At 71.4% G+C, this 57,671-nt stretch carries 47 protein-coding genes, 1 tRNA gene and 1 pseudogene (2 of these 49 running past the window's edge); 23 read left to right on the top strand and 26 right to left on the bottom strand.

The window, feature by feature from the left end:
* Positions 1-1,616 carry the 5' portion of a hypothetical protein gene (locus ACR3ZA_RS11395; protein WP_473662067.1) on the bottom strand. It extends 7 nt beyond the left edge of the window, so the window shows 1,616 of its 1,623 coding nt (coding positions 1-1,616); the start codon lies at positions 1,614-1,616; the stop codon falls past the left edge of the window.
* A complete protein-coding gene (locus tag ACR3ZA_RS11390) occupies positions 1,592-2,755 on the bottom strand; it encodes an ATP-binding cassette domain-containing protein (protein ID WP_473662066.1) in 1,164 nt (387 codons plus the stop codon). The genes ACR3ZA_RS11395 and ACR3ZA_RS11390 overlap by 25 nt, the downstream gene beginning before the upstream one ends.
* Positions 2,756-3,025: 270 nt before the next feature.
* Between ACR3ZA_RS11390 and ACR3ZA_RS11385 the strand changes: the two genes are divergently transcribed.
* The 4 genes from ACR3ZA_RS11385 to ACR3ZA_RS11370 are packed head-to-tail and all read left to right on the top strand — an operon-like array spanning position 3,026 to position 6,148.
* Positions 3,026-3,685, top strand: coding sequence for an NTP transferase domain-containing protein (locus tag ACR3ZA_RS11385; RefSeq protein WP_473662242.1), 660 nt, complete (start codon positions 3,026-3,028; stop codon positions 3,683-3,685).
* Between the two features lie 37 nt (positions 3,686-3,722).
* On the top strand, positions 3,723-4,541 hold the full coding sequence (locus ACR3ZA_RS11380) for an ABC transporter permease (protein WP_473662065.1): 819 nt from the start codon (positions 3,723-3,725) through the stop codon (positions 4,539-4,541).
* Positions 4,541-5,302, top strand: coding sequence for an ATP-binding cassette domain-containing protein (locus ACR3ZA_RS11375; protein ID WP_473662064.1), 762 nt, complete (start codon positions 4,541-4,543; stop codon positions 5,300-5,302). Before ACR3ZA_RS11380 ends, ACR3ZA_RS11375 begins: the two co-directional genes overlap by 1 nt.
* Complete coding sequence (locus ACR3ZA_RS11370; RefSeq protein WP_473662063.1) at positions 5,303-6,148, top strand: hypothetical protein; 846 nt, start codon at positions 5,303-5,305, stop codon at positions 6,146-6,148.
* Here ACR3ZA_RS11370 and ACR3ZA_RS11365 read toward each other — a convergent pair.
* Positions 6,145-7,458: a CDP-glycerol glycerophosphotransferase family protein gene (locus ACR3ZA_RS11365; RefSeq protein WP_473662062.1), complete on the bottom strand. Its 1,314-nt coding sequence runs from the start codon at positions 7,456-7,458 to the stop codon at positions 6,145-6,147. The two genes, ACR3ZA_RS11370 and ACR3ZA_RS11365, sit on opposite strands and share 4 nt — an antisense overlap.
* A gap of 92 nt (positions 7,459-7,550) precedes the next feature.
* On the opposite strand from ACR3ZA_RS11365, the gene ACR3ZA_RS11360 reads away from it, so the two are divergent.
* Positions 7,551-10,409 carry a CDP-glycerol glycerophosphotransferase family protein gene (locus tag ACR3ZA_RS11360; protein WP_473662241.1) on the top strand — a complete coding sequence of 953 codons (2,859 nt, stop codon included), beginning with the start codon at positions 7,551-7,553 and terminating at the stop codon, positions 10,407-10,409.
* Positions 10,410-10,426: 17 nt separating this feature from the next.
* Here the strand turns inward: ACR3ZA_RS11360 and ACR3ZA_RS11355 are convergent, their stop codons facing one another.
* The 4 genes from ACR3ZA_RS11355 to ACR3ZA_RS11340 all read right to left on the bottom strand — a co-directional run bounded on the left by ACR3ZA_RS11355 (position 10,427) and on the right by ACR3ZA_RS11340 (position 14,560).
* A complete protein-coding gene (locus ACR3ZA_RS11355; protein WP_486179534.1) occupies positions 10,427-11,467 on the bottom strand; it encodes a glycosyltransferase family 2 protein in 1,041 nt (346 codons plus the stop codon).
* A 124-nt stretch (positions 11,468-11,591) separates the two neighbouring features.
* Entirely contained in the window at positions 11,592-13,073 is a 1,482-nt protein-coding gene (locus ACR3ZA_RS11350) for a trypsin-like peptidase domain-containing protein (RefSeq protein ID WP_473662060.1), read from the bottom strand.
* A 147-nt stretch (positions 13,074-13,220) separates the two neighbouring features.
* Positions 13,221-13,931, bottom strand: a complete 711-nt coding sequence (locus ACR3ZA_RS11345; RefSeq protein WP_473662059.1) for a PKD domain-containing protein — start codon at positions 13,929-13,931, stop codon at positions 13,221-13,223.
* A 62-nt stretch (positions 13,932-13,993) separates the two neighbouring features.
* Positions 13,994-14,560 (bottom strand): hypothetical protein, encoded by a 567-nt coding sequence (locus tag ACR3ZA_RS11340; RefSeq protein ID WP_473662058.1) that lies wholly within the window; start codon positions 14,558-14,560, stop codon positions 13,994-13,996.
* A gap of 69 nt (positions 14,561-14,629) precedes the next feature.
* Between ACR3ZA_RS11340 and ACR3ZA_RS11335 the strand changes: the two genes are divergently transcribed.
* Entirely contained in the window at positions 14,630-15,841 is a 1,212-nt protein-coding gene (locus ACR3ZA_RS11335; protein ID WP_473662057.1) for an aminotransferase class I/II-fold pyridoxal phosphate-dependent enzyme, read from the top strand.
* A 47-nt stretch (positions 15,842-15,888) separates the two neighbouring features.
* On the opposite strand, the gene ACR3ZA_RS11330 is transcribed toward ACR3ZA_RS11335, so the two are convergent.
* The 3 genes from ACR3ZA_RS11330 to ACR3ZA_RS11320 all read right to left on the bottom strand — a co-directional run bounded on the left by ACR3ZA_RS11330 (position 15,889) and on the right by ACR3ZA_RS11320 (position 20,033).
* Positions 15,889-17,310 (bottom strand): DUF222 domain-containing protein, encoded by a 1,422-nt coding sequence (locus tag ACR3ZA_RS11330; protein WP_473662056.1) that lies wholly within the window; start codon positions 17,308-17,310, stop codon positions 15,889-15,891.
* A gap of 134 nt (positions 17,311-17,444) precedes the next feature.
* Entirely contained in the window at positions 17,445-18,266 is an 822-nt protein-coding gene (locus ACR3ZA_RS11325; protein WP_473662055.1) for a nitrilase-related carbon-nitrogen hydrolase, read from the bottom strand.
* Between the two features lie 9 nt (positions 18,267-18,275).
* The gene (locus ACR3ZA_RS11320) at positions 18,276-20,033 is read right to left on the bottom strand and encodes a hypothetical protein (protein WP_473662054.1); all 1,758 of its coding nucleotides are present in this window, start codon (positions 20,031-20,033) and stop codon (positions 18,276-18,278) included.
* Positions 20,034-20,167: 134 nt separating this feature from the next.
* Between ACR3ZA_RS11320 and ACR3ZA_RS11315 the strand changes: the two genes are divergently transcribed.
* Positions 20,168-20,818: an NERD domain-containing protein gene (locus tag ACR3ZA_RS11315; protein WP_473662053.1), complete on the top strand. Its 651-nt coding sequence runs from the start codon at positions 20,168-20,170 to the stop codon at positions 20,816-20,818.
* 35 nt (positions 20,819-20,853) lie between these two features.
* Here the strand turns inward: ACR3ZA_RS11315 and ACR3ZA_RS11310 are convergent.
* From ACR3ZA_RS11310 to ACR3ZA_RS11300, 3 genes are all read right to left on the bottom strand, one after another.
* Positions 20,854-20,930: transfer RNA gene (locus ACR3ZA_RS11310), tRNA-Met, on the bottom strand.
* A gap of 50 nt (positions 20,931-20,980) precedes the next feature.
* Positions 20,981-23,863: a UPF0182 family protein gene (locus ACR3ZA_RS11305; protein ID WP_473662052.1), complete on the bottom strand. Its 2,883-nt coding sequence runs from the start codon at positions 23,861-23,863 to the stop codon at positions 20,981-20,983.
* 85 nt (positions 23,864-23,948) lie between these two features.
* Positions 23,949-25,094 carry a S16 family serine protease gene (locus ACR3ZA_RS11300; protein ID WP_473662051.1) on the bottom strand — a complete coding sequence of 382 codons (1,146 nt, stop codon included), beginning with the start codon at positions 25,092-25,094 and terminating at the stop codon, positions 23,949-23,951.
* A gap of 120 nt (positions 25,095-25,214) precedes the next feature.
* Between ACR3ZA_RS11300 and ACR3ZA_RS11295 the strand changes: the two genes are divergently transcribed.
* Both ACR3ZA_RS11295 and ACR3ZA_RS11290 read left to right on the top strand, forming a co-directional pair.
* Positions 25,215-26,570 (top strand): zinc-dependent metalloprotease, encoded by a 1,356-nt coding sequence (locus tag ACR3ZA_RS11295; protein WP_473662050.1) that lies wholly within the window; start codon positions 25,215-25,217, stop codon positions 26,568-26,570.
* Positions 26,571-26,633: 63 nt separating this feature from the next.
* A pseudogene (locus tag ACR3ZA_RS11290) lies at positions 26,634-27,350 on the top strand (hypothetical protein); the annotation flags it as partial.
* Here the strand turns inward: ACR3ZA_RS11290 and ACR3ZA_RS11285 are convergent.
* Together ACR3ZA_RS11285 and nudC are read right to left on the bottom strand one after the other, a co-directional pair.
* Positions 27,310-29,031 carry a UvrD-helicase domain-containing protein gene (locus ACR3ZA_RS11285; protein ID WP_473662049.1) on the bottom strand — a complete coding sequence of 574 codons (1,722 nt, stop codon included), beginning with the start codon at positions 29,029-29,031 and terminating at the stop codon, positions 27,310-27,312. The pseudogene ACR3ZA_RS11290 and the gene ACR3ZA_RS11285 sit on opposite strands and share 41 nt — an antisense overlap.
* Entirely contained in the window at positions 29,028-29,999 is a 972-nt protein-coding gene (nudC, locus tag ACR3ZA_RS11280) for an NAD(+) diphosphatase (RefSeq protein ID WP_473662048.1), read from the bottom strand. The genes ACR3ZA_RS11285 and nudC overlap by 4 nt, the downstream gene beginning before the upstream one ends.
* Before the next feature lie 73 nt (positions 30,000-30,072).
* Here nudC and ACR3ZA_RS11275 point away from each other — a divergent pair, with 73 nt between their 5' ends.
* Positions 30,073-31,059, top strand: coding sequence for a phosphotransferase (locus tag ACR3ZA_RS11275; RefSeq protein WP_473662047.1), 987 nt, complete (start codon positions 30,073-30,075; stop codon positions 31,057-31,059).
* 5 nt (positions 31,060-31,064) lie between these two features.
* On the opposite strand, the gene ACR3ZA_RS11270 is transcribed toward ACR3ZA_RS11275, so the two are convergent.
* Positions 31,065-32,408, bottom strand: coding sequence for an MFS transporter (locus ACR3ZA_RS11270; protein WP_473662046.1), 1,344 nt, complete (start codon positions 32,406-32,408; stop codon positions 31,065-31,067).
* 83 nt (positions 32,409-32,491) lie between these two features.
* Between ACR3ZA_RS11270 and ACR3ZA_RS11265 the strand changes: the two genes are divergently transcribed.
* On the top strand, positions 32,492-33,343 hold the full coding sequence (locus tag ACR3ZA_RS11265; RefSeq protein WP_473662045.1) for a LysR substrate-binding domain-containing protein: 852 nt from the start codon (positions 32,492-32,494) through the stop codon (positions 33,341-33,343).
* A 21-nt stretch (positions 33,344-33,364) separates the two neighbouring features.
* On the opposite strand, the gene ACR3ZA_RS11260 is transcribed toward ACR3ZA_RS11265, so the two are convergent.
* Both ACR3ZA_RS11260 and ACR3ZA_RS11255 read right to left on the bottom strand, forming a co-directional pair.
* Entirely contained in the window at positions 33,365-36,646 is a 3,282-nt protein-coding gene (locus ACR3ZA_RS11260) for a UvrD-helicase domain-containing protein (protein WP_473662044.1), read from the bottom strand.
* Entirely contained in the window at positions 36,639-39,740 is a 3,102-nt protein-coding gene (locus ACR3ZA_RS11255; protein WP_473662043.1) for a PD-(D/E)XK nuclease family protein, read from the bottom strand. Before ACR3ZA_RS11255 ends, ACR3ZA_RS11260 begins: the two co-directional genes overlap by 8 nt.
* A gap of 89 nt (positions 39,741-39,829) precedes the next feature.
* Between ACR3ZA_RS11255 and ACR3ZA_RS11250 the strand changes: the two genes are divergently transcribed.
* Positions 39,830-40,054 (top strand): DUF3107 family protein, encoded by a 225-nt coding sequence (locus ACR3ZA_RS11250; protein WP_473662042.1) that lies wholly within the window; start codon positions 39,830-39,832, stop codon positions 40,052-40,054.
* An 8-nt stretch (positions 40,055-40,062) separates the two neighbouring features.
* Complete coding sequence (locus ACR3ZA_RS11245; RefSeq protein ID WP_473662041.1) at positions 40,063-40,359, top strand: hypothetical protein; 297 nt, start codon at positions 40,063-40,065, stop codon at positions 40,357-40,359.
* Between the two features lie 113 nt (positions 40,360-40,472).
* Here ACR3ZA_RS11245 and ACR3ZA_RS11240 read toward each other — a convergent pair whose 3' ends face one another.
* Positions 40,473-41,150: a ferritin-like fold-containing protein gene (locus tag ACR3ZA_RS11240; RefSeq protein WP_473662040.1), complete on the bottom strand. Its 678-nt coding sequence runs from the start codon at positions 41,148-41,150 to the stop codon at positions 40,473-40,475.
* A gap of 109 nt (positions 41,151-41,259) precedes the next feature.
* On the opposite strand from ACR3ZA_RS11240, the gene ACR3ZA_RS11235 reads away from it, so the two are divergent.
* On the top strand, positions 41,260-42,681 hold the full coding sequence (locus ACR3ZA_RS11235; RefSeq protein ID WP_473662039.1) for a DEAD/DEAH box helicase: 1,422 nt from the start codon (positions 41,260-41,262) through the stop codon (positions 42,679-42,681).
* Between the two features lie 41 nt (positions 42,682-42,722).
* On the opposite strand, the gene ACR3ZA_RS11230 is transcribed toward ACR3ZA_RS11235, so the two are convergent.
* A complete protein-coding gene (locus ACR3ZA_RS11230) occupies positions 42,723-43,574 on the bottom strand; it encodes a PHP domain-containing protein (RefSeq protein WP_473662038.1) in 852 nt (283 codons plus the stop codon).
* Between the two features lie 25 nt (positions 43,575-43,599).
* On the opposite strand from ACR3ZA_RS11230, the gene ACR3ZA_RS11225 reads away from it, so the two are divergent.
* From ACR3ZA_RS11225 to ACR3ZA_RS11215, 3 genes are read left to right on the top strand one after another with little or no spacing between them, the layout of a single operon-like run.
* Positions 43,600-44,607: an endonuclease/exonuclease/phosphatase family protein gene (locus tag ACR3ZA_RS11225; protein ID WP_473662037.1), complete on the top strand. Its 1,008-nt coding sequence runs from the start codon at positions 43,600-43,602 to the stop codon at positions 44,605-44,607.
* Positions 44,608-44,640: 33 nt separating this feature from the next.
* Positions 44,641-46,125, top strand: a complete 1,485-nt coding sequence (locus ACR3ZA_RS11220) for an aminopeptidase P N-terminal domain-containing protein (RefSeq protein WP_473662036.1) — start codon at positions 44,641-44,643, stop codon at positions 46,123-46,125.
* Entirely contained in the window at positions 46,107-46,592 is a 486-nt protein-coding gene (locus ACR3ZA_RS11215; protein WP_473662035.1) for a hypothetical protein, read from the top strand. The genes ACR3ZA_RS11220 and ACR3ZA_RS11215 overlap by 19 nt, the downstream gene beginning before the upstream one ends.
* Here ACR3ZA_RS11215 and ACR3ZA_RS11210 read toward each other — a convergent pair.
* Positions 46,589-47,077 (bottom strand): general stress protein, encoded by a 489-nt coding sequence (locus tag ACR3ZA_RS11210; protein ID WP_473662034.1) that lies wholly within the window; start codon positions 47,075-47,077, stop codon positions 46,589-46,591. The genes ACR3ZA_RS11215 and ACR3ZA_RS11210 overlap by 4 nt on opposite strands.
* A gap of 36 nt (positions 47,078-47,113) precedes the next feature.
* Between ACR3ZA_RS11210 and ACR3ZA_RS11205 the strand changes: the two genes are divergently transcribed.
* The 4 genes from ACR3ZA_RS11205 (at position 47,114) to ACR3ZA_RS11190 (ending at position 51,146) form a co-directional block, all read left to right on the top strand.
* Entirely contained in the window at positions 47,114-48,424 is a 1,311-nt protein-coding gene (locus tag ACR3ZA_RS11205; protein ID WP_473662033.1) for a magnesium transporter MgtE N-terminal domain-containing protein, read from the top strand.
* The gene (locus tag ACR3ZA_RS11200) at positions 48,411-48,929 is read left to right on the top strand and encodes a DUF1003 domain-containing protein (RefSeq protein WP_473662032.1); all 519 of its coding nucleotides are present in this window, start codon (positions 48,411-48,413) and stop codon (positions 48,927-48,929) included. Before ACR3ZA_RS11205 ends, ACR3ZA_RS11200 begins: the two co-directional genes overlap by 14 nt.
* Positions 48,919-50,016 carry a P-loop NTPase gene (locus tag ACR3ZA_RS11195; RefSeq protein ID WP_473662031.1) on the top strand — a complete coding sequence of 366 codons (1,098 nt, stop codon included), beginning with the start codon at positions 48,919-48,921 and terminating at the stop codon, positions 50,014-50,016. Before ACR3ZA_RS11200 ends, ACR3ZA_RS11195 begins: the two co-directional genes overlap by 11 nt.
* A gap of 218 nt (positions 50,017-50,234) precedes the next feature.
* Positions 50,235-51,146 carry a LysR substrate-binding domain-containing protein gene (locus ACR3ZA_RS11190; RefSeq protein ID WP_473662030.1) on the top strand — a complete coding sequence of 304 codons (912 nt, stop codon included), beginning with the start codon at positions 50,235-50,237 and terminating at the stop codon, positions 51,144-51,146.
* A gap of 154 nt (positions 51,147-51,300) precedes the next feature.
* Here ACR3ZA_RS11190 and ACR3ZA_RS11185 read toward each other — a convergent pair whose 3' ends face one another.
* Both ACR3ZA_RS11185 and ACR3ZA_RS11180 read right to left on the bottom strand, forming a co-directional pair.
* On the bottom strand, positions 51,301-52,761 hold the full coding sequence (locus ACR3ZA_RS11185) for an aminotransferase class V-fold PLP-dependent enzyme (RefSeq protein ID WP_473662029.1): 1,461 nt from the start codon (positions 52,759-52,761) through the stop codon (positions 51,301-51,303).
* Positions 52,761-54,218 (bottom strand): MFS transporter, encoded by a 1,458-nt coding sequence (locus tag ACR3ZA_RS11180; RefSeq protein WP_473662028.1) that lies wholly within the window; start codon positions 54,216-54,218, stop codon positions 52,761-52,763. The genes ACR3ZA_RS11185 and ACR3ZA_RS11180 overlap by 1 nt, the downstream gene beginning before the upstream one ends.
* 66 nt (positions 54,219-54,284) lie before the next feature.
* Between ACR3ZA_RS11180 and ACR3ZA_RS11175 the strand changes: the two genes are divergently transcribed.
* Entirely contained in the window at positions 54,285-55,877 is a 1,593-nt protein-coding gene (locus tag ACR3ZA_RS11175; RefSeq protein WP_473662027.1) for a succinic semialdehyde dehydrogenase, read from the top strand.
* A gap of 18 nt (positions 55,878-55,895) precedes the next feature.
* Here the strand turns inward: ACR3ZA_RS11175 and ACR3ZA_RS11170 are convergent, their stop codons facing one another.
* Complete coding sequence (locus ACR3ZA_RS11170) at positions 55,896-56,288, bottom strand: sec-independent translocase (protein WP_473662026.1); 393 nt, start codon at positions 56,286-56,288, stop codon at positions 55,896-55,898.
* Positions 56,289-56,396: 108 nt separating this feature from the next.
* On the opposite strand from ACR3ZA_RS11170, the gene ACR3ZA_RS11165 reads away from it, so the two are divergent.
* Positions 56,397-56,969 (top strand): class I SAM-dependent methyltransferase, encoded by a 573-nt coding sequence (locus ACR3ZA_RS11165; protein ID WP_473662240.1) that lies wholly within the window; start codon positions 56,397-56,399, stop codon positions 56,967-56,969.
* Positions 56,970-56,992: 23 nt separating this feature from the next.
* On the opposite strand, the gene ACR3ZA_RS11160 is transcribed toward ACR3ZA_RS11165, so the two are convergent.
* Entirely contained in the window at positions 56,993-57,166 is a 174-nt protein-coding gene (locus ACR3ZA_RS11160) for a DUF3117 domain-containing protein (protein ID WP_294179352.1), read from the bottom strand.
* A 68-nt stretch (positions 57,167-57,234) separates the two neighbouring features.
* Positions 57,235-57,671: the end of a hypothetical protein gene (locus tag ACR3ZA_RS11155; RefSeq protein WP_473662025.1), read on the bottom strand. The gene runs 787 nt beyond the window's last position; only the last 437 of its 1,224 coding nucleotides appear in the window; the start codon falls outside the window, past its right edge; it ends in the stop codon at positions 57,235-57,237.

The raw sequence follows: 57,671 nt of genomic DNA, 5'->3' as shown, positions 1-57,671 counted from the left end.
CTCATGGTGAAGGCCAGGAGTTCCGGCCCGGCCTCATCGAAGGCACGTCCGCCCACGCGGATCCCCAGCGCGAGCACCGCAACCCCGACGACCGCGCCGACCGCGAGTGACGCCCAGTTCCAGAGTCCGGGCGCCTCGAGCATCCACATCACCGCGCACGCCACCGCGGGCGAGGCGACCAGCACCGACAGCAGGAGCGAGCCGACCTGGGCCGAGGCCCCCGTGCGCCCGACGAGCTCGGGCTGCTGGAAGGCGGCATCGCCCGGGCGGGGTGCCGGGTACGGAGATCGCGCCGACTCGGCGCTCGAGACGCCGACGGCGCCGAACAGGGTCGCCACGCCGACGCCGAGAACGATCGGGATGACATCCGCGTCGCCGTAGGCCCAGGCGGTCAGGGGCGTGCCGATCGCCAGCAGCGCCGCGCCGATCACCAGCACCGGCACGGCACGGCCGATCCGGTCGGCGCGGCCGCGCAGCTGGGCGGCCAGGAGCGTCCAGACGGCCGTCGAGTCATAGGCGACATCGTTGTGGAGGGTCGACCAGCCGACGAGCAGCAGCATGAGGGGCAGCGGGATGAGCACCCCCCACTGCAGCGGCATGCCGCTGACCCAGAATGCGAGCAGCGTGACGATCGGGATCAGCGGGAGGAAGACGATGACGGTGCGGTAGCGCGGATCGCGCACCCAGTAGGTGAGGCTGCGCGCGGTGGCCGCGCCGATCGGGGTCGCCGGGAAGCCGCGGAACCAGCCGGGCACACCACGACGCCGCACCGCCTGGGTGCGCCAGGTCGCGCGGAACGCCGACCGGACGACGATGTGCCAGATCAGCGCGAGGACGACGAGCGTCACGACGCCGATCGGCAGGGCTCGGCCCCACACCGACGGGATCCCCAGCTGAGCCGGGATCGTGGCGGCCCACAGCGCGCCGAGCGGCGTGACCGCGAGGGTGTCGATGATCGATCCGTATCCCTGCTCGCCGGTCTGGCTCAACAGCCGCAGGGCCGCGTCGAACTGCGCGGCGGGTACGCGGGTGATGGCGCGCGGCAGAAGGGTGAGCGCGAGCAGCGCGGCCGCGGCGGCGGCAGCGACGACCAGCACGAGTCGAACGACCAGCCGCGCCCGCGGTCGCGGGTTCAGCATCGAGCCGATGGCGCGGCCCAGCCGCCACGAGATGACGAGTTGGAGCGCCAGCAGCGCCCCGACGCCGAGGAGTCGCGCGACGGAATCCGGGTCGTGCCAGACGAGCAGCGGCAGGAAGCCGAGCGGTACGACGAACAGCGCCGCGGGACCCATGAACGAGATCAGCACCAGCGTGAGCGACACGCGCCAGGGTCGCAGGCCGTAGCCGCGCAGCGCTCGGCGGTCGAGAGGCTCGATCCGCGCCGCGAAGGCGGGAACGGCGATCGCGGCCACGCTCACGATCGACCCGGCGACGATCACGACGCGACGCGCGAACGCCTGATCCATGCCGCCGAGGAGCACGGCGCCGACGAAGAGCGCCACCACCGCCGCGAGAATCGCCAGCGCCTCGAGCGCCGCGCGCGCGATCCGCCGCGGTGACCGGCTCAGGCTGTTGGCCGTGAGCCGCAGGTTCAGTCGGAGAAGCTCTGCAACCACTCCATGCCCTCCACCGCGTTGGCGCCGCCCGCGAGTTCGACGAACCGCGCCTCGAGGGTCTCCTCGCCGATCACGTCGGCCATCGAGCCGCTCGCGAGGATCTTGCCCTCGACGATGATGGTGACCGAGTCGCAGACGCGTTCGATCAGATCCATGCTGTGGCTCGACAGCACCACCGTTCCGCCCGCTGCGACATAGCGCTGGAGAATCTCGATGATGACCGCGGCCGAGACCGGGTCGACCGACTCGAACGGCTCGTCGAGCACGAGCACGCGCGGCGAGTGGATCATGGCGGCCGCGATCGCGACCTTCTTGACCATGCCCGCGGAGTAGTCCGAGACGAATCGGTCGAGCGAGTGCTCGATTCCGAACGCGATCGCGAGATCGGCGGTCCGGTTGACGATCGTCTCGCGGTCGAGTCCGCGCAGCGCGCCCGCATGGTGCAGGAACTCGACGCCGGTGAGCCGATCGAAGAGGCGCAGCCGGTCGGGGAGCACCCCGAGGTTCTTCTTGGCGACCGTGGGGTTGTGCCACACGTCGACGCCGTAGAGCGAGACCTTGCCGAGGTCGGGCCGGAGCATGCCGGTGATCATGGCAAGAGTGGTGGTCTTGCCCGCCCCGTTGGGACCGACGAACCCGGCGAAGGATCCGCTCGGGATCGCGAGATGCACGTCATCGACCGCGGCGATGCCGCCGAAGCGCTTGGTGAGCGACTCGACCTCGATCGCCGACTCCACGCGATGGCTCACCCCGTCGAAGAGGGGCGCTCCCGACTTCGTAACGCGGGTGCCGCGGCGGGGACCACCGCTTCCGGCCGGACGGCTCTTGCCGGGGCGCTTCGCCGTCGAGGCGGGAGCGGGCTCGGCGGCGGGCTCCGGCGTCGGCTCGGCTGCCGGCTCGGTGGCCGGCTCGGTTGCCGATTCGGTGGCCGGCTCGGTTGCCGATTCGGTGGCCGGCTCGGCGACCGGCACCGGCGCCGTCTCAACGGTCGATTCCTCGACCGGAATCGCCGGAAGGTCGGCCACGGCACGCCCCGCCGGCGAGGTGCCGGGGCGGCGCGCGGCACCGGCGCGCGGCGTCGACGGACGGCGCGCGGGCGCCTTCGGCTGGGCGCGCGGCTTCTTGCGAGATGCGGGCACGACGCAACGGTATCAAGACCCCACAGTCGAGTGACTCTCAGCACTCTCACAAAATCACGATCCGAGAACGAAGCCCGAATTCGCTCCGTGCGCACACACAGCGGCCCTTACCATAACTTTCAGCACAACGAGGTGTCCTGAATCAGCTTCAGTCGGTGAACAGCGCGTGAACTTCCGCGTTCGCCGACCTGCAACCACTACGAAGGGACCACCGTGCCGAAGACCTCTGCGCACACGACCGCGCCGCACATCGTCATCCTGGCCGCTGGCATGGGAAGCCGACTCGGACGCTCCCTCCCGAAGCCGCTCACCGAGCTGAGCGACGGCCGCACGATCATGCAGCAGCAGTTCGACAACATCCACGCCGCCTACGGCCCCTCGGCCCGCGTCACGATCGTCGTCGGCTACAAGCTCGAGCACATCGTCGAGGCCTTCCCGCAGGCCGACTTCGTCTACAACGAGCAGTACGACCAGACCAACACCTCGAAGAGCCTGCTGCGCGCCCTCAAGTCCACGAAGGACGGCGGCGTGCTCTGGATGAACGGTGACGTCGTGTTCGACCCCGAGGCGCTGAAGCGCTCGCGGTCGCTCGTCGCGGCCGACCGCAGCTTCGTCAGCGTCAACACGGCCAAGGTGTCGGACGAAGAGGTCAAGTACACGACCGACGCCGAGGGATTCATCCAGAAGCTCTCGAAGCAGGTCCGCGGCGGCCTCGGCGAGGCGGTCGGCATCAACTACATCTCGAGCAGCGACAAGGCGGCGCTCATGCACCACCTGCGCCGCGTCGACGACCAGGACTACTTCGAGCGCGGCATCGAGCTCGCGATCGAGCACGACGGCGTCCTCATCGAGCCGGTCGACATCAGCGACCTCTACGCGGTCGAGATCGACTTCGCCGAAGACCTCGAGCGCGCCAACCTGTTCGTCTGATCAGGCTCTCGCGACATCGCGCCACTAGATTGTTGGCGTGAGCTCCGACACTGACGCGTTCGCGCGCCCGCGCACCGGCGTGCGCCGCTACGCCCGGTCGCTGTGGCTCCTGACGACGCGTGACCTGAAGGTCCGCTACTCGACGTCGTTCCTCGGCTACGTGTGGTCGGTGCTCGATCCGCTCGTCATGGCGGGCATCTACTTCTTCGTCTTCACGCTGGTCTTCCAGCGCAGCGTCGGCGATGACCCCTACATCGTCTTCCTGCTGTCCGGGCTGCTTCCGTGGATGTGGTTCACCGGCGCGATCTCCGACAGCACGGTGGCCTTCGCGCGCGAGGCGAAGCTGATCCGGTCGACGACGATTCCGCGCACCATCTGGGTGGCGCGTCTCGTGCTCTCCAAGGGCATCGAGTTCGCCTTCAGCCTGCCCGTGCTCGCCGGCTTCGCGATCGGCGCGGCGCTGCTCGGCCTGCCGATCAGCCTGCAGCCCGAGGCCGCGCTGTTCCCGCTGGCCATCGTCATGCAGGCCACGCTGATCTTCGGAATCGGCCTCACCGTCGCGCCGCTCGTCGTGTTCTTCCGCGACCTGGAGCGGGCAACGAAGCTCGTGCTGCGCTTCATGTTCTACGCCTCCCCGATCATCTACGGACTCCCCGATCTCGCCCCGCTCGGGCTCCAGGGCTGGGCCGCACTCAACCCGCTGAGCGGGATCTTCGGCATCTACCGCGCGGCGTTCTTCCCCGAGCAGCTCGACTGGTTCGCGGTCGGCGTCAGCGGTGCCATCACGCTCGTGGTTCTCGCGGTCGGCATCCTCGTCTTCCGCCGCACGATCCGACCCGTGCTGAAGGAGATCTGATGGCGGCCACGCAGACGACCACCGCGGTCGAGGGAACGATCGTCGTCGAGGGTCTCGGCGTGCGCTTCAAGCGCAGCCGCAGCTCGCGCCGCAACTTCAAGGACCTGTTCGCCGGACGCACCCGTCGCACCCGGCCGGGCGAGTTCTGGGCGCTTCGCAACGTCTCGTTCACCGTGACGCCCGGCGAGGCGATCGGGGTCGTCGGCCGCAACGGCCAGGGCAAGTCGACGCTGCTGAAGCTCGTCGCGGGCGTCATGCTGCCCGACGAGGGCGGCGTCACCGTCGCCGGCGGCGTGGCCCCCCTCATCGAGATCACCGGCGGATTCGTCAACGACCTGACGGTGCGCGACAACGTCTACCTGACCGCGGGGCTGCACGGCATGCCGCGCCGCGAGATCGACGCCCGCTACGACGAGATCATCGACTTCGCCGAGCTGCACGAATCGGTGGACACCCCCTACAAGCACCTCTCCAGCGGAATGAAGGTGCGCCTCGCGTTCGCCGTCATCTCACGGCTGGAGGAGCCGATCATCCTCGTCGACGAGGTGCTGGCCGTCGGCGACAAGGCCTTCCGCGAGAAGTGCTACGCGCGCATCGAGGAACTGCTCGCCGGCGGGCGCACCCTGTTCTTCGTCTCGCACAGCGAGCGAGACCTGCTGCGCTTCTGCACGCGGGGTCTGTACCTCGACAAGGGCGCGCTCGTCATGGACGGCTCGATCAAAGACGTGGTGGCGCGCTACAACGCCGAGTACGGCGTCTAGATGAGCAGCCGACTGCCCGCCGTCGCGACGGCCGACGGACTGCACCCGCGGGTCGCTCACGGCATCGACAAGCTGCTGTCGATCCAGCGGCCGGTCGTGCTCGCGCACATCCGCTCGATCCGGCGTTCGCGCCCGGGAGCCACGCCGGAGGAGCTCTGCCGCATTCTCGAGCGCCGCTACCTCACCGCGGTCACCAGCGGCGGCGCACTCGTCGGCGCGAGCGCGGCGATCCCTGCGGTCGGAGTCGGGACCTCGCTCATGCTCTCCGGGGCCGAGACCGCCGGATTCCTGGAGGCGAGCGCGCTGTTCGCCCAGTCGATCACCGAGATCCACGGGATCCCCGTCGTCGACCCGGACCGCGCGCGCACCCTCGTCATGACGATGATCCTCGGCAACGGCGGCCAGGAGCTGCTGACCCAGTTCGCGGTGCAGGCGTCCGGGCGCGGCACGTCACGCAACGTCTACTGGGGCGAGCTGATCATGCAGAACCTTCCGGGCCCGGCGGTCGGGCTCGTCGCCGACAAGGTCAAGCACGCGTTCGTCCGCCGGTTCGCGGTCACCCAGGGAGGGTCGGTCATCGGCCGGGCCGTCCCGTTCGGCATCGGCGCTGTCATCGGCGGCACCGGCAACCATCTGCTGGGCCGCGCCGTCGTCCGCTCGTCGCGGAGCGCGTTCGGCCCCGCCCCCGCCGAGTTCCCGGAGAGCCTCGAGACCGTGGATGCCGCCCCGCGCGCACGCTGGAGCGCCGTCGAGATCGCCCAGCGGCTGCCGATCACGCCCGACGTGGGCGGTCTGCGTCGCGCGCTCACCCGCCGGAAGGCCGCGCGCGACGCCGTCGAGGACTAGTCGTCCTGGACTTCGGAGGGCATGCCCTCGTCGTCCACCTCGTCGTCGAGAGGATCATGCTCGTGGGTGCGCGGATCACTCGCATGCCGTGCCGCGTGCTGCTCCCACTCCGCGATCATCGTCTCGATCGCCGCGTGGAAGCGCGCCGTCGCGGCGCCCGGCGTCGTGTCGCCGAAGTGATGGGTCGACCAGTGGTCGGCCCGCGCGATCGCCGTCGCGTCGGTGAGCACGCGATCCACCGCCGCCAGCACCGACGGCGCTCCCGCGGCCGTCAGCCACTCGCAGTCGCCGAGGAAGCCGGACTCGTCCACGTCGGCCTCCGGCGCGAGCGGACGCGTCACGATCACCGGCTTGCCGGTCGCGAGACGGTCGTAGACCATGGCCGAGATGTCGGTGATCGCCACGTCGGCGGCGGCCAGCTGCCAGCCGAGGCTGGGCCCGTCGTCGAACACATGGTGCACCGTGGGATCGGCCTCGTTCGCCACCCGGATCGCCTCGATGATCGCCCGGTTCGCCGCACGGTACTCCCGGTCGGCAACCCCGCTGCGCGGGTGCGGGCGATAGATCAGCCGATGCCGCGGTGAGGCGAGCACCGCCTGGGTCAGCGCGACACCGTGGCTGGCGATCGAGCCGTAGCTCGCCGCGGGACGGTCGCCCTCCCAGGTGGGGGCGTAGAGCACGGTGACGCGATCGTCCTGCGGGTAGGGCACCTCGCCGGCGAAGTGATCCGCCTGCGGCCGGCCGATCTCGATGGTCTTGCGATCCAGATCGAAATTCCAGAGCTTCCGCGACAGCCGGTCCCGCGCCGCCTGACCGGCGATCAGCGAGAAGTCGTAGGCCTTGAACTGATTCGTCGTCATGTACATCTTGTCCGACTCGCCGTGGTTGATGAACACGTGCCACATGCGGCCGTACCGGAACATCTGGAAGTTCTTCATGTTCTGGTTGACGTACAGGACGATCTTGATGTCGTGACTCTCGACGAAAGCCTCGAGGTCGGTCACCGCACGGCAGTACGCGACCGGAACCGGGGCCTCGTCGAGCAGGGTGAGCGAGGTTCCGGGGCTTCGGGTGATGACCGCCACCGGATGGGTGCGCGCCAGCTCCGCCAAGGGCGCGTACCACTGACGGATCTGGTACAGATTCACGCGGGTGTCGGCGAAGTAGACTGCGATCTCGATGCCGCTCTCGGAGAGGTCCGGGAATCCGCCGCTCTCCAGCCGCTCGGCGATCTCGCGGCGATTCCGGCGGGAGCGCAGCGCGTTGCGGAACATCCGCCGGACGGCCCGGAAATCACGCAGCAGCGGCACGACGGAACTCCGGATTCACCATACGTTCATCGTGCCAGACCGCTCGGGCCTCTCCCGCCGGGAGGGCTGACCGTGCCAGAATCGTGACGATTATGGCCCGCTTCACCTTCGCGGCCGGGAACGCCGGCAAACTGCTCCGGCTCCCGCTCTACGGGCTCGGAGCCGTTGCCGCGTGGCTCGTGCCACGCAGCGACCGCATCTGGGTCGTCGGCTCGGGCATCGGCTTCGGCGAAGGCGCCGTTCCCCTGGCCCGACTGGCGCGCCAGCGACTCGGCGCCACGCACCGGGTCATCTGGCTCGCGGGATCGGATGCCGAACTCGACCGCGCGCGCAACGACGGCTTCGAGGCGGTGGCACGCGACAGCGCCCGCGGGCTCTGGGCGACGCTGCGTGCTCGCGTCGTCATCGTCACGCACGGCTTCGGCGACGCGAACCGCTACGGCTCGCGCGGTGCCTTCGTCGTTCAGCTCTGGCACGGCATTCCCCTGAAGCGCCTGCACCTGGACTCCCCCACCGCGCTGCGCATCCGCGGGCTTCCCGACCACCCGCGCGTTCGCGCGCTGATCGCGAGCGCCTACCGACGGGCGGGGCGCTCGATCGGGCTCTTCCCGGTCGCCTCCGAGTTGGTGGCGGCGCGCATCGTGAGCGCCTTCGGGATCGCGCCGCAGCGCGTCGTCGCCACCGGCGATCCGCGCGACGATGTTCTGCACGGCGACCCCGCCGCCGCGCGTGCCGAGGCGCGCGAGCGCATCGAGGCGGCGATCGGGCCGCTGCCCGCCACCGGGTCGCTCGTGCTCTATGCACCGACCTGGCGCGACGGCCGACCCGACCCGTCCGCTCCGAGCCCGGCCGAGTGGGACCAGCTGGTGGCCTGGGCCGAGCGCACCGACAGCACGCTGCTGGTGCGCACGCATCCGCTCGGGCTCGGCGACTATGCGGACGGGCCCGCCCGGAGCGCACGGATCCGGATGCTGCCCCCGCGCGACCTGAACGAGCTCACCCCGGCGCTTCCGGCGATCGACGTGCTGATCACCGACTACTCCTCGGCGGCCTTCGATTTCGCACTGCTGGACCGCCCGATCGTCTTCCTCGCCCCCGACGTCGAGGAGTACGCGAAGCGGCGCGGCCTCTACAGCGACTACCGCGACGTGACCCACGGCCGACAGCACCGCTCGTGGGGCGGGGTGCTCACCGAGCTGGAGGCGCTGCGGCGCCCCGACTCGCCCGAGACCGCGCGCGCCCGGCTCCACACCCGATGGCTGCGCGAGGAGCACTTCGACCTGCCCGACGCGGGTGCCACCGAGCGCGTGTTCACCGAGATCGTGCGTCGGCTCGCGCCGACGCCCTCCGTCTCGCCGGCCGAGCCCGCACCGCGCTTCGACTCGCCGGCACGCCTCGCGCGCCCGCGGATTCTCGAAGCCGAGCTGATCGATGCCGAGGCCAGCGCGACCGGGCTTCCGCACCTCGAGGTCGAACTGGCCGGCCTCGACGACGACGTCACCGCCATCGAGCTCGCGGGTGGGCGGGCCCGCGTCGCGGCGACCCTTGAGCGCACGCCCGACCGAGTCATCGTGCGGATTCCGCTGCTCGTCGCACGGTGGGGCAGCGACCCGCTCGCGCTGCCCAGCGGCGACTACGAGCTCATCCTGCGCGGCGAGGTCGACTCGACGCGCCTCGACATCCGGCGCCCGCGCGCGCTGGTGCTCGCCCACGAGCTGTTCCACGCGACCGCGCGCGCCGATGCGGGCGGCTTCCGGGTCACGGTGGCGGCACCGCTCGCGCCCGATGAGCGCGGACCCCGCGCCCAGGTCGAGCTGGAGGCGCTGTACCGGGCGTCCCGCGGCATCCGCGAGGATGCCGTGTACTTCGAGAGCTTCTACAGCCGCACCGTCGCCGACAACCCGCTCGGCATCGATCGGGCACTCGCCCGGGCGCGCCCGCAGACGCGGCGCTACTGGAGCGTCGTCGACCGCTCCATCGACGTGCCCGCGGGGGCGATCCCGATCATCGAGGGAAGCCGCGAATGGTGGCGCGTGCGCGCGGCGGCGCGGGTGCTCGTCGTCAACGACTGGCTGCGCAAGCGCTATCGGCGCCGCCGCTACCAGCACGTGCTGCAGACCTGGCACGGCACGATGGTGAAGCGCCTCGCTCTCGACCGGATCGGCCACCCCGGCCTCCTCGGCCGGATCTCCTCGTCGCGCACCGCGATCGCGACGAAGCGCGAGCAGGCGCGGTGGGACGTGCTGCTGGCGCAGAACCCGTACAGCGCCGAGATCTTCCGTTCGGCGTACGCCATGGAAGGCCCGATCTGGGTCGAGGGCTACCCGCGCGACGACGTGCTCCACGATCCCGACCCGGAGGCGCGGGCGACGCGCATCCGCGAGCGTCTCGGCATCGCCGAATCACCCGGCGACGGCCCGCGCATCGCGCTGTACGCCCCCACCTGGCGCGACGACCGCACCGAGGTGATCGACTTCCTCGATGTCGAGAACTTCGCCGCCGAGCTCGGCGAGGAATGGATCGTGCTGGTGCGCGGGCACTCCCGCACGCTGGGCTTCGGACGCGACTTCCGCGGTCCGAACCTCGTCGATGTGACGAGCTATCCGGATGTCGGCGAGCTGCTGCTCGTGGCCGACGTGCTCGTCACCGACTACTCGTCGACCATGTTCGACTGGATGACCACCGATAAGCCGATCGTGTTCTTCACCCCCGACCTGGCCCACTATTCGACCGAGCTGCGCGGGTTCTACTTCGACTTCGTCGCCGAGGCTCCCGGACCGGTGGTCGAGACCGCGGATGCGGTGCGCGCGGCCGTGCTGAGCGCCGACGACAGCCTTCCCGAGTTCGCCGAGCGCCGCGCGGCGTGGCGGGAGAAGTTCACCCCGTTCGAGGACGGCCGGGCCGGCGAGCGCGTCGTGCAGCGAATGATCGACGCCGGCTGGTTCGACTGACCGCGATCCGCGCCCGGCTAGGACTCGGTGCGTGAGGTGTCCACCGCGTCCCGCGCCCCGCGCACGACGCCGACCAGGAATCCCGCGCCCCAGCTGAGGTGCATCGTCGCGACGACGGCGACGAAGCGCAGGCGGTCGGCGAGCGAGCCGGTGTCGGTGACCCCCGCGGCGACCAGCAGCGCGAGGTAGGCGAGCGGCCCGAGAGCCGCCAGTCCGGTGATCACGAGCAGCCACGCCGGCAGCAGCCCGAACGCCGCGAACGGCGCGAGCACCACGGTGACGACGAGCGCGATCAGCAGCACCGGCGGCGCGAAGAAGCGCAGCGGGTTGCGGCCGCCGAGGCGGCGCACCAGCTCACCGCGCCACACCCCCGTCGCGTAGAACTGCCGCACCAGGCGAGCCCAGGTGCTGCGCGGCCAGTAGCTGACGCGCAGCTTCGGGTCGAGCCAGACGAGCAGCCCCGCCTGGCGAAGCCGGAAGTTCAGCTCCCAGTCCTCGCCGCGCCGCAACGACTCGTCGAAACCGCCCACCTGGTCGAACAGCTCGCGGCGGAAGATGCCCATGTAGGCCGACTCGGCCGGACCCTCCACCGCGCGATCGCCGTGATAGGCGCCACCGCCCAGCCCGAAGGGGCTGTTGTAGGCGCGCGCGACGGCCGCCTGGAATCCGGGGCGCCCGGTCGCGATCATCACACCGCCGAGGCTGGCGGCCCCCGTGCGTTCGAGGGTCTCGACGCCGCGCTGCGTGTAGCCGGGTGCCAGCTCGGTGTGGGCATCGACGCGGATCACGATCGGGAACCGGCTCGCGGCGATCGCACGGTTCAGACCGATCGGGATGTCCATACCCGGATTCGGCACCGAGCGGATGCGCGCGTCGGCGGCGATCAGTCGTTCCACGATCGCGTCGGTGCCGTCGGTCGACGGGCCGAGCGCGAGGACGACCTCGACCTCGCCGGGGTAGTCCTGCGCGAGGATGCTGGCCACCGCGGCCTCGAGATAGCCGGCCTCATTGAGGACAGGCATGACGTACGAGACGCCCGACGCGCTGGTCTGCTCCACTGCCACGCTCCCGAACTGCGGTACCCACGACGCCCGGCGGGCCCGACCGATGCTATCAGTCGGGCCCGCCGGTGCCGGGGGCGCGCACGCCCGCGGGAGGAACGCGGTCGGTGCGAGCCGGGTGCTACTCGAGCGACCCGAGGGTCACGTCGAAGGTGAGCACCTGCTCGTCGCGCACCACCGTGATCGTCGTCGAGGTGCCGGCCGCGAGGGCGCGCACCTGGGCGGTGATGTCGGTGGCGCTGGTGATCGGCAGCTCGTTGAAGTAGGTGATCACGTCGCCGGACTGGAGGCCCGCGGCATCCGCTCCGGATCCGGGCGTCACCTCGCCGACCACAGCGCCGAGCGTCGAGCCGGTGTCGCTGCTGGCGTCGCCGACGGTGACACCCAGCAGGCCGTGCGAGGCGGTGCCGTCGGTCATCAGGTCCTCCGCGACGCGCAGCGCGAGGTCGGACGGGATGGCGAAGCCGACGCCGATCGAGCCGGAGGTCGAGCTCGAGTCGCTGCCGGTGCTGGCGATCGCGACGATGATGCCGATCAGCTCGCCCTCGTCGTTCAGCAGCGCGCCACCCGAGTTGCCCGGGTTGACGGCGGCATCGGTCTGGATGACCGGGATCGAGATCGACGACGACGTGGTGCCGGTGCTTCCCGGGAAGTCGAAGTTGAACTGCGGCCCCTCGGATCCCTCGGTGTCCCCGGTGCTGTCATCCGGCACCGCCGAGGAGGCGACGCTGATGCTGCGGTTGAGGGCGCTCACGATGCCGTCGCTGACCGAGTTCGAGAGGCCCAGCGGGGCGCCGATCACGACGGTGCGGTCGCCGACGTTCAGCTCGGAGGAGCTGGCGGTGTCGATCGGCGTGAGGCCGCTGGCGTCATCGAGCTTGATGACAGCGAGGTCGGTGATCGCATCGGTGCCGACGATCGTGGCGCTGTAGATGTGGCCGTCCGAGGTGGTCACCTCGAGTTCGGCGGTCGCGGTCGCGCCGTCGAGCGTCACCACGTGGTTGTTGGTGAGGATGTAGCCGTCCTCGGTGAGGATGACGCCCGAGCCGGAGCCGGCGACTGAGCCGCCCGAGGCACTGATCGTGACGACCGACGCGGCTGCCTTCGCGGCGATCGCGGTCACCTCGGTGACCTCGTCCGGGTTGTTGACGGTGATCGTGCTCGGCGCTGACTGCGTGGTCTGCGAGGTCGAGGTCGAGGAGCCGACCGCCCAGGCGGCGACTCCCGCCCCGGCGGCACCGCCGATGAGGGCACCGACGGCGAGCGCGGCGACCACGGGAAGCCCCGCGGTGCGGCGCGAGGTGGAAGCGGGTGCGTCGGCCTCGACGGATGCGGCGTCGACGGATGCGGCGGCAACCGATGCGGCTGCGGAGTCGTCCAGCGGCTGCGGGGCCGGCGGGGCCTCCGGAGCCGACGGCGGTCCGGCAGGAGTCTCGGGAACACCGAGCGGCGGCGCGTCGTCGCCGCCCGCAGCGGGCGCCGCGGGGGTGGAGGCCTGGTCCGTGGCGGGCGTCTCGGGGACGCTCTCGTCGGCGGGCGTCGGAACAGCGGCGGAGTCGTCGGCGGGCTGCGGTTCGCCCGGCGTCGCGGTGGGGTCTGTCATGAGTGCTCCTTCCAGCGTGGCCAGCATCACGCCAGAACCTGTGTGTCAGTTATGTCGGCGATGGGAGCCTACTGGAGCATTCGGCGCCGGGCTGGGTCGCGACAGGTGGCTGCCCGCGCACGGCGCCGGAGCACGGGACGCGCGCGGTCAGCAGCCCGGGCCGGCCGGATTCACACGGCAGTCGTCGGCGACGAGAACCGTCGTGGCGCCGCCGACGGTGATCGCGAGATCGTTCGCGGGAAGAACGAGCTGCCCGGCGATCGGAACCCAGGTCGAGCCCGCGTAGCGGTACTCGGCGGCGTAGCCGACCGAGAGACGGATGACGTAGGGCCCCGCCGTCGCGTAGACGTGGCTGGTCGGCGTGACGTCGAATTCTGAGACGCCGAGCGCGGCCCAAGTGTCACCGCGCACCGAGCGGGTGGCGCTGCTGCCGTCGCCGTAGTTCCAGAAGTACTGCACCGGGGTGAACCGCACCTCGGCGGTGCGCCCGAGGAGCGTGCCGGGAACGATCTGGGTGCCCGTTCGCGCGTAGAAGTTTGTCGGAAGGCCGGCGATCGTCCAGCCGTTCGGCTGCATGTGGTGAGTCGCGGACGCCGGCCGGAAGCTGGCGATGTCGACCAGCGTCACCGGCGCGACGACATCCCAGCCGTCGCGCTCGATCTCGGCCGTGCAGGTGGGCACGCCGTTGGCGTAGGTGACCAGCGCCGTCTCGCACGGCGGCAGGGGCGCCGCCGCACGCCCGTCGCCGGACCCCGCGCCCCCAGATCCCCCGCCCGAACCCGGTGAGCCGTCGTTGCCGGTCAGCTCGACATCGTCGTCGGTGATCTCGCCGGTGACCCCGCAGCCGCCCGCGAACACCGACCCTGAACTGCATTCGCTACTTGCGGGCGCAAGAACTGGGGCCGCGGCGAGTAAAGCAGCTAACAGAAGCTCGAGTCCGGCCATCTCTCACTCCCGTCAACCTTGAGAGCACCATCAGCATCGGACACAAACGTCACTTCGAGTGCGAGCACCTCATCACGGTCGGAAGGCGTTGCATCGGCACCCGACTCGTCGACGAGTTTCGTAGCCGAGATGTCGATGCACCCATAGGCCACCACGGTCACGTGATCACTGTCTGTCTTCAAAGACTGGAGTTGTGCGAGGCGAGCAACCGTGTTGCCGACCAGCCGGTAACTGGCGTCGCTCAGTTCCTGTGCCGATTCGGACTCGGCTGCCAACTTGCTCGGCGTGACGACTGCCTGAAGCGGCTCGAGTGACTGCCAGCCGTCGTGCCCGACTGAATCGGCGGCCAGCCAGTAGGCAACGTAGACCTCCTCCGCGGCGGCGAGCGCCTCCTCTTCGGAGGCGAAGAGGGGCGTGGTGCTCGGCTGCGGGGGCGGGGTGATCGGCGCGGCCTCCGGCAGGCAGGCGGTGAGGCCGAAGCTGAGACTGAGCGCGACGGCGGCGGCGAGCGCGACGGCCGGGCCCGGTGAGGCGATCCGCATGCGACGACGGTAGGTGATCCGCTCGGCGCGTGGACGAGTCATCCACAGAGCGGCAGTAGGTTGGAGTCCATGAGTGTTCCGGGCGCGTGGGAGCGAGCCGCGCGCGGAGCGATGCTCCTCGGCGAGGACGGCGCCCTGCGGCCCACCATCTTCGGCGAGATGTCGGCGCTCGCGGCGAGCACCGGCGCGATCAACCTCGGCCAGGGCTTCCCCGACGAGGACGGTCCGCGCGAGGTGCTCGACGCCGCCAAGCGCGCGATCGACGAGGGGCTCAACCAGTACCCGCCGGCGCTCGGCATGCCGGTGCTGCGCGACGCGATCGCGCGCCACCACGAGCGCTTCTACGACCTGCGCATCGACCCCGACCGGGAGGTGCTCGTCACCGCTGGCGCGACGGAGGCGATCGCCGCGTCCCTGCTCGCCCTGCTCGACACGGGCGACGAGGTCGTCACCTTCGAGCCGTTCTACGACTCCTACGCGGCCATGATCGGCCTCGCTGGCGCGCGCCATGTGACGGTGCCGCTGCGCGCCCCCGATTTCCGCCCCGACCTGGATGCCCTGCGCGCCGCGGTCACCGACCGCACCCGCGTCATCCTGATCAACTCCCCGCACAACCCGACCGGCATGGTGCTGGATCGCGAGGCCCTGGAGCTGATCGTGGAGCTCGCGCACCGCCACGACGCCTGGATCGTCAGCGACGAGGTCTACGAGCACCTGGTCTTCGATGACCCGGTGGACGGCACCCGGCACACCCCGATCGCGACCCTGCCGGGGGCACGCGAGCGCACCGTCAGCATCGGCAGCGGCGGCAAGACGTTCAACACGACCGGCTGGAAGATCGGCTGGATCACCGCCCCGCCCGCGCTGATCGCCCCGATCCAGGCGGTGAAGCAGTTCCTCACCTACGTGAACGGCGCCCCGTTCCAGCCGGCGATCGCGGCCGGTCTCGACCTGCCGGACGACTACTTCACCGGAGCCGCCGCTGCTCTCGCCGCCAAGCGCGACCTGCTCTCGGCGGGCCTTGTCGCCGCGGGTTTCACCGTCTCGCGCCCGGCGGGCGGCTACTTCGTGATCGCGGGTGCCGCCCCGCTCGGCGCGACCGATGCCGACGAGTTCTGCCGGGCGCTGCCCGCCCGCGCGGGCGTCGTCGCCATCCCGTTGACCGCGTTCATCCGCCCGGAGAACCGCGCCGACTACCGCACGCTGGTGCGCTTCGCGTTCTGCAAGCGGCACGACGTGCTCGAGCGCGCGGCCGTGCAGCTCGCCTCCCTGCGGTCCTAGAGCTCGGCAACAGGCACGCGCACAGGCACCAGCACCAGCACACACTTCTACCCCGCGCGCTGGGCGAGCAGCCGCTCCAGCACCGCGCTCTTGCTCGGGGCCGGGATGGGCCGTTGCTCCGGGTCGAGCGAGCGCGGTGGCACCACAAAGTAGTCGCCCCCGGTGCGCGCGACCCGCCACCCGTTGTCGTGCACGAGTAGGTGATGGTGACGGCAGAGCAAGACTCCGTCGACCGCGTCCGTTTTTCCGCCCTCCTGCCAGGGCACGATGTGATGCGCCTCGGTCCAAGAGGGTGGTCGGTCGCAGCCGGGAAAGCGGCAGCCTCCGTCGCGGGCGGCGATCGCGATGCGCTGGTGGCGGCTGAACAGCCGGCGTTCGCGGCCGAGGTTGAGTGGATGACCGGTGTCGTCGAACATCACCGCCACCGACCCCGACGCGCAACGGTGGCGTTCGGCGGTGGCGATGCTGATCGGCTCCGACTGCCCCTCGATTCGAGCGATGCCGCGACCCGACTCCAGGTCGCGCGCGGTCACCAGCACCCGCACGGCGGCGCCACGGCCCGCGTGCACGGCATCGGGGGCGACGGTCGACCCGACGCGGATGAAGTCGACGAGGGCGTCCAACGCGATCTGCTCGGTGGTGCGCGGGTCGCGCACCAGTTCGGCGGCGGCATCCGCTCGGGCAGCGTCGGCGAAGCGGGGACCCCCACGACGCGGTGAAGTCACCCCATCGACCGCCGACACGACCAGCGCGGCCGACTCGGGGTCGAGCAGGCCCGAGATGCGGGTCATGCCGTCCTCCTGGCGAAAGAGGTGCAGGTAGCGGCGCTCGCGCAGTGCTCGCTCGCGATCCGCGACCAGCTCCGCGTCGGCCGCCGCATCGAGTTCGGCGCGGGCGTTGCGCGCCGCAACCGCGAGCCGTTCGGGGGTGAGGCCGGGCGCCCGCGCGACGAGACTGTCGGCGGCCGCCGCAAGCGAGGCTTCGCTGACGGCCGCGTTGGGCACACCGAGCCCGGCGCGAATCACGTCGGCCGCAGCCACCGACAATCGCCCCTCGGCGCAGGCGGCGCCGACGCCGCGGAGCCAAGGCTCCGCGATCGCGGGGCGACCCGGCTCAGAGTCAGCGTCGCCGCCCGACGAGCCCGGGCCCTCGGCGACGGGGATCAGCGACCCGATCCGCACGAGCGCGGCGGCGTCGCGCGAGGTGCCGCCCGTGAGCCTCTGGACGAGGTGCTGCGGGGTTCGGGTGCCCAAGCGCTGAGCGAGGCCCTCATAGCCGAGGTCCGGACGCGAACGGTGCGCGATCTCGGCCGCGACCACCGCCGACGCGGATGCCACCCGACGCGCGATCTCGCCCAATTCTCGCTGCAGACCGAGCAGCTCGGAGTCGGCCGCCCCGAGCACGGCGGGCGGCGCGAACGGCACCGACACATCGGCGAGCGATATGAGAGATGCGTTCGATTCTGACATGAGTCAATTGTCCCAAGACTCGAACGTATTTTCTAGCGTTCCTCACATACTGGTGGAGAAGTCACACACCTGCGGGCAGTGGAGGAGACGAGCCAGCCCAGCCCATCCCGGCCCGGCCCAGCCCGGCAACCCCGCTACCGCGGGCCGACCCCGAACCGCCGCAGAGCCAGCGCCGGATTCACCCGCCGCACCTCCGCGACGCGCGCCGGCGAGATCCAGGCAACTCCGACCTCGACCGACTCCCCCACGGTGACGAGCTCGACCCCCATCGGGTCGACCACCATGCTGTTGCCCGCACCGACCGGCGGGGCGTGGTCGGCGGCCGCCACGAAGATCGTGTTCTCGAGGGCGCGCGCGGTCACCAGCGTGCGCCAGTGGTGCTCCTTCAGCGGACCGCGCACCCACTCCGCGGGAAGCAGCACCAGGTCGGCGCCCGCATCCACAAGCCGCCTCGTCACCTCGGGGAAGCGCACGTCGTAGCAGGTCTGCAGCCCGACCGTGAAGCCCTCCCACGGGAACAGCGGCGTCTGGTCGAGGGCGCCTGCCACCACCCAGTCGCTCTCCTTCTGGCCGAAGGCGTCGTAGAGGTGCATCTTGCGGTAGCTGGCCACCACCGCACCGGACGCGTCGACGGCGATGAGGGTGTTGTGCACCCGCTGCGCGTCGCCGGGCGCCGCCTCGATCATCCCCGCGACGATATGGATGCCCAACCGGCTGGCGAGCGCGCCGAGCGCCCCCGCGAACTCGCCGTCGAGCTCCTGCGCGAAGGGCACCACGTCGGCGCCCATCGCGGCCGTGAAGTACGACGAGTACTCGGGGAAGACGACGAGCCGCGCGCCGCGCGCGACGGCGGTTTCCGCCAGTCGTGTGATCTCGGCGAGGTTCGCGGCCGGGTCGTCACCGGGCGCGAACTGTGCCACCGCCACCGCTGCGGTGGAGTTCTCAGATGTGGCCATGCTCTCAGCCTAGGTCTGCGGGTCCCCGCAATCGGTGAACCAGCGCACGGCGCCCGCGTACTCGGCGACGTGCAGCTCGACGCGTTCGACCTGTCCGCCGAGATTCGCATCGGCGGCGACGGTCTGCGAGTTGAGGATCTGGGTCGTGCGGTCGTCGGTCGGGTAGTTCCACGGCTCGGAGCGCTGGTCGACGATCTCGATCTCCGAGATCGAGCCGACGACGGTGTCGAGGTAGGCCTCGCACTGCTCCGCTCCGTAGCGGTGCAGCACGGCCGGATGCTGGCTCGCCGCCAGCGCATCCACGTCGCCAGTGGCGTGCCAGCCTTCGAACGCGGAGACGAACTCGCTCGCCTCCTGCTCGCCGGTGCTGCTGGCGGCCATGGCATCCCGCATCGCCGCCACCGCACCGGGTTCGCCCTCGCAGTCGAGGGAGCGCTCCTCGGCGGTGACCGCGACCACGGTGGCGTCGGCGGGCACCGTCGTCGTCGTGCCGTCAGCACCGCGCAGGGTCACCTCTCCGACCGCGTAGTCGGCGTAGCTAGAGACCGGAACGACCGCGGCGATCACACCATCCGGCGCGACGATGCCCGAGACGGAGTCGACGTCGGCGCCGGGGGTGTCCACCTCGAAAGCGGTCCCGTCGGCGGACCCCGCCGCGACGATCACCAGGAGCACAAGCAGATACCACGACGGGCTGCCGGTGAAGTACGGATACGGCGAGTGCCCGACCGCGGAGCAGGACGCCGGAGCGAAGGAGGCGTTCTCGGCCGACGAGGTCGAGGTCGGCTCATCGGTCGGGTCGACCACCGCACCCGGAGTCACGGCGGACCGCGGCAGCAGGAACAGCACAAGCGCGATGATCAGCAGCACGACGAACAGGGCCAGCAGCAGCAGGAACCACCAGCGCTTCCAGATCGGCCGCTCCGGTGCGGGTGCGGTCTCGCGCACCTCGCCGGCACCGACCTTGGTCGCGGCGCCGGCGGCTCCCCCGGTCTCGGGGCGCGGCGGGCACGGGAACGGGGCGCCGATCTTCTTCCAGGTGGTGCGCGTGTTTCCGGTCGGCGTCTCGTCGTACTTCCATTTGCCGATCACGGCCCAGCCGCTCGAGCGCACATCGGTGTCTTTGAGGATCTGGCTCATCGCGGCGGTGGTGCCGAGAAAGGCCCCCACGAACGCGGCGCCGACGGCGGCAAGGCCGCCCGCGCTCGCGACCGCGCCGGTGGCCCCGGCCCCGCCGAGGGTGCCGGTGGTGGTCGCGATGGTGCCCTCGGCGATCCCCGCAGTGACGGTGCCGTAGGCGAGGTCGCCGAACAGTCCGGCGACGCCGAGCCCCCCGCCGGTGGCGCCCGCGGTCGGGCTCAGGAAGGTGTCGTAGTAGTCCTTCAGCAGCGTGTCGGTGACCCACTGCTCGTAGTACTGCTTGAGCAGCGCGAACTTGTAGCTGTACTCCTCCTCGACCACCGCCTGCTCCTGCTGGCACATGCCGCCCCCGACCGGAACCACCCGGAACTCGGACTTGGCCGTCGCGGTCACCCGCCACTCCGTGTGGCTGACCTCGAGCGGCTCAACCTCGAAGCGATTGAAATACGCCCAGCGGAATACTTCGTTGCCGGCTTCGTCGGCCTGCATCGAATCCGAGAGCCAGATCTTCTCGTTCGGATGCTTCGGGCTGTGCGTGAACCCGTCTGCGGTGGAGACCCGCAAATCGGGAGGTGACGCGTAGATCGGCGCATCGGTGGGCACGGGGGCGTTCGGGTCGGCAGGCATCGGCTGCTCCGTCCGGTCAGGCGAGCGCCAGCTGCAGTCACCGGCGCGCGCATTCGGGTGTCCGGTGCCCGACACCGTACGCCCCTGACCACGGCAGGTCAATGGCGTCGGCGGGCCGGAGTAGCGTGTGCGGCATGACCTGGGACCGCGATTTCGCGGGCGCCTCCGCCCACCGCGAGCACGCCCGACTGCGACGCGAGCGAGAGGCGTCGGCGGATGCGGCGCCCGAGAGCATCCAGGAGCTGCTGCGGGATGCGGGCCGCCGCTCGCGCGAGATCCGGGCCTGGGAGAAGGGCGCGGCCGGCGAGTCGGTCGTGGGCCGCACGCTCACCGAGCTCGCCGACCACGGGGTGCGCGTGCTGCACGATCGCCGCGTGCCGGGCGGCACCAGCAACCTCGATCACCTTGCGATCGCGCCGACCGGCGTCTACGTGATCGACGCCAAGAACTACGCGGGGCGCCCGCGCGTCGAGACCTCCGGCGCGGGCGAGGCGACCGCGAAGCGCCTCTTCATCGGCCGCGACGACCGCCACCACCTGGTGCAGAGCGTGCAGTGGCAGACCCGCGTGGTGGACGCAGTGCTGGCCGACGCCACGGTGCCGGTGCGCGGCATCCTGTGCTTCATCGGAGCCGAGTGGGAGGTGCTGAACGGCTACCTCGTCGAGGGCGTCGGGGTCACCCCACCGGAGCGACTCGCCGACCTGCTGCGCCTGCCCGGGCCGCTCGACGCGGCGCGGGCGGAGACGCTGCACCGCCATCTGCTCGCCTCGTTCGAGGCGGCTTAAAGCAGAAGGCCCGGTCACAAGACCGGGCCTTCATCTGGTTGCGGGGGCAGGATTTGAACCTACGACCTCTGGGTTATGAGCCCAGCGAGCTACCGAACTGCTCCACCCCGCGGCACAAGGATTGACTTTACCACGGCCGCGGGGTGGACACGAATCGGGGCGCTACTCCAGCGCGGCGATCGCCCGTTCGACGGCCGCCTGCATCCGCTCGTCGGCCTCCGCGGCAGCGACCAGGTCGCCGTCCGCGTAGGCCTGGTTGCGGTCGGTGAGGGCCGCCTGGTAGTCGCGCAGCGCCGCCTCGAGCGCGGCATTGTCGGTCGTGTCCGGCGTCTCCGTGCCAGGGTCGGTCGGGTCGGTCGGGTCCGTCGGCTCGGTCGGAACCTCGACGTCACCGTCGCCCGCGCTTGCTCCCGCGTCGCCGCCGAAGAGCACATCGAGAGCCTCGGTGAGCGTGTCCTCGAACGCGACCTTGTCACCGAAGGCGACCAGGATCTTCCGGAGCAGCGGGTAGCTGGTCTCACCCGTCGACTGCACGTAGACCGGCTGCACGTAGAGCAGTCCGCCGCCGACCGGCACGGTCAGCAGGTTTCCGCGGCTCACGCTGGTGCCCTGCTGCTCGAGCAGGTTCAGCTCGGTCGCCACCTCGGTGTCCGAGTTGAAGGAGTTCTGCACCTGACCGGGGCCGGGCGTGGTGTCCTGCTTCGGAAGCTCGAGGAGCGTCAGCTTGCCGTAGTCCTCGCCCGCATCCGCGTTGACAGCGAGGTAGCCGGTGAGCACCGAGCGACTCGCGTCGCCGGCACCCTGCTGCGGGATGTAGGTCGAGTACAGCGTGAACGCGGGCGCCTCCGTGCCGGGCACCTGCATCGTCAGGTAGTACGGCGGCTGCGCGACCCCGGAGGTCTGCGTCGGGTCGGCCGGGGTCGACCAGGCGTCGTCACCGGAGTACCACGAGCCGGCCTGCGTCACGTGGTAGGTCTCGAGGATCGAGCGCTGCACCTTGAACAGGTCCGCCGGGTAGCGCACGTGCGCCTGGAGGTCCTCGCTCATCTCGTCGGCCGGCACGAGCGTCGCGGGGAAGACCTTCTGCCAGGTCTGCAGAATCGGGTCATCCTCGTCCCACACGTACAGCACGACCTCACCCGTGTAGGCGTCGACCGTGGCCTTCACCGAGTTGCGGATGTAGTTGATGTCGTCGAGCGCATACGCGGGCGCCGGCGTGTAGGTGTCGGCGATCGCGCTCGAGAGCTGCTCGATCTTCGAGTACGGGTAGCTCGCCGTCGTCGTGTACGCATCCACGATCCAGACGATGCCGCCGTCGACCACGGCCGGGTACGGGTCGGAGTCGAGCGTCAGGTAGGGGGCCACCTTCTGCACGCGCTCCATCGGGGTGCGGTCGTAGAGGATCTGCGAGTTCTCGTCGATGCCGTCCGAGAGGATGATCTGCTCGCTCTGGAACTTGACCGCGTACACCAGCTGCTTGAACAGGTTGTCCAGCGCCGGGCCGCCCTCGGCCTCATAGGTGGTGAAGGCGTTGCCGGTGCTGTCCTCGCCGCCGGCCGGGAAGTCGAGCTCGATCGGCGAGCCGTTGTCGGTGCCGCCCACGATGGAGTACTCGGGGCTCTCCTCACCGAAGTAGACGCGCGGCTCGAACTCGCCGAGCGCACCCGAGTTCGGGATGCCCGACTCGAGGAAGCGCGGCTGGCCGTCGACCTCGCGCTGGTTTCCGTACGCCGCCACGACACCGAAGCCGTGCGTGTAGACGAGGGTGTTCGAGTACCAGGTGGTGCTGGTCTGGCCGCCCTGGTTCAGCTCACGCAGCGCGATCACCGTGTCGGTGGACTTGCCATCGATCACGTAGCGATCCACGTCGAGATTCGGGAACTGGTAGTACTGGCGCACCTGCTCCAGCTGGGCGAACGTGTCGCCGACGAGCGCCGGGTCGAGGATGCGGATGTTCGCGGTGGTCTCGGCGTCGGCGCGCAGAGCGCCGGGCTCGGCATCCGTGACCGCGTTGTACGGCACGACGCTGACGTCGTCCAGGCCGTAGGCGGTCCGCGTCGCGTCGATGTTGCGCTGAATGTACGGCGCCTCGAGGGTCTGCTCGCTCGGCTCCACCTGGAAGCGCTGCACGAGCGCCGGGTAGATCGAGCCGATCACGAGCGAGGCGACCAGCAGCGCGGCCGTGCCGAGCAGCGGCAGCCGCCAGCGGCCGATGATCGCGGTCAGCAGCGCCAGCAGCGCGACCAGTCCCGCGGCGAGCGCGAGGATCGCGCGGCCGGGGATCACCGCATTCACGTCGGTATAGGAGGCACCGGTGATGAGCGAGCCCTCACCGAGCACGGTCGCGTACTGGTCGAACCAGATGCTGACCGCCTGCAGCGCCAGGTAGACCGTCGCCATGATCGCCAGGTGGATGCGCGCGGGGCGCGTGACGCGCACCTCGCGACCCGAGACGCGGATGCCGCCGTAGAGGTAGTTGGTGGCGAGCGCCGCGAGGCCGGCCACGAGGATGACGGCCGAGGCGTAGGCGAGGAGCCCGCGGTAGAACGGCAGCTCGTAGACGAAGAACGACACGTCGAGACCGAACTGCGGGTCAAGGCTGCCGAACTCCGTGCGGTTCAGGAACTGCAGCACGGTGGGCCAGCGCGTCGCGGTCGAGACCCCCATGAAGAGCCCGAGCACGAGCGGGATTCCGTAGATCGCCAGGCGACGCAGCGGCTCGATCACCTGCTGGTAGCGGTCCAGCTGCGCGCTGAGCTTGGCGTAGACCGGCCGCGTGCGGAACGCGATCGTGATGCTCACCCAGACGACGAGCGCCATCGCGATGAAGCCGATCGCGAACAGGGCGCCGAAGGCGAACCACTGGGTGGTCAGCACCTCCAGGTAGCCCAGCTGGTCGAACCAGAGGATGTCGGCGTAGAAGCCGGAGAAGGTGATGAAGCCGATCACGATCACACCGATGATCGCGGCGGTCACGGCAAGGGCAACTCGGGTCGAGCTGCGCGCGGGGCGCTGCTGTTCGGTCCGGTTGGTGGGCGAAGTCACGGGTGGCTCCTGTCAGGTCTTCCGTCGGCACAGACGGATCCCTCATATCCTACGTGGCACCCGCCCACGGGCCGCTGGGTGTTGGCTACGGTTCGCAGCGCGCGAGGTCGCTCGTGTCGCTCCCGGTTCCGACGGCCTCGACCACCGCGAGGGCGTCGTCGAGCGTGACCACCTTGAACACCTCGAGCCCGTCGGGGATGTTCCCGACCACCGCGTCGCAGTTGTCGGCGGGTGCCAGGAACCATTCCGCGCCGGCCTCGAGCGCGCCGTACATCTTCTGCTGGATGCCGCCGATCGCGCCGACCGTGCCGTCCGCGGCGATCGTCCCGGTGCCGGCGATGTGCTCGCCGCCGGTCAGCTCGCCCGGGGTGAGCTTGTCGAAGATGCCGAGCGCGAACATCATGCCGGCGCTCGGACCGCCGACGCTGGAGAGCTGAATCGAGACATCGATCGGGAAGTCGTAGGTGCCGCTCACCAGCACGCCGATGACCGGCGTCGCTCCGTCATCGGCGAGCATCGGGGTGACGCTGACCTCTTGCTCGACCCCGTCGCGCCGGATGAGGAACGACATCGGCGACTCGACGCCGTTATCGCTGATGACGGCTCGCAGGGCCGACACATCCGGGGTCAGCGCTCCCCCGGCGGCCAGAATCTGGTCGCCCGCCTCGAGGACTCCCTCCGCGGGCGAGCCCTCCTGCACGGAGGCGACGTCGACGACGCCGGTGTACTCGATGTCGAGTTCGTTGAGCGCGGCGGCGATGGCCTCCTGCTGCGAGTTCTGCATCTCGATCGCCGACTGCTCCTGCGCATCCTCGGTGCTCTGCCCCTCGGGGTAGATCGCCTCGATCGGCACGACCGCGCTGCTCGGCTCGAACCACGCGGTGGCGATGTCGATCCAGCTGGGCTGGCTCGTGCGGTTGCCCTGGATGCGCACCGTGAGCAGGTCGAGCTCACCGCTCGTCGGGTACGTCTCCGCCCCGTCGATGTCGATGAGCGGCACCGCCTCACCGTCGATCAGCACCTCGCCGAGCGTGTCGTATACCGGGCCCGGCTTCTCGATCACGTAGGGCGCGGGTGCGCTGCCGAGCAGCAGGGCCCCCACGACGGCCGCCGAGAGGAGCACCCAGCCGAGGCCGCGTGCGATCGTCGTCCGGCGCTGCTCGCGGTGCAGAGCCTCTCGTTCCTCGAGGCTCGGACGGTTCGAGGGCGTGGGAGGGAAGATGTCGCTCACGGGATCCTTCAGAGTGCGGGCTCGGCACCGCGGCACTGTTCGCTCCCGGCGCAAGGCCAGTCGCCCCCGTCACGGCGAAAACCCGGGCGGTGCCACGGGCCACCGGTTAGCGTAGTTGGCATGCCTGATGATCCGCGGGATGAGCCGGAAGCGGCCGACAACGACGACTTCCGCGACATGCTGCGCGAGTTCCTCTCCGGCGAGGGAGACATGGACCCCGCGAAGCTCGCGAGCGCCGCAGGACTGCCCTCCGATCCGGCGCTCATCGCCCGGCTGATCGGGCAGCTCCAGGATGCCCTCAGCAACACCACCGACGGCGTCAACTGGGATCTCGCGCTCGAGCAGGCGACGACTCTCGCCGCGCGCGGCGCCGTTCCCTCGACCTCCGAGGAGCGCGCATCCTTCGAGTCGGCGCTCCACGTCGCCGCCCTGTGGCTCGACGAGGCCACCGACATCGCCGGGCTCACCCAGGAGCCCGTGCTGCTGAATCGCTCCGGCTGGGCCGAGTCCACGATGCCGGTCTGGACGCAGCTCGCCGAGCCGGTGGCGACGTCGATCGCCGATGCGCTCACCGAGGTGCTCGACGAGAGCCTCCCCGACGATGCGACCAACATGCTCGGCGCCGACCCCGCCAAGCTGCTGCGCAACGTCGGCGGCACGCTCTTCGCGATGCAGCTCGGCCAGGTGGTCGGGCAGCTCGCCGCCGAGGTGGTCTCCGGTGGCGACATCGGCATTCCGCTCAGCGACGGAGACCAGCGCCAGGCGGTCATCGTCCCGCAGAACGTGGACGCGTTCGGAGCCGGCCTCGACATCCCTCTCGACGAGGTGCGGATCTACCTGTCGGTGCGCGAGCTGGCGCATGCCCGACTGTTCCGCCACGCCAAATGGCTGCGCCTGCAGCTGATCTCGCAGATCACCGACTTCGCGCACGGCATCCACGTCGACACCGAGCAGATCGAGAACCTGGCGGCCCAGTTCGACCCGAGCAATCCGGACGAGCTGCGCGATGCCGTGACCAGCGGCGCGCTGATTCCGCCGAAGAGCGAAGAGCAGCTGGCCGCACTCGCCCGGCTCGAGACGCAGCTCGCCCTCATCGAAGGCTGGGTCGATGTGGTCACGGCGAGCGCGACGACGCGACTGCCCAAGAGCGGCGCGATCGCCGAGACGGTGCGCCGTCGCCGCGCCTCCGGGGGCCCCGCCGAGTCGGCCTTCGCCACCCTGGTCGGCCTCGAGCTTCGGCCGCGGCGACTGCGGGAGGCCGCCGCCATGTGGCAGCAGGTCAGCGACGCGGTCGGGGCAGATGCACGGGATGCGCTCTGGGCGCACCCCGACGTGCTGCCGACGGCGGAGGACATCGACGACCCCACGGCGCTCATCGCACGACTGACGGCGACCGAGCCGACGGAAGACGACGTCGACCGCGCGATCGCCGACCTGCTCGGCGACGAGACCGGCGACCGCCCGCGCGAGGAGTAGTCCCGGCCCGCGCAGGTGTGGAGAGCTCCGGCGGCGCGCGCCGCAGGCGCGGACCATGGAGTGATGGTCCTCCGACTTGATCCCCGGTTCCCGGTCGTGTGGCGCTCCCCCTCTGCCCTGCAGATCGGCGTCCATCCCGGCGTGGTGCTCGACCCGGTCGACCCGCCGACCGAACGCGCCATCACCGCCCTGGTCGCGGGCATCTCGGAGTCGGGTCTGCGCATGATCGCGCACGGAATCGACGCGGAGGCGCTGCTCGAGCGTCTTGCTCCCGTGCTGCTGCGCGCTGAACCGCGCCGCGCCCGCATCGCCGTGACCGGCGACAGCGACCTCGCGAAAGAGATCGCTCGACAGCTCGATGAGGAGCACTCGCGCGTCTCCACCGAGGCCCGTCCCGACCTCGTCATCGTCGTGGCCGACCACGTCCTCCAGCCCGACGACCACGGCCGATGGCTGCGCCGAGACGTGCCGCACCTGCCGATCATCGTGAGCGAGGAGTGCGTCGAGGTCGGCCCGTTCGTCGTGCCCGGCACCGGCGCGTGCCTCTACTGCGTGCACCTGACACGCTACGAGGCCGACCCGGCCTGGCCCGCCCTCGCCACCCAGTTGGCACGGCGCGCGCCCGCCGCGCTCTCGCGCACGGCGATCGCCGAGGCGAGCGCGTTCGCGGTGCGCCGCAGTCGCGACAAACCCGACCGGTTCGGGCGGGTGTGGAGCATCGACCCGCGCGGCGGGCGACTCACCGAGGGGCGCGTTGCCCCGCATCCCGAGTGCTCGTGCCGAGCTCTGCCAGAAAACGGCTCGGCTCTCGACGCTGCCCCCGAAGCCCCGCCCGCGACCACGACAGAGACAGCCGTCGCCGTGCCCGCGTGATGCCGACGTAGAGCAGCCGGCGCTCCTCGTCGATGCCCGCGAGGCCACGCGCGTGGCTCACCGGCACCAGACCCTCGCTGAGCCCCACGAGATAGACCGAATCCCACTCGAGGCCCTTGGCGCTGTGCAGGGTCGACAACACGACGGACGACAGCGTCGGCTCGTGCTGCGCCGACTGCCGGTCGCGCAGCTCCGCCACGAAGGCCGCCAGGCTCGTCCCCTCGGGCGCCTGGTCGGCGAGCTCGATGATCGCGTTGAGCGCCTCCCAGCGCTCGCGCACCGCCCCGGCCCCCTCCGGCGCCTCCGTCGACCAGCCGTTCGCGCGCAGCACGTCGCTGACCGACTGGAACAGCGGAGGCTCCGGCGTCGCCCGCTGCTCGCGCGCCACGCTGCCGAGCTCGAGGATCGCCCGCTTCACGACATCGAGGTCGAAGAACTTGGTGCCGCCGAGCTCACGCACGCTCACCCCGGCCTCGGCGATCGCCGTCTGCAGGTGCGGGCCTTGCGCGTTGACGCGGTACAGCACCGCGATCTGCTCGGGACGCGTGCCCGCCGCGATCTCCTCCGCGATGGAGGCGGCGACGGCGCGCGCCTCGTCGGCGTCGGTGTCGTAGGCGACCGGCGCGGGCACCTCGGCTCGCGGCGTCGAGGCCACCGCCGGTGTCAGCTCCAGCGCACCGGCGCGACCGCGCATCAGCCGGTTCGCCAGGTCGAGCACGGGCCGGACGGAGCGATAGTTGCTCTCGAGCCGGACGACGCGCGCGCCCGGGTAGCGCGAGGCGAACCCCAGGAGATAGTCGCTCGTGGCCCCCGTGAACGAGTAGATCGTCTGGCTCGCGTCGCCGACGACGCACAGCTCGCGGCGCGGGCCCAGCCACAGATCGAGCAGCGACTGCTGCAGCGGCGAGACGTCCTGGTACTCATCGACCACGAAGAAGCGGTACTGCGCGCGCACCTGCTCGGCCACCCACGGCTCATCCTCGAGCATGCCCGCCGTCGCCAGCAGCACATCCTCGAAATCGATCTGGCGGCGCTCGTCCTTGATCCGCTCGTAGCCCTCCTGCAGTGCCACCATCGTGTCGATCGAGATGTCGTTCGGCATCGGGCGCGAGGCCGCCGCCCGGGCGTACTGCTCGAGGGTCAGCTGCGAGACCTTGCGCCACTCGATCTCGGCCGCGACGTCACGCAGCACCGCGGTGTCGAGCTTCATCCGCACCGACTCGGCCGCATGCGCGATCGCCGGGCCTTTCGCGGCGAGGATGCGCGGGGTGGAGCCGCCGATGACGCGCGGCCAGAAGAAGTTCAGCTGGGCGAGCGCCGCCGCGTGGAAGGTGCGCGCGCTCACGCCGCCGGCGCCGAGAGCTCGCAGCCGGGTGCGCAGCTCCCCCGCCGCGCGGGTGGTGAAGGTGAGCGCCATCATGCGCTCGGGGTCGAAGGCTCCGGTCGCGACCCCGTAGGCGATGCGGTGCGTCAGGGCCCGGGTCTTGCCCGTGCCCGCACCCGCGAGAATGCACACCGGCCCGAGGAGCGCCTCCGCGGCCTCGCGCTGCTGCTCGTCGAGTCCTTCGAGAATCTTCTCGGCGTTCACGGCGTGCGCTGCCCGTCGTCGATCTCGGCGCCGATCCAGTCCTCGATGATCCGGCGGGCGATCGAGGTCGGGCCGGGCAGCAGGATCTCGCCCAGCGCATCCTGAAGCTCCGACCGGCTGAACCAGCGCAGCTCCAGGATCTCCTCGCCGTCGGGTCGCCCGGTGGGGTCCTCCCCCTCGGCGAGCCGGGCGCGGAAGCCGACCATCAGCGAGGCCGGGAACGGCCACGGCTGCGAACCCAGATAGACCGGTTCGACGACCCGCAGCCCCGACTCCTCGAAGATCTCTCGCTCGACGGCCGCCTCGAAGCTCTCGCCCGGCTCGACGAAGCCGGCCAGCAGCGAGAAGCGATTGGACTCCCAGACCGCGTTCGAGCCGAGCAGCAGCCGGTCGTCGGCATCCGTCACGCCGACGATGATGGCCGCGTCGGTGCGCGGGAAGTACTCGGAGCCGTCGGTCGGATCGCGGCGCACCCAGCCCGAGAGCACCGACTCGGTGACGCGACCGGTGCGGGGTGAGAAGGCGGCACTGCGATGCCAGTTGGCCAGCGCGAGCGCCTGCGTCACCAGGCCCGCATCGCGCGCCCCCCAGCGCGCGCCCAGCCGTCGCAGGTCGCCCCAGCCGACGTCGCGCGGCAGAACGCCCTGCGCGGTGAGCGTGTCGACGCCGGCGTCATCGACGACGAGTGCGAGCACGGGGGTGCCGACCGCCAGCTCGTCATCGCCGGGCAGCACCGTGCCGAGAAAGAGCACGAGCGTCTCGGGCGGGAGCGCCGCGAACGGCGGCGCGGCGGGAAGAAGGACGCGCGGCTCAACATCGGCGCGCAGCGGCACGCGTCCCTCGTGGAGGACGAGGACGCGTGCGCCCGGCTCGGCGAGCAGCGCCTCGGGCTCGCGGGCTCGCCGCAGGTGGTCGCGATCGAGCGCCGCCCGGGAGAGCGGAAGTCGCGTACCGAAATCGCTGCGCACAGGCACCTCTCGGGAACGGACGAAGGGCGTGGCGTACGAGGCCGACGCACATGGGGCGACCTACCCTGTCACCATGGCCAGGTCGCACTTCACTCTAGCCGCGCTCGCGACGTCGGCCGTGGACGGTCTGGACATCGCGGGCGCGACCCCCATCGGCTCTCCCGGCGGCGATTTCGACGCCGCGCTGCTCACCGGACGGGACGGTCGGCACTGGATCGTTCGCGTGCCGCGCAGCGAGAGCGCCGAGGCCGCGCAGTCGGCCGACCTGGTCGCGCTCCGCGCGCTCAGCGCGGGTGTGCGCGCGCGACTGCCCTTCGCCGTGACCACCTTCGCCGGTCAGGCGCCCGCGGGCGACACGCGCGCGGTCGTCTACGAATTCGTCTACGGCGCCAAGGCCGAGCTCGCCAGCCTCGACCACGACCTCGCCACCTCGATCGGCGAGGCGATCGCGGCGATTCACGCCCTGCCGACCAGCTTCGTCGCCGACTCGGGACTGCCGAGCCGCACCGGCATCGAGGCGGCCCGCGACGCCGCCAAGCTGCTCGACCGCGCGATCGCGACCCGCGTCGTCCCGGCCGTGCTGCAGCAGCGCTGGGAGCGCGCGATCGGCGACCCGACGCTCTGGCAGTTCGCCCCGGCCGTGGTCAACGGAGCGCTCGAAGCGGAGTCGTTCCTCTCCTCCGACGGCGTCGTCACCGGCCTGCTGGGCTGGCAGTCGCTTCACGTGGGCGACCCGGCGGTCGACCTGCACTGGCTGCTGCGCGCCCCCGGCGACGGCATCGCCGAGACCGCCTTCGGCGCCTATGCCCGGGTTCGCGGCTCCGTCGATCGCCAGCTGACCGAACGCGCTCGCCTGCTCAACGAGCTCGAGCTCGCCAAGTGGCTGCTGCACGGCACGGCGACGAAGTCGACCGAGATCGTCGACGACGCCGTGGAGCTCATGTCGGGGCTCGTCGACACGATCTCGCAGAACGACACCGTCTCGATCCGCCGCCCCGAGTCGACGCTCGACGTCGATGAGGTCGAAGAGCTGCTCTCGCGCACCGCCACCGCGCGGTAGGCCCCTCAGCTCTCGAGGATCGACTGCCCGCGCGGCACGATCCGCACCAGCCGCCGCGGCGTGCGCAGGCTCACCCGGATGCGCAGCTGGTGCCGGCGCGCCAGCACGATCGCGATCGTGATCCCCGCGAGCGCCGGGACACCTCCGGCGACCGTGAACGCAACGTGCGGCCCGAAGTGCTCCGCGATGAACCCCATGATCACGCCGCCGAGCGCCTGACCGCCCACGACGACCATGAAGTAGAACGACATGATGCGGCCGCGGATCCCCGGATTGGTCGAGAGCTGCGTCATCGACTCCGCCCCCGTCGCGAACAGCAGTCGCGTGATCCCGATGCCGACGAGCGCGCCGAGGAACAGCGGGTACCAGAGCGCGACGCCAGCGAGCACGGTGACGAGCCCGTAGCCGATCGTGGCCATCACGATCGCGCGCAGCCGCAGCGACCGCCGCTGTGCCGACAGCACGGCACCGACGAGCGCGCCGACCGCGGCGAGCGAACTGTAGAGCCCGTAGCCGGCGGCCCCCGTTCCGAACGACGTCGCCGCCGCGGTGAAGAGCACCGGGAGGTTCATGCCGAAGACGGCAACGAATCCCAGCAGCACGATCGGCCAGAGGATCGTGGGCTTGCGCCGCGCGTAGGCGAGTGCCTCGCGGATCTGTCCGCCGCCGCGAGCCTGGCGCGGGGCGCGATGAAGCTCGTGCACCCGCATCACCAGGAGCATCGCCAGCGCGACCGAGGCCGTGGCGGCGTTGATCGCGATCGACCAGCCGGAGCCGACGGCGACGATGAGCACGCCCGAGATCGCCGGCCCGAGGAGTCCGCCGAGGTGGAAGATCATCGCGTTGACGCTGATGGCGTTGCGCAGCCGCGCGGTGCCGACCATCTCGCTGACGAAGGCCGAGCGCGACGGACCATCGATCGCCATCGCGATACCGGTGGTGGTCGCCACCAGGAAGACGTGCCAGACCTCAACCGCTCCGAGCAGCACGAGCAGGGCCAGCAGCGCATTGGAGGCCAGGCCCACGGTCTGGGTGGCGATCAGCACGCGGTGCCGGTTGGCCCGGTCGGAGAGCACCCCCGCCCAGGCGCCGAGGAGGATCGTGGGGGCGAACTGGAGCGCGACGACGATGCCGACGAGCGCCACATTGCCGGTGAGTTCGAGCACCAGCCAGTCGATCGCGATGCGCGCCATCCAGCCGCCGGTGTTGGCGAAGAGCTGGCCGATGACGTACATGCGGTAGTTGTACGAACGGAGCGCGATCGCGGTGTCGCGCCACCGAGGGCGCCCGTCGACCACGGGGATGGGAGCGGTGAGATTTTCGGCCTCGATGCCGGATACGGATGTCATGTCGCTTCCAAGGTACGTGCGGCCGCGCCATTACATTGTGGAATGCTGGCTATAAGTCATATTGCCTTTTCGAATGGAACCCGATGTTCGACCCGGTCCTGCTCCGCACCTTCGTGACCCTCGCCGAGACGCTGAGCTTCACGCGCGCGGCCGCGCAGCTGGGTCTCAGCCAACCCACCGTGAGTCAGCAGATCCGAAAGCTGGAGGCGGCCGCCGGCCGGATCCTGGTCGCCCGCGACACACGGCAGGTGGCGCTCACCGACAACGGGGACGCCCTGCTCGGCTTCGCGCGCACCATCCTCTCCGCCCACGACGAGGCCGCGGCCTACTTCACCGGCTCCGCGATGCGAGGCCGGCTGCGCTTCGGCTCCGCCGACGACCTGGCCTTGACGCAGCTGCCGCAGATCCTGCGCGACTTCCGCCAGCTGTATCCGCAGATCAACCTGGAGCTGACCGTCGGCCAGAGCCCGTTCCTGAACCGGCGCCTGCGCGCGGGACAACTGGATCTGGTGTTCGTGCGGCAGCCGGCGGACGCCGGCATCGGCCGGGTGGTGCGGCGCGAGCGACTCGTCTGGGCGGCGCACCGCGCCGTGACTCTCGACCCGGAGCAGCCCGTGCCGCTGATCGTCTATCAGGCGCCCAGCCTCTCTCGCCAGGCGGCGATCGACGCGCTCGAGGCGGCCGGACGCACCTGGCGCATCACCTGCAACACCCGCGAGATCAACGGGGTGCTGGCCGCGGTGCGCGCCGGCATCGGAATCGCGGCGTTCCCGCAGAGCATGATCCCCGGAGATCTGGTGCCGGTCACCAACACCTTCGGCCTGCCGCTGCTCGACGAGGTCGAGTTCGCACTGCTCGACAACCCGCAGGCCGACCGCGGCCCGATCGACGCCCTCGCCTCGGCGATCGTCAGCCGTTCGCGGCTCGACGTCTGAGCACTGCGGCGCCCGCCGCGCTCAGCCGAGCGCCGCGCGCCAGCGCTCCCGCAGCTCGTCCTCGCTCGAGACGTGCTCGGGGCGGATGATGCGATCCTCGGCGACGAAGTAGAACGCCGCATCGACGAGTGCGGGATCGATGCCCGCCCAGCGCGCGTAGGCCAGCCGGTAGAGCGCGAGCTGGAGCTGCTTGCGTTCGAGATCGTCGGCGTCCTTCGGCGCCTTGCCGGTCTTCCAGTCGACGATCTCGAATCGGCCGTCGCGCTCATAGACGGCATCGATCTTGCAGACGATGGTGCGCCCGTCGAAGGGAAGGTGGATCTCGCGCTCGACCTCCACCGGCTTGAGCTCGGCCCACGGCGACCGCTCGAACGTCGCCTTCAGCTCGGCGAACCGGTCGGCGTCGACCGCCACCAGCTCCGTGTCGGCGTCGATGTCGAGCTCGGAGAAACGCGCATCCAGCTCCTCCTCGAGCCCGTCCGGGTCGGCGCGATGCTCGACCCAGGCGTGGAACAGGGTGCCGAGCCGGGTGGCACGGTACGGGCGCTCCGGCATCGGCCGCCGCAGCTCCGCCGCGACCCGCTCCGGATCGGTGACGTACTCGTGGAAGCGCGAGGCGGGAATGCGCGCGGGCGGCGCGACCCCCGGTGGGCCCGCCAGCTGCTGCCGACGCTCGGCCAGCAGCAGTCGCAGATCGCGAGTCCAGGCACCCGCCGCCTCGACCGCCGTCTCGAGTTCGGCGTCGTCGAGCGCCGCACGCACCTCGGCGGCGGCCCGTTCGACGCGCTCACGGCGACCGCGCAGCGGATCCCGGGGCCAGGTCTCGCGCGCCGGATCCCCCAGCAGCGGGTTCGTCTCGGTTTCGGCCGGCTCGCTCGGCAGCGCACCGACGACACCCGCCTCCTCCAGTTCGCGGAGGAAGGCGCTCGGCTTGCGCCAGCGCGACTGCGACGACCAGAAGGAGCCTGTCAGGAGCAGCTCGTGACGGGCCCGCGTGATCGCGACGTATCCGAGCCGACGATCCTCCGCACGCTGACCTTCGGCGACCTGCGCCTTGAACTCCTTGAAGCGATCACGCAGCTCGACCCGTGCCGTCGCGGTCCGCCAGGCGAACACCGGCAGCGCGGCCGAGTCGCCCCGGAACTCGTAGGGCAGTTCGCCGAACCCGACCCAGGCGCCGGTGTCCCGCGGCTTGGCGGGCAGCTCGTCCTCGACCAGTCGCGGCACGGCGACCAGATCCCATTCGAGGCCCTTCGCGCCGTGGATGGTGAGGATCTGCACGCAGCCGGCCTCGGGCGGATCCGTGCGCGGGCTCAGCCGGTCGCGCGACGCAGCCTCATGCAGCCAGCCGAGGAACGAGCGCAGCGATCCGCTGCGTCCGAGCTGCTCGAACTGGGCGAGCGCGTCGAAGAACGCCTCGAGCACCCGGCCGCTGCCGGGTCGCGACTCGTTGGCCGCGGCCTCGATGTCGAGATCGAGCTCCTGCAGCACGACGGTGACGAAGTCGACGAGTTCGAGCCGCGTGCGCTGACGCAGCCCCGCGAACAGGGCGCCGGCCTCGCGCAGCCGCCGGAGGCCCTCCTCGCTGAAGTCGCGCACGGCGCCATGATCTCCGCGCTGCGTGGCGAGGAAGTCCAGCGCGTCGATGATCGACGCCGACTCCTCGTCGATCACCGAGGCGCGCAGTCGTTCGCGCACCGCCTCGTCGAGTGCGCGCTGCCGCAGGTCGCGCCTCTCGAGCCAGCGCGCGAGCTCGTGGAGCGCCGCGATGTCGGCCGCGCCGATGCGCCACCGCGACCCGACCAGGAGCCGGATCAGCTCGTTGCCCGCTGTCGGGTCGTCGACCACCCGGAGCGCCGCCACCAGATCGGCCACGAGCGGTTGAGCCAGCAGTCCTCCGACGCCGAGCACGTGATACGGCACCCCGGCATCGGTCAGCGCCCCCGTGAAGTGCTCCAGGGTGCGCCGCGCGCGCAGCAGCAGCGCCGCGCTCGGCGGGACCGCCTCGGTGCCGCCCTTCGGGACGCTCCAGTTGCGGCGATCGGCGAGACGATCACGGAACCACGCCGCGACGGCGCGCGCCTCGTCGACGACCGTCTGCTCGAACCGCACCTCGACGGGGATCGCGTCCGCGTGCGGGCGCGGCGCCAGCCTCTCGACGGCGACCGGGCTGGTCGCGGCGAGCGGCTCCAGGATGGTGTTCGCCGCATCCAGAATGCGCTCGCCGTTGCGCCAGCTGGTCGACAGATCGAAACGGTGCTCGGCCCCGAACCAGCGCGAGAACTCGCCCAGGTTGGCCGCGCTCGCGCCGCGCCAGCCGTAGATCGCCTGATGCGGGTCGCCGACCGCCATCACCGGATGCCCGGCGAACAGTGCCGCGAGCAGCCGCGTCTGCCCGACGCTGGTGTCCTGATACTCGTCGAGGATGACCACCTTGAACCGCTCGCGGAGCTCGCTGGCGACCCCCGGCGCGCGCTCCGCCACCCGCAGCGCGATCTGCACCTGGTCGCTGTACTGCAGGTAGCCGCGCTCCCCCTTGACCCGCTGGAACTCGCGCGCGGCGTCGAGCAGCGCGGGGAGGGATCGCACGGGGGTGACGATCGACTCCATGTCGGCGGCGTAGGCGGCGCCCACCTGCGGGATGTCGCCGAGGGCCGCATAGTCGGCGGCCATCTTCTCGACGGCCTCGGGATCGGCGAGATGCTCGGCGAGCGAGGAGGCGAGCCGCACGACGGCGGTCGTGACCTGGTCGATGCTCTTGCCCGACTCGGCCAGCCGCGGGTCGTCGAGACCGACCACGACCTCCCGGGCGAGCAGCCAGGCGGCCGCTTCGCCGAGCACCACGGCGTCGCCGTCGAAGCCGACGCGGGCCGCGTGATCGCGAAACAGTGTGCTCGCGAACGAGTTGTAGGTGGCGATCTTGGGGGCGTCGAGCAGCTCCGCCCCCAGGTCGGACTCGGCCGGCGCGTCGGCCGGCGACTCGGCCCGGTCCGAGACCGGCTCGCGCACCATGCCCTCGGCCCGCAGCGCGGCGATGCGGTCGCGCATCCGCTCCCCCAGCTCACCGGCCGCCTTGCGGGTGAAGGTGAGGCCGAGAATCTCCGAGGGGCGCACGAGCCCGTTGGCCACGAGCCAGAGGGCGCGGAACGCCATCGTCTCCGTCTTGCCGCTTCCGGCGCCCGCGACGACGAGCGCCGCCACCAGCGGGGACTCGATGACCGCCCGCTGCTGATCGGTGGGCGTCGGCAGCTTCAGGGCCTCGGCGATCTCACCGGCCGAGACCACGGCCAGCGACTCAGCCACTGGACACCTCCGGGGGAAGCTGCACGGCGCGCACGTCGGAGCCGTGCGCGAACGCGTCGTCGGTGAGGATCGCGGCGAAGCTCGGCCCGGCCATCTCGCGCGCGGCCGCGCGAACCCGTTCGCGGAACGCCTCCCGCGCCTCCTCGTCGAAGGCCTTCTGCTCGCGCACCGTGAAGCGCGCCTTCGTCGTCGAGGAGGTGAAGACGAGACGCGCCTCGTGCAGCGGCACCTCGCCGCCCTGCTCGAGCGCGCCGTCGGCGTGGGCCAGCTGGTACGCGCCCAGCTGCGGGTGCTCGGCGGCCTCGGACGCGGTCGCGATGTGCGAGCCCGTCTTCAGATCCATGATCACGAGTCCCTCGTCGTAGCGCTCGACGCGGTCGATCTTGCCGTTGAGCTGGGCGGGCGGGATGTCGAGTCGGAACGACCCCTCGGCCGACACGAGCTCTCCACCGCGGGCCTCCACCGCGGCAAGGTAGTCGGCGAGCGCGTCGATCGCGGCCCGGGCGACCGCCCGCTGACGCTCGGCGTCCCACGGCGACTCGAAGTGCAGCTCGCCCCAGCGCTCCTCCAGCGCGGCCCAGAGCTCATCCGCGTCGCGGCTCGCGGCGTGCTCGAGGACGTCATGAATGAGGGTCCCCATGCCGAGCGCGGCGCTCGTGCTGCCGCCGCCCATCTTCTCGACGAAGGCCTCCATCGGGCTGCGCTCGATCGCCTCGATGCCGGACGGCGACACCGAGACGCGCGCGTCCGGGTCGTTGAGGTCGACGAGCGGCGCGGTCGTCGACGGGCCCGACAGTCCCCGCCAGGAGTCGGGGTGCGCCCCGGGGACCCCCTCGAGGGCCAGGGCGACGAGCGCCGCGGTCGCGGCGGAACGCCGTGACGCGCGCTCCGGCTCGCCGCTCGCCGGCTCGGTCGTCAGCTCGCGGCGCAGCCGGGCCACCAGCGGGCGCAGACCGAGCGGGCTGCGCCCGGAGCCGACGAGCGCGGCGCCGCCAAGTGACGGGTCGGCGACCAGCTCGAAGAGCGGACTCGCCGCCTCGTCGTCGCTGTCGACCGCCGAGACCACCAGTCGCGACCGGGCCCGGGAGGCCGCGAGGGCGAAGATGCGCAGCTCATCGGCGAGAACGGCGCGCCGCTCATCGACGACCGCTGCCCCGGCACCGCGCCCGTCGAGAACCGCGACGAGGTCGCCCGCGCCGAGCAGCGACCCGCGCAGGCGCAGGTTCGGCCACTGCCCGTCCTGCAGACCCGAGACGACCACGGTGTCGAAGTCGAACGCACTCGCACCGGCGGGGGTCGCCACCAGCACCGTGTCGGCCAGCGTGTGCGGCGCCAGCGTGTCTTCGGGGACCTCCGCGTCGAGCACCTCCGCCAGGAAGGCCGCGGCGCTCGACTGCGGGGCACGCTCGGCGAAGCGCCGCGCCGACGCGAACAGCGCCACCACGCCGTCGAGGGCGCGATTCGCCTCCTCAGCGGCGAGACCCGCGCCGCGGGCGCGCTGCTCCCAGCTCGCCGCGACGCCCGAGCCCTCCCAGGCCGTCCAGAGCAGCTCCTCGGCGGAGGCGCCCGCGTCGTGCTGCTCGCGCAGCTTCGCCAGGATCCCGGCCAGGCGGGCGGCACGTCGACCGACGGCGTGATCGATCGTGGCGAGCCGGCCGGGTGCTCGCAGCGCGTCGGCAAGCAGCTCTCCCCCGTGCCGGGTGCCGCCCCCGGCGAGCTCCTCCGCCCGCAGCGCGAGCCGGAGGCGTCGCAGTCCGAGCGCCTCAAGGCCCCCGTAGGGTCCGAGCAGGAGTTCTTCGGCGCTGGCCGCCGAGAGCTCGCTGCGGCCGATCGCCACCTCGACGACTCGCAGCAGGGCGCCCGCGGCCAGGTCGTCGCGCAGCGCCGCACCGCCCGCGTGCGTTCGGGTGGGAACGTGCGCAAGAGCGAGTGCGCGAGCGAGCCCCGGGATCGCGCGCGCCGTGCGCGTGATCACCGCCAGCTCGTTCCAGGGCACGCCGTCGAGCAGGTGCCGTTCGCGCAGGACCCGCGCGATAGCGTCGGCCTCCGCGGCAGGGCTCGCCTCACGGATCGCCAGCAGCGGCCGATCCTCCGCGTCGGGCACCGCCGACGAGGCCGCGCGCTGGGTGCCCTCCCCGGCCGCGCCGATCCGCGCCGTGATCTCGGCGACCACGCGCCGGATCGTCGGGCCGTGGCGATGCACGGTACCGAGCACGAGTCGCGGCGCGTCCGGCACGCCCACCCGCGTCGCGAAGGCTCCGACCGCGTTGACCTCGCCGCCGCGGAAGCTGTTGCTGGCGATATCGGGATCGCCGAAGCCGACCACCGCGACGCCGCGGTCGACGAAGGCGCGCAGCATCCGCATCGTCGCCTCGGTCGCCTGGTGCAGTTCGTCGACGAGGATCAGCCGCACCGCGGCGAGGCGCTCGCCGAGGTGCCCGGCCTCGATCGCATGAACGGCCGCCGCGCCCAGCTCCGCCGGGTCGAGCATCTCGCCGCGTGCGCTCGCCAGCACGGTCTGGTATTCCACCGCGAAGTCGGCGGCCGCACGCCACTCTGGCCGCTGCTCGGCGACGGCGAGGCGGCGCAGCTGCTCGGGCGAGATCCCGAACTCGGTCGCGCGCATGAGGAGCTCCCGCAGTTCGACCCGGAAGGCCGGCAGTCGGCGCACGGCCGCATCGAGGTCCTCCGGCCACGCCGGCCCGGCCGCATCGTCGAGGTGCCCCTCGAGGAGCTCGCGGATCACGAGATCCTGGTCGGCCCCCGACAGCAGCCGCGGCGGCGCGGCGTCGTGCGCGCGCGCCTGCGCGGTGGCCAGCTCGAAGGCGACCGAGCTGGCGGTGCGCGCGAGCGGACCCGTGGTCACGACGGCGAGCTCGCGCGCCAGCCGATCCCGGAGGTCGGTGGCCGAGTGGCGGCTGCCAGTGATCACGAGCAGCTCCGCCGCGTCGTAGCCGCGCGAATGCACGCGGTCGGCGGCGAGCGCCACCAGCGTCGCGGTCTTGCCCGATCCGGGCGCACCGATGACGACCGCGCTCGCCCCCTCGGGGAGCTCGAGCACGGCCCGCTGCGATTCATCCAGCTCGAGGCCCACGCCCTCACGGTAGCGGGAGCGGCGGACATCCGTTCTGCCGACAGAGAACCTCGCGCACCCGGGGGCCGGGCATCGAATACGCTGACTCCGTGGACATTCGCATCGGTATCGCCAACACTGCCCGCGAGCTCAGCTTCGAGACCTCGCAGAGCCCCGCCGAGGTCGAGAAGCTCGTCGCCGACGCTCTCGAGTCGGAGGCGAAGTTCATCAAGCTGACCGACGACAAGGGCAAGGTCTACATCGTGCCCAGCACCGCCTTCAGCTATCTCGAGCTCGGCCCCGCGGAGAGCCGCCGCGTCGGCTTCGTCGCCTAGGCCGCGTCATGGAATTCGTCTTCGTCGTCGTCATCGCCGCCAGCCTCGGAGCCATCGTGCGCTACACGATTCCGGGACGGGACTCCTACGGCGCAGCGCTGCTGCCGGCGGTCTCCACCGCCGTCACCGCGACGGTCTGGGTGGGCCTGCTCTGGCTCGGCTGGACTTTCGACGGCGGCTGGATCTGGGCCGTCTCGCTGGTCGCTGGCCCGCTCGCGGCGATCGCCGCCGCCCTCATGCTGCCGCCCGCGCGCGCTCGCGCCGATGCGCAGCTGCTCCACGACCTCTCCGGCGGCCGCGCCTAGCGTCCCGCCCCACCGGCGAGCGCTACCGAAACTCACGAGCGCTACCAGTCCTACGGGCGCGCTCGTGTGTTTGGGTAGCGCTCGGCGTCGCAGGATGCGGGGGGGGGCGGGGGTCAGGCGGTGAGGCCGAGGGCGTCCATGCGGCGGGTGTGCGAGGCGACCAGCTCGGTGAAGACCGGCTCGATGCGCTCCTCGCCCGGCATGACGCCGTCGATCTCGAGCGCCTCGCGCGCCACCAGCATGGTGTCGCCGACGAGGCGACGGCCCCACATGGCGAGCCGCGAGGCGAGACGCGGACTCGCGTCGACGCCCGCGCGCAGCAGCTCGACGAGCACCGCCTCGCCGACGGTGACGCGCGCCAGGATCTCCGACACCCGTGCCTGCAGGTCGCGCGGGAGACCGCCCGCGAGTCCGGCCGAGAAGTCGGTCAGGAATCCCTGCGTCAGGTAGCAGGTCACCAGGATCTCGTGCCAGTCGGCGCCCTGCGTGCGGCGCTGGAAGTCATCCAGTTCGAGACGGTACGGCTCCATCGCGGCGACCGGGTCGTGGCCGAGCGCGCGCAGCTCGTTCACCACGGCCTCGTGGGCATCGCCCATCTCGCCCGCGGCGCGCGTCAGCTCGCTCTTGCCCTCCGTGGTCGGGGTCGCCATGACGGCACGCCCCAGGTTCTCGAACAGCACGAGGGTCAGGTATCCGAGGCGGCCGAGGTAGACCACCGGCTCGGGAGTCAGCGCGGCGAGTTCGACGCGCGCGACCTGGACCGCCTCCGTGCGCGAGCCGAGCGGCAACACGTGGGGACGCGGCCTTGATCGTCGAAACCAGCGCAACACGACGTCCAGACTACTCGCGTCTCGTCGCCCGGTAGACTGGGGGACAATTCACCACTCAGACGGGTATTCCTTGACTTTCTCCGATCTCTCGATCGACCAGGACATGGTCGACGCACTCGCCGAGAAGGGCATCCTTGAGCCCTTCCCCATCCAGACGCAGACGATTCCGCTCGCCCTCACCGGCCAGGACATCATCGGTCAGGCCAAGACCGGCACCGGCAAGACCTTCGGCTTCGGCCTTCCGCTCATCCAGGCGCTCGGCACCAGCCCCGAGCCCGGCGTTCAGGCGCTCGTCGTCGTCCCCACGCGCGAACTGTGCGTGCAGGTGGCCGAAGACCTCGAGCTCGCCACCTCGAAGCGCGACACCAAGGTCGTCGCCATCTACGGCGGCAAGGCCTACGAGGGCCAGATCGAGCAGATCAAGGCCGGCGCGCAGATCGTCGTCGGCACCCCCGGCCGCCTCCTCGACCTCGCCGGGCAGCGCCTGCTGAGCCTGGCAAACGTCAAGGTGATGGTGCTGGACGAGGCCGACAAGATGCTCGACCTGGGCTTCCTTCCGGATGTCGAGAAGCTGTTCGCGCAGACCTCGCCGACGCGCCACACGATGCTGTTCTCGGCCACCATGCCGGGTCCCGTCGTGACGCTTGCGCGCCGCTTCATGAACCGCCCGATCCACATCCGCGCCACGGACCCCGACGAGGGCCAGATCCAGGCGAACATCAAGCACGTCATCTACCGGGCGCACTCGCTCGACAAGGACGAGGTCATCGCCCGCATCCTGCAGGCCGAGGGCCGCGGCAAGACGGTCGTCTTCACGCGCACCAAGCGCGCCGCCGCCAAGCTCGTCGAAGAGCTCAACGACCGCGGCTTCAACGCGGGTGCGGTGCACGGCGACATGAGCCAGGAGGCGCGCGAGCGCTCGATGGCCGCGTTCAAGGCCGGCAAGAAGGACGTGCTCATCGCGACCGACGTCGCCGCCCGCGGCATCGACGTCGACGACGTGACCCACGTCATCAACCACACGATCCCCGACGACGACAAGACCTATCTGCACCGCGCGGGCCGCACCGGCCGCGCCGGCAAGACCGGCATCGCCGTCACCTTCGTCGACTGGGATGACCTGCACAAGTGGGCGCTCATCAACCGCGCCCTCGAGTTCGGCCAGCCCGAGCCGACCGAGACCTACTCGTCGAGCCCGCACCTGTTCAGCGACCTGAACATCCCGGAAGGCTCGAAGGGGCGCCTCAAGCCCTCCCCCGCCGCACCGCACCGCGAGAAGCCCCCGGCATCCCGCGACGGCGGACGGTCGCGTCAGCGCACCCGCTCCGGCGGTTCGGGAGGCGCGGGCACCGGTCCGTCGAGCACGCCGCACGAGGCGCACGCCGAGGGCAGCGGAACCCACGACGGCGCCACGCCGGCGCGCCGCAAGCGCACCCGTCGTCGTCGCCCGAGCGGCGGCCAGGGCGGCGCCCCGACGCCTCCCACGGCGTAGCGCGCCCGGCGGCCTCGCCGCCGAAGGCGGCGCCCGGCGGCCTAACCGCCGAAGGGGGCGCTGCCGCGCCCGGCCGCCACGATGCGCTCGTACACCTCGAGCGCGGTCGTGTTCTCGGCGAGCCGATTCGGCTTGCCCTCGCCGTGGTAGTCGCTCGACCCGGTCATGAACAGGTCGTAGCGCTCGGCGAGCTCGCGCAGCCGCTGCTTGCCGTCGTCGGTGTTCTCGCGGTGCTCGATCTCGAGCCCGGCGAGACCGGCGTCGACGAGCTCGGCGAGCGCCCGCTCCGGGAGCACCCCATCGCGCCCCCGGGTCGCCGGGTGCGCCAGCACCGGGACACCGCCCGCCGCCCGGATCAGACGCACGCCCTCCAGCGGCGTCGGCGCGTAGTGCGGCTCGCTGTAGCCGGAGCGCGGATGCAGGATGCCGCCGAACGCCTCCGTGCGGTCGGCGACGTGACCGCGCGCGACCAGCGCGTCGGCGATGTGGGGTCGCCCGATCGTGGCGCCGGCCGCCGAGTGCTCGAGCACGTCATCCCACGAGAGGTCGTAGTCGCGCGCGATGCGCTCGACGATGCGCTCGGCGCGCGTCACCCGGTCGTCACGGATGCGCGTCGTCTCGCGCAGCAGCGCGGCGTCGTCCGGGTCGACCAGGTAGGCGAGCACGTGCACGGAGCGCCACTCCAGGCGCGTGGAGAACTCCATCCCCGGCAGCACCGTGAGCCGGGTGCCGACGACGGCGCGCCGCGCCTCGTCCCACCCCGCCGTGGAATCGTGGTCGGTGAGCGCCACAATGTCGAGGCCGGCGGCGACCGCCGCCTCCACCAGCTCAGCCGGAGACTCGGTGCCGTCCGACACGCGCGAGTGCGCATGCAGATCGATCGGCCCGGACATCCTCACATCGTAGGCTTGCCGAGCCATGATTCGCCGTGCCCTCGCCACCCTGCTCGCGGTGGCCCTCGCCGTCTTCCTGCTGGTCGGCAGCTGGCCGCAGCTGTTCGGCGTGCATCGCACGCTGATCTTCGCCGAGCTGACGGCCATGCGCGGCCTCATGGTCGCGGTCGCACTGGTCGCGATCCTCTTCCTGATCGTCGTCGCCCTGCTCTCGCAGGCGCTGCGTCGGCTGAGCGCCCTGCTCGCCCTCGTGCTGTTCGCGGTCGTCGCCCTCAACCTGGCGGTGCTCTCGACCCGCGGCTTCGGTGATCCGTCGTTCCAGGAGAAGGCGCCCGCCGATCTGACGGTGTTCAGCTGGAACACGCTCGGGGATGCGCCCGGCGCGAGCGTGATCGCCGAGTTCGCGCTCGAGCACGACGTCGACATCCTCACGCTGCCGGAGACCAGTCGCGAGGCCGCCGAGGAGATCGCCGCGCTGATGGGCCAGGCGGGCGTGCCGATGCAGGTCATGGTGGTCGCCCTCGACGAGCTGAAGTCGCGCTCGACCGCGCTGCTGGTGAGCGAGGCCCTCGGCGGGTACCGCATCGATGAGAGCGCGGGAAGCACTCCGTATCTGCCGAGTGTGACCGCCGTGCCGGTGGACGGCAGCGGGCCGACGATCATCGCCGCGCATCCGGTGGCCCCGATTCCCGGCTACATCGACGACTGGGAGCCGGGCCTCGAATGGCTGGCCGAGTCATGCCGCGGCGGGAATGTCATCCTCGCCGGCGACCTGAACTCCACGCTCGACCACTACCAGGGGCTCGCCGACGACGACGCCGCGCTCGGCACCTGCTTCGACGGAGCGAAGGAGACCGGCAACGCCGGGCTCGGCACCTGGCCGTCCCAGCTGCCGGAGCTGCTCGGCGCCCCCATCGACCACGTGATGGCGACCGCCGAGTGGGAGTTCGTCGGATTCCGCGTCGTGGGTGCGCTCGACGGCCTCGGCAGCGACCATCGCGCCGTGCTCGCGCAGGTTCGCCCCGTCGGCTGAGCCGAAATCCTCGCCCGGTGCGAGAATGGGCGCATGAGCAAGTCGACCGCCCAGCCCACGCCGAAGACCGCGAACCGCTCCACCACGCCCGGCTCGGAGAAGTTCCAGGACTACATCTCCGGCGGCTGGGCCGAGCGTCCGGCGGAGCCGGTCGCCCCGCGTGAGGCCGCGCCGTTCGCCGCCGCCCGGCGCGCACGCATCTCGGCGCAGTTCCCCGGCCAGCGGCTCATCGTCCCCGCCGGCCCGGCGCGCGTCCGCTCGAACGACACCGACTACCCCTACCGCGCCCACAGCGCCTTCTCGCACCTCACCGGCTGGGGCAGCGACGCCGTGCCCGACAGCGTGCTCGTGCTCGAGCCCACCGACGCCGGCCACGACGCGGTGCTGTACTTCCGCCCCACGGCGGGCCGCGACTCCACCGAGTTCTACGCGAACGCCGCAATCGGCGAGTTCTGGACGGGTCCGCGCCCCTCGCTCACCGACGTCGCCGCCGACCTCGGGCTCGCCACCCGCGCCCTGGCGGACTTCTCGGCGGTGCTCGAGACCGGCGACGCGTCGACCCTGATCGTGCGCGACGCCGACGACGCGCTCACCGACCAGCTCGACGGCCGCCGCCTGCTGGCCGCCTCCACCGACCTGCTCGAGGTCGAGACCGACCCCGACGCCGAGTTCGCCCGTGCGCTCAGCGAGCTCCGCCTGGTGAAGGATGCCTGGGAGATCCGGCAGCTGCGCGACGCCGTCAGCGCGACCAAGCTCGGCTTCGACGACGTCATCGCCGACCTGCCGCAGGTGATCGCCCACCGCCGCGGCGAGCGCCTCGTCGAGGGCACCTTCAACCGCCGTGCGCGCGCCGAGGGCAACACGGTCGGCTACGACACGATCGCCGCGAGCGGGCCGCACGCGTGCATCCTGCACTGGACCCGCAACGACGGCGCCGTGGAGCCGGGCGATCTGATCCTCATCGACGCGGGCATCGAGCTCGACTCCCTGTACACCGCCGACATCACCCGCACGCTGCCGGTGAGCGGAACCTTCAGCGACGTGCAGCGCCAGGTCTACGAGGCGGTGCTCGAGGCGGCCGACGCGGCGTTCGCCATCGTGCGGCCGGGCATCCGCTTCCGCGAGGTGCACGCCGCGGCGATGCAGGTGATCGCCCGCAAGACCGCCGAGTGGGGCTTCCTGCCGGTGAGCGCCGAGGAGTCCCTCGAGCCGGACGCGCAGTACCACCGGCGCTACATGGTGCACGGCACTTCGCACCATCTGGGCCTCGACGTGCACGACTGCGCGCAGGCGCGCCGCGAGCTCTACCTGGATGGCGTCCTGGAGCCGGGCATGGTGTTCACGATCGAGCCGGGGCTGTACTTCCAGCCCGACGACCTGACCGTGCCGGAGGAGTTCCGCGGCATCGGCGTGCGCATCGAGGACGACGTGCTGGTGACCGAGTCCGGCTGCGAGAGCCTGTCGGCGGGCATCCCGCGCACGGTCGCCGAGGTGGAGGCGTGGCTCGCCGGCCGGTGACCCTCACCCCGGCCCTCGGGGCGGTGCTCGCGGTGCAGTCGGCGCTGCGCGGCACGGGGCTCTCCCCCGTGATCGGCGGCTCGGCGCTGCTCGCCTCGCTCGATCTCGACATCGATGAGGTGCACGACTGGGATGTGCTGGTCGACGCCGATCCTGACACGGTCGCCCGGAGCCTCGCGGCGCTCGGGCGACCGGTTCGACGCGCCCCGGAGCCCGCTCCCGAGCCGTACGCCTCGGATGCGCTGTTCACGGTCGACGCGGGCGATCACGAGATCGATGTCATCGTGCGGTTTCGCATCCGTACCGACACCGGCGTGCTCGCGGTCCCGGCGCGAGCGGGTCACATCTGGCGAGAGCTCTCGATGGCCCGGGCAAGCGACTGGGCGCTCGCCTATCGGGCGATGGGGCGCGAGCGGTACGCCGCCCTGCTCGAGGCGGCGCTAGCCGCGGATGCGTCGGAGGACTAGTCCTCGACGGGCCGGGCGAGCACGTCGCGCGCCTTGAGGATGAGCGTCGGGTCGACGATCACGTCGTAGCTCTCGGCGAGCACCTGCGAGGTCGACTGGAAGTCGCGGCTGCGGCGCGACACCGCGTAGCCGGCCAGGCGGAAGAACATGCCGAACGCGGCACCGATCAGCACAGCGGCGGCGAACAGCCCCCAGTTGATGGTGGGCTGGACGAAGGTGAACAGCAGCCCGAGGAACAGGCCGAACCAGGCGCCGCTCAGCGCGCCCTCGAGGGCCGCGCGGTTCCACGAGAGCTTGCGGGTGACCCGCTCGACCGTCTTCAGGTCGTTGCCGACGATCGCGAGCTTCGCGACGGGGAAGTCCGCCTTGGCGAGGTGGTCCACGGTGCGCTGCGCCTCGGCGTAGGTGGCGTAGCTGCCCACGACCTCCCCGTGCGGCACGGAGACGTCGACGGTGCGACGTCGGAACGGTCCGGTGTTGGTCACCACGGAATTCTCCCATACGGCGAGTAGGGTTTGACCGTGAGCGCCACGAGAGTCTTCGTCGCCCGATTGGCCGGGTGCTCCGTTTTCGACCCCGCGGGCGACCGCGTCGGCAAGGTCCGCGACGTCATCGTCGTGTACCGGAAATCGGATGCGCCGTCCGTCGTCGGCCTGCTCGTCGAGATCCCCGGCAAGCGCCGCGTGTTCCTCTCGATCGGCCGCGTGACCAGCATCGGCTCCGGCCAGATCATCACGACCGGCCTCATCAACCTGCGCCGCTTCGAGCAGCGCGGCGGCGAGGTGCGCGTGATCGCCGAGCTGCTCGGCCGCCGCATGGTGTTCCGCGACGGCTCGGGCGAGGCGACCATCGAAGACGTCGCGATCGAGGAGAGCGCCCCGGCCGAGTGGTCCGTCGGCGACCTGTTCCTGCGCCGCCCCGCGACGACGCCGTTCGGCAAGGGCGCAACCGTGTTCGCGACCTGGGATCAGGTGCGCGAGAAGAACGCCCCCGGCGAGTCGCAGTCCGCGGAGCAGCTCATCGCCACCTACTCCGACCTTCGCCCGGCGGACCTCGCCAACACGCTGCTCGACCTGCCGGAGGAGCGCCGGCTCGAGGTCGCCGAAGAGCTGCCCGATGAGCGGCTCGCCGACGCCCTCGAGGAGATGCCCGAGCAGGAGCAGGTTGAGCTCATCAGCCGACTCGACGACGAACGCGCCGCCGAGGTGCTCGACCAGATGGAGCCCGACGACGCGGCCGACCTGATCGCCCAGCTCTCCGCCGAGAAGGGCGAAGCCCTGCTGCAGCTGATGCAGCCGGAGGAGGCCGAGGATGTCCGCTTCCTGCTCTCCTACGACCCGGAGACCGCGGGCGGCCTGATGACGACCGAGCCGATCATCGTCTCCGCCGACGCGACCGTCGCCGAGGGCCTCGCCCTCATCCGTCGCCACGAGCTCGCGCCCGCGCTCGGCGCCGCGATCTGCGTGACGCTGCCGCCGTATGAGCCTCCCACGGGTCGGTTCCTCGGCATGGTGCACTTCCAGCGGATGCTGCGCTACCCGCCGCACGAGCGCCTCGGCACGATCCTCGACCAGGGGCTCGAGCCCGTCACGCCGGAGACGAGCGCGGCCGAGGTGTCGCGTCGTCTCGCGAGCTACGACCTGGTCTCGCTCCCGGTGGTCGACGACAAGCACCGACTCGTCGGGGTGGTGACCATTGACGACGTCCTCGACTACCTGCTGCCCGACGACTGGCGAAGTTCGGACGACGACCGCCCCCCGGTGACCGACTCCGCCACCCCCACCGCCACGATCGCGACCCGAGCAAGGAGGACGCCGCATGGCTCGCGCTGACCGCCGCGATGGCGCCCGACTCGACGCCCCCAAGGGCCTGCGCACCCCGTTCGTGGCGCGCTGGCAGGGGCGCGACCGTTTCGGCCGCTTCACCGAGGCGATCGCTCGCGGCATGGGAACGCCCTGGTTCCTGCTCGTCCTCTCGGTCTTCGTCGCGGCCTGGATGTCGTACAACTCGATCGCCGAGTCGAACGACTGGTGGCGCTTCGACTCGCAGGCGCTCGGTTTCACCGTCCTGACCCTGATCCTGTCGCTGCAGGCCTCGTATGCCGCCCCGCTCATCCTGCTGGCCCAGAACCGCCAGGATGACCGCGACCGTGTCCAGATCGAGCAGGACCGTCAGCGCGCCGAGCGCAATCTCGCCGACACCGAGTACCTCGCCCGCGAGGTCGTCGCCCTGCGGCTGGCGATCAAGGACATGGCCACGAAGGACTTCATCCGCGCCGAGCTGCGCTCGCTGCTGGACGAGCTCGACGCCGATCGTGAGGGGCCGCGTGAGCGCTGAGCTCGCCGACGCGGTTCGGCGCGCGCTCGCGCGCGTGCAGGACCCGGAGATCCGTCGCCCGATCACCGAACTCGACATGGTGCGCGAGGTGCGCGTCGAGGGCACGGTCGCGCACGTCGAGGTGCGCCTGACGATCGTCGGATGCCCGGCCGCCGACACGATCGAGCGCGACGTGCGCGCGGCCGTGCTCGCCGTGGAGGGCGTGGAGTCGATCGAGCTCGAGCTCGGCGTCATGACGCCGGCCGAGCGCGAGGCGCTCACGACCCGGCTGCGCGGCTCGCGGGCGATGCCATTCGGCCCCGATTCGCTCACCCGCATCATCGCCGTCTCCAGCGGCAAAGGCGGCGTCGGCAAGTCGACGCTCACCGCCAACCTCGCGGTCGCGCTCGCGGCGCGGGGGCTGCGGGTCGGGCTGGTCGATGCCGACGTGTTCGGGTTCTCGATCCCGGGCATCCTCGGCATCGCGGGCGCGAAGCCGACCCAGGTGGGCAACATGATCCTGCCGCCGGTCGCGCACGGGGTGAAGGTGATCTCGATCGGCATGTTCGTGGAGCCGTCGACCGCCGTGTCGTGGCGCGGACCGCTGCTGCACCGCACGATCCAGCAGTTCCTCACCGACGTGTACTTCGGCGATCTGGACGTGCTGGTGCTCGATCTGCCGCCCGGTACGGGCGATGTGGCGATCTCGCTCGGTCAGCTGCTGCCGCACGCCGAGGTGCTCGTCGTGACGACGCCGCAGCCGGCCGCGGCGGAGGTCGCCGAGCGCAGCGGACTGGTGGCCCGGCAGACCGGCCAGACGGTCATCGGCGTGGTCGAGAACATGGCAGGGCTCGTGCAGCCGGACGGCACCGTGCTCGACGTGTTCGGCAGCGGCGGGGGCGCGGACCTCGCGGCGCGGCTCGATGTCCCCGTGCTGGCGAGCATCCCGCTGAGCGTCGAGCTTCGCCGCGACGGCGACGCGGGCGAGCCGACGGTGCTCGCGCATCCGGATGATCCGGCAGCCCGGGCGATCTCGGCGCTGGCCGAGCAGCTGGCCCGACGCGGACGCGGGCTCTCCGGCCGCAAGCTTCCCGTCAGCTCGCGCTAGCGGCGGCTCCGACGGCCCTTTGACGACCCCGCGGCGCGCTCAGGCGCGGCGGGTGGGCTGGTGACGGTAGCCGTCCCGAGCGGTGGTGGTGAGCGTGGCGGCGATCGCGGCGACAGCGAGCGCGGCGACGAAGATCAGGAAGGTCATGGCTCTATTCGACCGCCGATTTCATTGAAGCACAATCGAATCTTTCTTTACTGATCATTTAGCATCACTACATGGACATCCACCGCCTCGAGGTGCTTCGAGAGCTCGCCGAGCGCGGCACCGTCACCGCCGTCGCCCAGGCCCTCGCCCTCACCCCCTCGGCCGTCTCGCAGCAGCTCAAGATCCTCGAGCGCGAGGCGGGACTGCCCCTCACCGAGCGCTCCGGGCGCGGCCTCGCCCTCACCCCCGCCGGACGCGTGCTCGCGGAGCGCGCCATCGACGTCGCCGTCGCGCTGCAGCGGGTCGAATCCAGCTGGGCGGAGTACCGCGACTCCCCGCGCGGCGAGGTCTCGATCTCGACCTTCCCGACCGGCGGCATGATGCTGCTGCCCGGGCTCCTGACTCGCCTCGCCGACACCCCCGGCCTGCGGCTTGTCGTCACCGACCAGGATCCCAACCAGCCCGACTTCGCCGCGCTGACCGCGAGCTACGACGTCGTGCTCGCCGATTCGGGCGGTGTCACGGCGAGCTGGCGCGAACGCCAGTTGGAGACGGTCGAGCTGATGCGGGAGCCGCTCGATGTCGCGCTGCCGGAGGCGCATCCGCTCGCCGCACGCGCCTCCCTCTCCCCCGACGACGTCATCAGCGAGCCGTGGATCGGGGTTCCCGTCGACTTCCCGTTCGACCGCATCCTGACCAGCCTCGAATCGCTCACCGGTCGGCCCGCCGATGTGGTGCAGCGCATCGGCGACAACGGGATCGTCGAGGAGCTCGTCGCCGCCGGCCACGGGCTCGCCATCCTGCCGCGCTATACGACGCGCGACCACGGCAACGGGCTCGTCACGAGGCCGCTGCGCGGGATGCGCTCCGAGCGCGTCATCTGGGCGCTCATGCGGCCCGACACCGCCGTGCGCCCCTCGGTGCGGCTCGTCGTGGACGCCCTCCGCGCGGAGGCCGCCGCCTTCGTCGCCGCCCGCTCCTAGTGTGTCGTTTCTCCGGAGAATGTGGCCCGGCTTGGGGTTGAGCCCCCGCAACGACGGGCGGGCGGGCAGAAACCTCCGGAGAAACGTCACACTGCGGGGGCGTGGGGATGCGGGGGTGGGCGCGCGGGTGAGGGCGCGCGGGGTGGCGCGCGGGCTAGCGGGGCTCGACGAGGCGCGCGAGCAGCTCGACGAGCAGGCGCTCGGCAAGCGGCGCCGGCAGCGCCTCGATCGCCGCGATGAGCGGCGCGAACTCGTCGGGCAGCGCGCCGGAGCCGCCGATGCCGAAGCTGCCGAGCAGGGCCGCCGCGGTGTCCGAGTCGGGCATCCCCTGAAGCGGCGGCAGCGCGCCGAGCAGACCGCTGATGTCCGGTCGGGGCGTGCCGCGCACGGCATCCGCCGCGCGCACCAGCGCCGGCTGCAGCTCGTCGAGCACGGAGGCCGTGACCGGCGTCACCGTCAGGTGCGTCGTGTGCGGCAGCTGCGATCCGTCGGCCCGGACGAGACCCGGCTGGGTCTGCAGGATCCAGCCCTCGGCCTTGGCCGCGTCGGCCCAGACGTGCGGGTCGACCCGACGCTCGGCGGGCACGGTGTCGTCGCTCGCCGCCGCGAACAGCGGACCGGTCGGCTCGCCGACCACCCGCAGCCCCTCGATGCCGTCGATCGTCTCGAGCAGCGCAAGCGTCGCCGCCCGCGTCTGCGCCGCGAGCTCCGCAAAGCCCTCGCGTCCGAGCGCGTGCACGATCGCCCAGGCGGCCGCGAGCGGCCCGCCCGACTTCGACCCGAGCAGGGTCGAGTTCACGACCGGATACCCGGGCCAGCGCGCCGTGGCGAAGTACTGCAGGCGCTGGCGGTCGCGCCCGCGCTGCAGCAGCACCGAGGCGCCCTTGGGCGCGTAGCCGTACTTGTGCAGGTCGGCGCTGATGCTCGTGACGCCCGGCACGCGGAAGTCCCAGTCGGGCAGGTCCGGCCAGAACGGCAGCGCCAGACCGCCGATGCAGGCATCGACATGCACCGGGATGCCCTGCGCCGCGGCCGCGGCCGCCACCTCGACGACCGGGTCGAGCCCCGCGTGCGGGTAGGACGGAGCCGAGACGACGACCAGCGCGACATCGTCGCCGAGCCGCGCCGTGATCTCGGCGGCCGCGACGACGCCGGTCGGCATCACGGGGGCCAGATCCAGTTCGAGGCCGAAGTAGTGCGCCGCCTTCTGGAAGGCCGCGTGCACGGTCACCGGGGCCACCAGGCGCGGCCGTGCCGTGCCCGGTTCGGCACCGCGTGCCGCGAGCCAGGCATCCCGAGCCGTCTTGACGGCGAGCAGGCAGCTCTCGGTGCCGCCGCTCGTCACGGTGCCGACGACCTCATCGTCACCGTTCAGCAGCTCGCGGGTGAAGCCGATGAGCTCGCGCTCGAGCACCGCGACCGACCCGAACGTCGTCGGATCGAGGCCGTTGACCGGTTGCATCATGCGCACCGCCTCGGCGGCGAGCGCATCCAGTTCGGCGACACCCGTGTCGTAGACGTAGCTCAGCACGTGGCCGCCGTGAGTGGGAGCGTCGGCGTCGCGCAGTGCGCCGAGCCGCGTCAGGATCGACTCGCTCGATTCGGCGAAGCGCATCAGCTGGTCCCCTCGCTGGCCGGGGCCGCGCCCGGCACGACCGGAGTCACCGCCGCCTCGTCGACGTCGACCTTGCGCAGCGGGTAGCGCCGCAGCGTGATCAGGCTCACCAGGATGAGCACCGCGGGAACCGCGCTGAAGCTCACGACGATGCCGAGCACCGCCGAGGCCGACTGCTCGACGTCAACGCTCGCCGTCGACTCCAGGTAGCCGGTGACCGTCAGGATGATCGCCAGCACGGTGGTGCCGAGCGCCATGCCCGTGGTCTCTCCGGCCGTCCAGACGCCGCTGAAGGTTCCGGCGCGGCCCGGGCCGTGACGGCGCGCGTCGACCGCGACGACGTCGGGGAGCATCGCGAGCGGCAGCGACTGCATCCCCGCGTAGGCGGCACCCGCGAGCGCGACCGGCCCGTAGACCCAGGAGCCGGGGAACCACACCAGCGCCACCATCGCGAGCGCGGCGATGCCGTACATCGTCGAGGCCACGGCGAAGGCGCGCTCCTTGCCGATGCGGTTCGCGACCGTGCCCCAGATCGGCGCGAAGACGAGCGCTGGCGCGATGAGCGCGAGGAAGATGAAGGTCACCGCATCCTCGTCGTGCAGCACGTAGCGTGCGACGTACTGCGCGCCGGCGAGCATGATGCCGGTCGCCAGGGCCTGCAGCACGAAAGTGATGAGCAGGGCGCGGAACGGCTGGCTGGTGCGCAGCGTCCGCACACCGCGACGGTAGTGCTCGCCGAGGGTCTCGCGCGGGGCGGCGAGGCCGCTCACCGGCTCCGACACCGGGGGCCGCGGGGCCCCGCCGACGCGCGCCGCCTTCTCCACGGTCGAGGTGACGAGGAACGATCCGCCGAGCACGAGTCCGGCGACGCCCGCCATGATCAGGTACCCGAGGTGCGAGTCGTCCCCGCCGAGCGAGCGCAGCGCCGGTCCCCCGGCCCCGAACAGCAGAATCGCGAACGTGAGCACGACGACGCGCGCCGACAGCAGCCGGGTGCGCGCGTTGTAGTCGGAGACGAGTTCGGCCGGAAGCGCGATGTACGGCACCTGGAACAGGCTGAACGCCGTCGCCGCCAGCACGAAGGCCAGGAACACCCAGATCGCCGAGGCCCACGCGGGCAGCCCCGCCGGCACGGCGAAGGTGAGCACGAAGAAGATCGGCAGGAACACGGCGCCGATCACCATGAACCGGCGACGGTAGCCGGTGGCGGCGATCTGCCGGTCGCTGCGGGCACCGATGATCGGGTCGATCATCACGTCCCACACCTTCGCCAGTGTCACGAGGATTCCCGCGAGCAGGGCCGTCACCCCGAGCGTGTCCGTCAGGTAGTAGACGAGAACGAGTCCGGGAAGTGTGCCGAAGCCGCCGGTTCCGACCGAACCAAGTGCGTAACGAGCGACAATGCCAGCTCGCAGCCCTTCGGTGCGCCGACCCCCGGTGCGCAGAGAGGAATCCATGAACCGATGCTACCCACCGTGCGGGGCGGGCACATCACGCCTCCGGCCGCGACGTAGACTGCGCGCATGTCCGGAATCACCGCCGATCGGTCACATCGCACGGCGCGCAGCGCCTCCGAGTTTCTGACGGCTGAGGTCGTCGACGACCTCGTCGCGGGACTCGTCCCGGCCTCGGCCGGTCGCATCGAGATCGTCGCCCCGTTCACGGGCGAGACGCTGCACCAGCTGCCGCACAACACGGCGGCGGATGTGGAGCAGGCGGCGGCGACCGCGCGCGCCGCACAGCGCGCCTGGGCGCGCACGAGCATCGCCCACCGGCGCCGAGTGCTGCTGCGCGCCCACGACCTGCTGCTCGCACGGCGCGAGCTCGTGCTCGACGCCATCCAGCTCGAGACCGGCAAGTCCCGCTCGCAAGCGTTCGAGGAGCTGTTCAACGCCGCCGCGGCCACGCGCTACGCCGCCGTCGCCGCACCGCGCGTCCTCGCGTCCCGCCGGGCGCCGGCCGGCATCCCCCTCGTCATGACCTCGCGCGTCAGCCACCGCCCCAAAGGCCTGGTCGGCGTCGTCACCCCGTGGAACTACCCGCCGAGCCTCACCGCGATGGACATCGCCCCGGCGCTCGCCGCGGGCAACGCCATCCTGCAGAAGGCGGATGACCAGGGCGCGCTGAGCATCCTCGCCACCCGTCGCGCCTTCATCGACGCCGGCGTCCCCGCCGACCTCTGGGCTGTCGTCGCGGGCCCCGGCACCGAGGTCGGATCGGCCCTCGTCGCCGCGTCCGACGTCGTCGCGTTCACCGGCTCGACGGCCACCGGCATCACCGTGGCAACGCAGGCCGCCGCGACGCTCACCCCTGTGTCGCTCGAACTCGGCGGCAAGAACCCGGTGATCGTGCTCGACGATGTCGACGTGGAGCGGGTCGCCCTGTCCGTGGTGCACGCCTGCTTCGCCGCGGCGGGGCAGCTGTGCGTCTCGGCGGAGCGCATCCTCGTGCACCGCGGGATCGCCGACCGCTTCATTCCCGCGCTGACCGAGGCGGTTGCGAGCATTCGACTCGGCTCCGCGCTCGACTTCTCGGCCGACTTCGGCTCGCTCACCACCGCCGCACAGCTCGAGCGGGTGCGCGCCCACGTCGACGACGCCGTCGCCCGCGGCGCCACGGTGCTGGCGGGCGGGCGCCAGCGCCCCGACCTCGGGCCCTACTTCTACGAGCCGACGCTGCTGACCGGCGTCACCGACCAGATGGCGTGCGCGCGCGACGAGACCTTCGGACCCGTCGCCAGCGTCGTCATCGTCGAGGACGACGCCGCCGCCATCGCGGCCGCGAACGACACCCGCTTCGGCCTGAACGCCTCCGTGTTCTCCGGCTCCGCCCGGCGCGCGCGGCGCGTGGCCGAGCAGCTGCAGGCGGGCACCGTCAACATCAACGAGGGCTACCGCGCGAGCTTCTCCGCGGTCGCCGCGCCGTCCGGCGGCGTCAAGCTCTCGGGGCTGGGGCGACGCAACGGACCCGACGGCATCCTGCGCTACACCGACACGGTGCAGATCGCGCGCGCCACCGGCCTCGTGCCGCTTCCGCGCACCGGCGTCGAGCACGCGCGGCTCGTCGGCGTCATGCTGCTCGCACTGCGGGCGCTGCGGGCCATCCGGCGCGCCTGAGCCGCGGGACGCTGCGCCTCAGGTCGCCTCGGAGTCGAACGGGGCGGGCTTGCCGTTGCCGAGCTTCCGCTGCCGCTGCTCGTACGCCGACTCCCGGCTGCCGCGGCGGCGCGGAGCCGCCGCCATCGTCGCGGTCGCGGGCTTCACGGGTGCCGGATCGTCCAGCAGCGCATCGCGAATGATGCGGCGCGGGTCGTATTGACGCGGGTCGAGCTTGGTCCAGTCGACCTCATCGAACTCCGGGCCCATCTCCTCGCGCATCCGGTCCTTCGCCCCGTTGGCGAGATCGCGCAGCGAGCGCACCAGCCGGGCAAGCTGCGCCGCATAGCCGGGAAGCCGATCCGGTCCGATGACGAAGACCGCGATCACCAGAATGATCAGCAGTTTGTCAAATGTCAGCCCGAACGACATGCGCTCATCCTATGCGGCCCTCGGTCGATAGGGTGGGGCCGAAGGAGTCACGTGAACCACGAACTGAGCTGGAAGTTCGCGGAGGAGTTCGTTCCCGAATCCCCCGCGATGACGCTCGCGCGCCAGCACTCGCATGAACTCGGGATCGAGGCGGTCAGCCCCGGCGTCGCCGCCCAGCTGCGTGTGCTCGCCGCCGCGAGCGGCGCCCGCACCATCCTCGAGATCGGCACCGGGGCGGGGGTCTCGGGGCTTGCGCTGCTCGAAGGCGCCCCCGACGCGACGCTCACCACGATCGACGTGGAGCCCGACCATCAGCAGAGCGCCCGCGCGAGTCTGCTCGGCGCCAGCATCCCGGCCAACCAGCTTCGGCTGATCGCCGGCCGCGCGCTCGACGTCCTGCCGCGCATGAACGACGGCGCCTACGACCTCGTCCTCGTCGACGCGGACACGACCTCGCTGCTGGCGTATGTCGAGCACGCCCTGCGCATTGCGCGCGCCGGCGGACTCGTGCTCGTGCCGCACGCACTCTGGCGTGGAAAGGTCGCCGATCCCGTGCAGCGTGACGAGCCGGTCGCCGAGTTCCGGGCGCTCCTGGGCGCCATCGGGGAGAGCGAGACGCACACGGTCGCGCTCTCCACCTCAGGCGATGGGCTTCTTCAGCTGGTTACCCGCGCGGGCTGAACCGCGCTTCGAGTCGGCGGCGTCTAGGCCTCGCCGACGGCTCCGACCAGAGCGTCACGCAGCTCCTTGGCCTCATCGTCGTTGACTGAGACGACGAGTCGCCCGCCACCCTCGAGCGGAACGCGCACAATGATGAGGCGTCCCTCCTTCACAGCCTCCATCGGGCCGTCACCGGTCCTCGGCTTCATGGCTGCCATGAGTAGTCCCCTTTCGATGGCGTTCTCCCATTATCTCGTATTCGAGGGACACACGGTTAACACGGCGCCTACGGCGGGGTCCAATCCGCCCCGTCGACCCACCAGCCGATGTAGGTCCAGCCCACCTGCAGCGCGATGAAGACGAGAACGAGCAGGATGCGGTACACCCGCGAGCGCGGCAGCGCGAGCGCGCCGAGCCCCGGCGCCAGAGGCATGAGCAGTCGGAACACGCTCGACTGCGGGAAGAACACCGCCAGCAGGTACGCGGCGTAGCTCACCAGCCAGAGTCGCAGGTCCACCCCCAGACGCCGTGCCGCCGGCGTCAGCAGGAAGATCGCGAACGCGGCGATCAGCACCAGCAGCAGGATCGCGCCGAGCCAGCCGGCGGCGCTGCCGGGGACCCCGTTCCAGCGCAGCCACCAGTCGGCCGCCTGGAACCAGGGCTGAAAGGGGATGAGATGGTCGCGCCCCACGTAGACGACGCGCCAGGCCAGTTCGGTGTCCA

Source organism: Herbiconiux sp. J20-20 (genome assembly GCF_057365085.1).
Note: the sequence above shows the minus strand (reverse complement) of the source record. Positions and strands in the feature narration are given on the sequence as shown.

Coding starts and splice junctions, on each gene's coding strand:
- ACR3ZA_RS11385 (WP_473662242.1), top strand. CDS start 3,026: ATGGGAAGCCGACTCGGACGCTCCCTCCCGAAGCCGCTCACCGAGCTG.
- ACR3ZA_RS11375 (WP_473662064.1), top strand. CDS start 4,541: ATGGCGGCCACGCAGACGACCACCGCGGTCGAGGGAACGATCGTCGTC.
- ACR3ZA_RS11370 (WP_473662063.1), top strand. CDS start 5,303: ATGAGCAGCCGACTGCCCGCCGTCGCGACGGCCGACGGACTGCACCCG.
- ACR3ZA_RS11360 (WP_473662241.1), top strand. CDS start 7,551: ATGGCCCGCTTCACCTTCGCGGCCGGGAACGCCGGCAAACTGCTCCGG.
- ACR3ZA_RS11350 (WP_473662060.1), bottom strand. CDS start 13,073: ATGACAGACCCCACCGCGACGCCGGGCGAACCGCAGCCCGCCGACGAC.
- ACR3ZA_RS11340 (WP_473662058.1), bottom strand. CDS start 14,560: ATGCGGATCGCCTCACCGGGCCCGGCCGTCGCGCTCGCCGCCGCCGTC.
- ACR3ZA_RS11335 (WP_473662057.1), top strand. CDS start 14,630: ATGAGTGTTCCGGGCGCGTGGGAGCGAGCCGCGCGCGGAGCGATGCTC.
- ACR3ZA_RS11330 (WP_473662056.1), bottom strand. CDS start 17,310: ATGTCAGAATCGAACGCATCTCTCATATCGCTCGCCGATGTGTCGGTG.
- ACR3ZA_RS11325 (WP_473662055.1), bottom strand. CDS start 18,266: ATGGCCACATCTGAGAACTCCACCGCAGCGGTGGCGGTGGCACAGTTC.
- ACR3ZA_RS11320 (WP_473662054.1), bottom strand. CDS start 20,033: ATGCCTGCCGACCCGAACGCCCCCGTGCCCACCGATGCGCCGATCTAC.
- ACR3ZA_RS11315 (WP_473662053.1), top strand. CDS start 20,168: ATGACCTGGGACCGCGATTTCGCGGGCGCCTCCGCCCACCGCGAGCAC.
- ACR3ZA_RS11295 (WP_473662050.1), top strand. CDS start 25,215: ATGCCTGATGATCCGCGGGATGAGCCGGAAGCGGCCGACAACGACGAC.
- ACR3ZA_RS11275 (WP_473662047.1), top strand. CDS start 30,073: ATGGCCAGGTCGCACTTCACTCTAGCCGCGCTCGCGACGTCGGCCGTG.
- ACR3ZA_RS11270 (WP_473662046.1), bottom strand. CDS start 32,408: ATGACATCCGTATCCGGCATCGAGGCCGAAAATCTCACCGCTCCCATC.
- ACR3ZA_RS11265 (WP_473662045.1), top strand. CDS start 32,492: ATGTTCGACCCGGTCCTGCTCCGCACCTTCGTGACCCTCGCCGAGACG.
- ACR3ZA_RS11245 (WP_473662041.1), top strand. CDS start 40,063: ATGGAATTCGTCTTCGTCGTCGTCATCGCCGCCAGCCTCGGAGCCATC.
- ACR3ZA_RS11230 (WP_473662038.1), bottom strand. CDS start 43,574: ATGTCCGGGCCGATCGATCTGCATGCGCACTCGCGCGTGTCGGACGGC.
- ACR3ZA_RS11225 (WP_473662037.1), top strand. CDS start 43,600: ATGATTCGCCGTGCCCTCGCCACCCTGCTCGCGGTGGCCCTCGCCGTC.
- ACR3ZA_RS11220 (WP_473662036.1), top strand. CDS start 44,641: ATGAGCAAGTCGACCGCCCAGCCCACGCCGAAGACCGCGAACCGCTCC.
- ACR3ZA_RS11200 (WP_473662032.1), top strand. CDS start 48,411: ATGGCTCGCGCTGACCGCCGCGATGGCGCCCGACTCGACGCCCCCAAG.
- ACR3ZA_RS11190 (WP_473662030.1), top strand. CDS start 50,235: ATGGACATCCACCGCCTCGAGGTGCTTCGAGAGCTCGCCGAGCGCGGC.
- ACR3ZA_RS11185 (WP_473662029.1), bottom strand. CDS start 52,761: ATGCGCTTCGCCGAATCGAGCGAGTCGATCCTGACGCGGCTCGGCGCA.
- ACR3ZA_RS11180 (WP_473662028.1), bottom strand. CDS start 54,218: ATGGATTCCTCTCTGCGCACCGGGGGTCGGCGCACCGAAGGGCTGCGA.
- ACR3ZA_RS11175 (WP_473662027.1), top strand. CDS start 54,285: ATGTCCGGAATCACCGCCGATCGGTCACATCGCACGGCGCGCAGCGCC.
- ACR3ZA_RS11170 (WP_473662026.1), bottom strand. CDS start 56,288: ATGTCGTTCGGGCTGACATTTGACAAACTGCTGATCATTCTGGTGATC.
- ACR3ZA_RS11165 (WP_473662240.1), top strand. CDS start 56,397: ATGACGCTCGCGCGCCAGCACTCGCATGAACTCGGGATCGAGGCGGTC.
- ACR3ZA_RS11160 (WP_294179352.1), bottom strand. CDS start 57,166: ATGGCAGCCATGAAGCCGAGGACCGGTGACGGCCCGATGGAGGCTGTG.